Origin of the sequence: Acinetobacter sp. ABJ_C5_2, from assembly GCF_044538485.1 — a bacterium.
Classification (GTDB): domain Bacteria; phylum Pseudomonadota; class Gammaproteobacteria; order Pseudomonadales; family Moraxellaceae; genus Acinetobacter; species Acinetobacter nosocomialis_A.
This window is the reverse complement of record NZ_JBIUCS010000006.1, coordinates 1-57,671: the sequence shown is the minus strand read 5'-3', so window position 1 is coordinate 57,671 and position 57,671 is coordinate 1. Positions and strand designations below refer to the sequence as shown.

Annotated in this window: 57 protein-coding genes (1 of these 57 running past the window's edge); 36 read left to right on the top strand and 21 right to left on the bottom strand. The window is 39.2% G+C overall.

Annotated elements, in window-relative coordinates:
• The 7 genes from ACH8JV_RS09220 to ACH8JV_RS09190 form a co-directional block, all read left to right on the top strand.
• Positions 1-770: the 3' portion of a NosD domain-containing protein gene (locus tag ACH8JV_RS09220; protein WP_396520856.1), read on the top strand. It extends 682 nt beyond the left edge of the window; 770 of the gene's 1,452 nt are visible here — the last part of the coding sequence; its start codon lies off the left edge, out of view; the stop codon is at positions 768-770.
• Positions 771-825: 55 nt separating this feature from the next.
• Positions 826-2,145, top strand: a complete 1,320-nt coding sequence (locus ACH8JV_RS09215) for a carbohydrate porin (RefSeq protein WP_396520854.1) — start codon at positions 826-828, stop codon at positions 2,143-2,145.
• A gap of 82 nt (positions 2,146-2,227) precedes the next feature.
• Positions 2,228-4,657 carry a glucose/quinate/shikimate family membrane-bound PQQ-dependent dehydrogenase gene (locus ACH8JV_RS09210; protein ID WP_396520852.1) on the top strand — a complete coding sequence of 810 codons (2,430 nt, stop codon included), beginning with the start codon at positions 2,228-2,230 and terminating at the stop codon, positions 4,655-4,657.
• A gap of 630 nt (positions 4,658-5,287) precedes the next feature.
• Positions 5,288-5,755, top strand: coding sequence for a DUF6438 domain-containing protein (locus tag ACH8JV_RS09205; protein WP_396520850.1), 468 nt, complete (start codon positions 5,288-5,290; stop codon positions 5,753-5,755).
• A gap of 135 nt (positions 5,756-5,890) precedes the next feature.
• Positions 5,891-6,304 carry a YeeE/YedE family protein gene (locus ACH8JV_RS09200; RefSeq protein WP_396520848.1) on the top strand — a complete coding sequence of 138 codons (414 nt, stop codon included), beginning with the start codon at positions 5,891-5,893 and terminating at the stop codon, positions 6,302-6,304.
• Between the two features lie 4 nt (positions 6,305-6,308).
• The gene (locus tag ACH8JV_RS09195) at positions 6,309-6,722 is read left to right on the top strand and encodes a DUF6691 family protein (RefSeq protein ID WP_000789128.1); all 414 of its coding nucleotides are present in this window, start codon (positions 6,309-6,311) and stop codon (positions 6,720-6,722) included.
• A gap of 4 nt (positions 6,723-6,726) precedes the next feature.
• Positions 6,727-7,593: an MBL fold metallo-hydrolase gene (locus tag ACH8JV_RS09190; RefSeq protein ID WP_396520846.1), complete on the top strand. Its 867-nt coding sequence runs from the start codon at positions 6,727-6,729 to the stop codon at positions 7,591-7,593.
• Between the two features lie 93 nt (positions 7,594-7,686).
• Here the strand turns inward: ACH8JV_RS09190 and pcaU are convergent, their stop codons facing one another.
• A complete protein-coding gene (gene pcaU / locus ACH8JV_RS09185; RefSeq protein WP_396520844.1) occupies positions 7,687-8,499 on the bottom strand; it encodes an IclR family transcriptional regulator PcaU in 813 nt (270 codons plus the stop codon).
• Positions 8,500-8,541: 42 nt separating this feature from the next.
• Positions 8,542-9,462, bottom strand: coding sequence for a LysR family transcriptional regulator (locus ACH8JV_RS09180; RefSeq protein WP_114225495.1), 921 nt, complete (start codon positions 9,460-9,462; stop codon positions 8,542-8,544).
• Positions 9,463-9,550: 88 nt separating this feature from the next.
• Between ACH8JV_RS09180 and ACH8JV_RS09175 the strand changes: the two genes are divergently transcribed.
• Genes ACH8JV_RS09175 through ACH8JV_RS09160 form a run of 4 tightly spaced genes read left to right on the top strand, consistent with a single transcriptional unit; the run spans position 9,551 to position 13,389 of the window.
• On the top strand, positions 9,551-10,795 hold the full coding sequence (locus ACH8JV_RS09175) for an acyl-CoA dehydrogenase family protein (RefSeq protein ID WP_396520842.1): 1,245 nt from the start codon (positions 9,551-9,553) through the stop codon (positions 10,793-10,795).
• Positions 10,796-10,812: 17 nt separating this feature from the next.
• Positions 10,813-11,934 (top strand): phosphotransferase family protein, encoded by a 1,122-nt coding sequence (locus ACH8JV_RS09170; protein WP_396520840.1) that lies wholly within the window; start codon positions 10,813-10,815, stop codon positions 11,932-11,934.
• On the top strand, positions 11,931-12,629 hold the full coding sequence (locus tag ACH8JV_RS09165; protein WP_396520838.1) for a histidine phosphatase family protein: 699 nt from the start codon (positions 11,931-11,933) through the stop codon (positions 12,627-12,629). Before ACH8JV_RS09170 ends, ACH8JV_RS09165 begins: the two co-directional genes overlap by 4 nt.
• Positions 12,630-12,645: 16 nt before the next feature.
• Positions 12,646-13,389, top strand: a complete 744-nt coding sequence (locus ACH8JV_RS09160; protein ID WP_396520836.1) for an SDR family oxidoreductase — start codon at positions 12,646-12,648, stop codon at positions 13,387-13,389.
• A 36-nt stretch (positions 13,390-13,425) separates the two neighbouring features.
• Here ACH8JV_RS09160 and ACH8JV_RS09155 read toward each other — a convergent pair whose 3' ends face one another.
• The 3 genes from ACH8JV_RS09155 to ACH8JV_RS09145 all read right to left on the bottom strand — a co-directional run bounded on the left by ACH8JV_RS09155 (position 13,426) and on the right by ACH8JV_RS09145 (position 17,023).
• Entirely contained in the window at positions 13,426-14,682 is a 1,257-nt protein-coding gene (locus ACH8JV_RS09155) for an OprD family outer membrane porin (protein WP_396520834.1), read from the bottom strand.
• Positions 14,683-14,791: 109 nt separating this feature from the next.
• Complete coding sequence (locus ACH8JV_RS09150; protein WP_017399597.1) at positions 14,792-16,141, bottom strand: MFS transporter; 1,350 nt, start codon at positions 16,139-16,141, stop codon at positions 14,792-14,794.
• Positions 16,142-16,555: 414 nt separating this feature from the next.
• Positions 16,556-17,023, bottom strand: coding sequence for a MarR family winged helix-turn-helix transcriptional regulator (locus tag ACH8JV_RS09145; protein ID WP_004701395.1), 468 nt, complete (start codon positions 17,021-17,023; stop codon positions 16,556-16,558).
• 149 nt (positions 17,024-17,172) lie between these two features.
• Here ACH8JV_RS09145 and ACH8JV_RS09140 point away from each other — a divergent pair, with 149 nt between their 5' ends.
• From ACH8JV_RS09140 to ACH8JV_RS09075, 14 genes are all read left to right on the top strand, one after another.
• Positions 17,173-18,282, top strand: a complete 1,110-nt coding sequence (locus ACH8JV_RS09140; RefSeq protein WP_396520831.1) for an amidase — start codon at positions 17,173-17,175, stop codon at positions 18,280-18,282.
• 36 nt (positions 18,283-18,318) lie between these two features.
• Positions 18,319-19,467, top strand: coding sequence for an acyl-CoA dehydrogenase family protein (locus tag ACH8JV_RS09135; RefSeq protein WP_080593013.1), 1,149 nt, complete (start codon positions 18,319-18,321; stop codon positions 19,465-19,467).
• Between the two features lie 26 nt (positions 19,468-19,493).
• On the top strand, positions 19,494-19,853 hold the full coding sequence (locus ACH8JV_RS09130) for a hypothetical protein (protein ID WP_000387554.1): 360 nt from the start codon (positions 19,494-19,496) through the stop codon (positions 19,851-19,853).
• 10 nt (positions 19,854-19,863) lie between these two features.
• Positions 19,864-20,391 (top strand): nuclear transport factor 2 family protein, encoded by a 528-nt coding sequence (locus tag ACH8JV_RS09125; RefSeq protein WP_174745286.1) that lies wholly within the window; start codon positions 19,864-19,866, stop codon positions 20,389-20,391.
• A gap of 29 nt (positions 20,392-20,420) precedes the next feature.
• On the top strand, positions 20,421-21,698 hold the full coding sequence (locus ACH8JV_RS09120) for an aromatic ring-hydroxylating dioxygenase subunit alpha (protein ID WP_311078510.1): 1,278 nt from the start codon (positions 20,421-20,423) through the stop codon (positions 21,696-21,698).
• Between the two features lie 10 nt (positions 21,699-21,708).
• Positions 21,709-22,194, top strand: coding sequence for an aromatic-ring-hydroxylating dioxygenase subunit beta (locus ACH8JV_RS09115; protein ID WP_001056936.1), 486 nt, complete (start codon positions 21,709-21,711; stop codon positions 22,192-22,194).
• Positions 22,195-22,204: 10 nt separating this feature from the next.
• Complete coding sequence (locus ACH8JV_RS09110; RefSeq protein WP_000815903.1) at positions 22,205-22,942, top strand: SDR family NAD(P)-dependent oxidoreductase; 738 nt, start codon at positions 22,205-22,207, stop codon at positions 22,940-22,942.
• A gap of 34 nt (positions 22,943-22,976) precedes the next feature.
• Entirely contained in the window at positions 22,977-23,930 is a 954-nt protein-coding gene (locus tag ACH8JV_RS09105; RefSeq protein ID WP_396520828.1) for a PDR/VanB family oxidoreductase, read from the top strand.
• Positions 23,931-23,975: 45 nt separating this feature from the next.
• On the top strand, positions 23,976-24,932 hold the full coding sequence (locus ACH8JV_RS09100; RefSeq protein WP_107881480.1) for a p-hydroxyphenylacetate 3-hydroxylase reductase component: 957 nt from the start codon (positions 23,976-23,978) through the stop codon (positions 24,930-24,932).
• Positions 24,933-25,129: 197 nt separating this feature from the next.
• A complete protein-coding gene (gene feaR / locus ACH8JV_RS09095) occupies positions 25,130-26,044 on the top strand; it encodes a transcriptional regulator FeaR (protein ID WP_001077875.1) in 915 nt (304 codons plus the stop codon).
• A gap of 208 nt (positions 26,045-26,252) precedes the next feature.
• Positions 26,253-28,568, top strand: a complete 2,316-nt coding sequence (gene tynA, locus ACH8JV_RS09090; protein WP_396520825.1) for a primary-amine oxidase — start codon at positions 26,253-26,255, stop codon at positions 28,566-28,568.
• A gap of 144 nt (positions 28,569-28,712) precedes the next feature.
• Complete coding sequence (locus ACH8JV_RS09085; RefSeq protein WP_396520925.1) at positions 28,713-29,930, top strand: hypothetical protein; 1,218 nt, start codon at positions 28,713-28,715, stop codon at positions 29,928-29,930.
• 66 nt (positions 29,931-29,996) lie between these two features.
• Complete coding sequence (locus ACH8JV_RS09080; protein WP_284091760.1) at positions 29,997-31,604, top strand: GMC family oxidoreductase; 1,608 nt, start codon at positions 29,997-29,999, stop codon at positions 31,602-31,604.
• A 44-nt stretch (positions 31,605-31,648) separates the two neighbouring features.
• The gene (locus ACH8JV_RS09075; protein WP_396520823.1) at positions 31,649-33,136 is read left to right on the top strand and encodes an NAD-dependent phenylacetaldehyde dehydrogenase; all 1,488 of its coding nucleotides are present in this window, start codon (positions 31,649-31,651) and stop codon (positions 33,134-33,136) included.
• Between the two features lie 70 nt (positions 33,137-33,206).
• Here ACH8JV_RS09075 and ACH8JV_RS09070 read toward each other — a convergent pair whose 3' ends face one another.
• The 8 genes from ACH8JV_RS09070 to ACH8JV_RS09035 all read right to left on the bottom strand — a co-directional run bounded on the left by ACH8JV_RS09070 (position 33,207) and on the right by ACH8JV_RS09035 (position 42,329).
• Positions 33,207-35,669 carry a penicillin acylase family protein gene (locus ACH8JV_RS09070; RefSeq protein ID WP_396520821.1) on the bottom strand — a complete coding sequence of 821 codons (2,463 nt, stop codon included), beginning with the start codon at positions 35,667-35,669 and terminating at the stop codon, positions 33,207-33,209.
• A gap of 259 nt (positions 35,670-35,928) precedes the next feature.
• The gene (gene pcaD / locus ACH8JV_RS09065) at positions 35,929-36,708 is read right to left on the bottom strand and encodes a 3-oxoadipate enol-lactonase (protein ID WP_396520819.1); all 780 of its coding nucleotides are present in this window, start codon (positions 36,706-36,708) and stop codon (positions 35,929-35,931) included.
• 10 nt (positions 36,709-36,718) lie between these two features.
• Positions 36,719-37,933, bottom strand: coding sequence for a 3-oxoadipyl-CoA thiolase (gene pcaF, locus ACH8JV_RS09060; protein ID WP_396520817.1), 1,215 nt, complete (start codon positions 37,931-37,933; stop codon positions 36,719-36,721).
• Between the two features lie 416 nt (positions 37,934-38,349).
• Complete coding sequence (locus ACH8JV_RS09055; RefSeq protein ID WP_004739108.1) at positions 38,350-39,003, bottom strand: 3-oxoacid CoA-transferase subunit B; 654 nt, start codon at positions 39,001-39,003, stop codon at positions 38,350-38,352.
• Between the two features lie 18 nt (positions 39,004-39,021).
• Positions 39,022-39,693 (bottom strand): 3-oxoacid CoA-transferase subunit A, encoded by a 672-nt coding sequence (locus ACH8JV_RS09050; RefSeq protein ID WP_272299920.1) that lies wholly within the window; start codon positions 39,691-39,693, stop codon positions 39,022-39,024.
• Between the two features lie 134 nt (positions 39,694-39,827).
• On the bottom strand, positions 39,828-40,748 hold the full coding sequence (catA, locus tag ACH8JV_RS09045; protein ID WP_001081618.1) for a catechol 1,2-dioxygenase: 921 nt from the start codon (positions 40,746-40,748) through the stop codon (positions 39,828-39,830).
• A 160-nt stretch (positions 40,749-40,908) separates the two neighbouring features.
• On the bottom strand, positions 40,909-41,199 hold the full coding sequence (gene catC, locus ACH8JV_RS09040; protein ID WP_000897235.1) for a muconolactone Delta-isomerase: 291 nt from the start codon (positions 41,197-41,199) through the stop codon (positions 40,909-40,911).
• 23 nt (positions 41,200-41,222) lie between these two features.
• The gene (locus tag ACH8JV_RS09035) at positions 41,223-42,329 is read right to left on the bottom strand and encodes a muconate/chloromuconate family cycloisomerase (RefSeq protein WP_396520814.1); all 1,107 of its coding nucleotides are present in this window, start codon (positions 42,327-42,329) and stop codon (positions 41,223-41,225) included.
• 100 nt (positions 42,330-42,429) lie between these two features.
• On the opposite strand from ACH8JV_RS09035, the gene ACH8JV_RS09030 reads away from it, so the two are divergent.
• Together ACH8JV_RS09030 and ACH8JV_RS09025 are read left to right on the top strand one after the other, a co-directional pair.
• A complete protein-coding gene (locus tag ACH8JV_RS09030; RefSeq protein WP_019458833.1) occupies positions 42,430-43,344 on the top strand; it encodes a LysR family transcriptional regulator in 915 nt (304 codons plus the stop codon).
• Positions 43,345-43,425: 81 nt separating this feature from the next.
• Positions 43,426-44,220, top strand: coding sequence for a TorF family putative porin (locus tag ACH8JV_RS09025; protein WP_396520812.1), 795 nt, complete (start codon positions 43,426-43,428; stop codon positions 44,218-44,220).
• Between the two features lie 91 nt (positions 44,221-44,311).
• Here ACH8JV_RS09025 and ACH8JV_RS09020 read toward each other — a convergent pair whose 3' ends face one another.
• Complete coding sequence (locus ACH8JV_RS09020) at positions 44,312-45,220, bottom strand: acetoacetate decarboxylase (protein ID WP_396520810.1); 909 nt, start codon at positions 45,218-45,220, stop codon at positions 44,312-44,314.
• Positions 45,221-45,539: 319 nt separating this feature from the next.
• Here ACH8JV_RS09020 and ACH8JV_RS09015 point away from each other — a divergent pair, with 319 nt between their 5' ends.
• The 4 genes from ACH8JV_RS09015 to ACH8JV_RS09000 all read left to right on the top strand — a co-directional run bounded on the left by ACH8JV_RS09015 (position 45,540) and on the right by ACH8JV_RS09000 (position 49,627).
• Positions 45,540-46,370: an alpha/beta fold hydrolase gene (locus tag ACH8JV_RS09015; protein WP_069123450.1), complete on the top strand. Its 831-nt coding sequence runs from the start codon at positions 45,540-45,542 to the stop codon at positions 46,368-46,370.
• 158 nt (positions 46,371-46,528) lie between these two features.
• Positions 46,529-47,767: an NADH:flavin oxidoreductase/NADH oxidase family protein gene (locus tag ACH8JV_RS09010; protein ID WP_396520808.1), complete on the top strand. Its 1,239-nt coding sequence runs from the start codon at positions 46,529-46,531 to the stop codon at positions 47,765-47,767.
• A 15-nt stretch (positions 47,768-47,782) separates the two neighbouring features.
• A complete protein-coding gene (locus ACH8JV_RS09005) occupies positions 47,783-48,850 on the top strand; it encodes a saccharopine dehydrogenase family protein (RefSeq protein ID WP_396520806.1) in 1,068 nt (355 codons plus the stop codon).
• 201 nt (positions 48,851-49,051) lie between these two features.
• On the top strand, positions 49,052-49,627 hold the full coding sequence (locus tag ACH8JV_RS09000) for a dihydrofolate reductase family protein (protein ID WP_396520804.1): 576 nt from the start codon (positions 49,052-49,054) through the stop codon (positions 49,625-49,627).
• A 67-nt stretch (positions 49,628-49,694) separates the two neighbouring features.
• On the opposite strand, the gene ACH8JV_RS08995 is transcribed toward ACH8JV_RS09000, so the two are convergent.
• Together ACH8JV_RS08995 and ACH8JV_RS08990 are read right to left on the bottom strand one after the other, a co-directional pair.
• Positions 49,695-50,501 carry a type 1 glutamine amidotransferase domain-containing protein gene (locus ACH8JV_RS08995; protein ID WP_396520802.1) on the bottom strand — a complete coding sequence of 269 codons (807 nt, stop codon included), beginning with the start codon at positions 50,499-50,501 and terminating at the stop codon, positions 49,695-49,697.
• Between the two features lie 77 nt (positions 50,502-50,578).
• Positions 50,579-50,995, bottom strand: coding sequence for a MerR family transcriptional regulator (locus ACH8JV_RS08990; protein ID WP_209048150.1), 417 nt, complete (start codon positions 50,993-50,995; stop codon positions 50,579-50,581).
• Positions 50,996-51,150: 155 nt separating this feature from the next.
• Here ACH8JV_RS08990 and ACH8JV_RS08985 point away from each other — a divergent pair, with 155 nt between their 5' ends.
• Positions 51,151-51,840 carry a type 1 glutamine amidotransferase domain-containing protein gene (locus tag ACH8JV_RS08985; RefSeq protein ID WP_396520800.1) on the top strand — a complete coding sequence of 230 codons (690 nt, stop codon included), beginning with the start codon at positions 51,151-51,153 and terminating at the stop codon, positions 51,838-51,840.
• A gap of 201 nt (positions 51,841-52,041) precedes the next feature.
• A complete protein-coding gene (locus tag ACH8JV_RS08980) occupies positions 52,042-52,410 on the top strand; it encodes a hypothetical protein (protein ID WP_396520798.1) in 369 nt (122 codons plus the stop codon).
• Between the two features lie 57 nt (positions 52,411-52,467).
• Here the strand turns inward: ACH8JV_RS08980 and ACH8JV_RS08975 are convergent, their stop codons facing one another.
• The 4 genes from ACH8JV_RS08975 to ACH8JV_RS08960 form a co-directional block, all read right to left on the bottom strand.
• Complete coding sequence (locus tag ACH8JV_RS08975; RefSeq protein ID WP_396520796.1) at positions 52,468-53,487, bottom strand: MBL fold metallo-hydrolase; 1,020 nt, start codon at positions 53,485-53,487, stop codon at positions 52,468-52,470.
• Positions 53,488-53,629: 142 nt separating this feature from the next.
• Positions 53,630-54,199 (bottom strand): TetR/AcrR family transcriptional regulator, encoded by a 570-nt coding sequence (locus tag ACH8JV_RS08970; RefSeq protein WP_000113715.1) that lies wholly within the window; start codon positions 54,197-54,199, stop codon positions 53,630-53,632.
• 119 nt (positions 54,200-54,318) lie between these two features.
• Positions 54,319-54,747 carry a hypothetical protein gene (locus tag ACH8JV_RS08965; RefSeq protein ID WP_396520794.1) on the bottom strand — a complete coding sequence of 143 codons (429 nt, stop codon included), beginning with the start codon at positions 54,745-54,747 and terminating at the stop codon, positions 54,319-54,321.
• A 22-nt stretch (positions 54,748-54,769) separates the two neighbouring features.
• The gene (locus tag ACH8JV_RS08960; protein WP_396520792.1) at positions 54,770-55,201 is read right to left on the bottom strand and encodes a hypothetical protein; all 432 of its coding nucleotides are present in this window, start codon (positions 55,199-55,201) and stop codon (positions 54,770-54,772) included.
• A gap of 215 nt (positions 55,202-55,416) precedes the next feature.
• Between ACH8JV_RS08960 and ACH8JV_RS08955 the strand changes: the two genes are divergently transcribed.
• Positions 55,417-55,665 carry a hypothetical protein gene (locus ACH8JV_RS08955; RefSeq protein WP_396520790.1) on the top strand — a complete coding sequence of 83 codons (249 nt, stop codon included), beginning with the start codon at positions 55,417-55,419 and terminating at the stop codon, positions 55,663-55,665.
• Between the two features lie 771 nt (positions 55,666-56,436).
• On the opposite strand, the gene ACH8JV_RS08950 is transcribed toward ACH8JV_RS08955, so the two are convergent.
• Positions 56,437-56,583 (bottom strand): hypothetical protein, encoded by a 147-nt coding sequence (locus tag ACH8JV_RS08950; RefSeq protein ID WP_396520788.1) that lies wholly within the window; start codon positions 56,581-56,583, stop codon positions 56,437-56,439.
• A gap of 50 nt (positions 56,584-56,633) precedes the next feature.
• Here ACH8JV_RS08950 and ACH8JV_RS08945 point away from each other — a divergent pair, with 50 nt between their 5' ends.
• Together ACH8JV_RS08945 and ACH8JV_RS08940 are read left to right on the top strand one after the other, a co-directional pair.
• Positions 56,634-57,179 (top strand): TetR/AcrR family transcriptional regulator, encoded by a 546-nt coding sequence (locus ACH8JV_RS08945; protein WP_396520786.1) that lies wholly within the window; start codon positions 56,634-56,636, stop codon positions 57,177-57,179.
• A 105-nt stretch (positions 57,180-57,284) separates the two neighbouring features.
• Positions 57,285-57,578 (top strand): hypothetical protein, encoded by a 294-nt coding sequence (locus tag ACH8JV_RS08940; RefSeq protein WP_191109376.1) that lies wholly within the window; start codon positions 57,285-57,287, stop codon positions 57,576-57,578.
• Positions 57,579-57,671 lie beyond the last annotated feature (93 nt).

Genomic DNA, 57,671 nt, shown 5'->3' with positions numbered 1-57,671 from the left:
CGAAAGCGAACCCAGAGCCATCACAAGGTATTGAAATTTTGTGGGGTAATGATAATGCCGTAGTCGGTAATAAATTCGAAAACTACTCGGATGGTTTACAGATTAACTGGGGTAAGCGTAACTATATTGCCTACAACGAAATGACCAATAACTCGATTGGTTTCAACATGACAGGCGATGGCAACATTCTTGATAGCAATAAAGTACATGGTAACCGTATTGGTGTAGCCATTCGCTCTGAAAAAGATGCAAATGCAAGAATTACACTGACTAAAAACTTAATTTGGGACAATGGTAAAGATATTAAACGCTGCGAAGCTGGTGGTTCATGTGTACCAGATCAGCGTTTAGGGGCAATTGTATTTGGAGTGCCTGCACTTGAGCATGAAGGGTTTGTTGGCTCTCGTGGTGGTGGTGTGGTGATTGAACCATCTAAACTACAAAAAACATGTACTCAGCCAAATGAACAAGGTTGTAATTCTCAACCTAATCAGGGTATTAAAGCGCCTAAGTTAACAGCAAATAAAGGTTCAGTTAATATAGAGGTGAATGGTTTACCAAACCAACGTTACCAAGTTGAGTTTTTTGGCAATCAAAAAGCGACTTCAAAAGAAGCTGAGCAATATTTAGGAACTATAACAGTTGCTACAGATGCACAAGGCAACGCAAAAGCCAATTGGAAGCCAACAGTCAAAGTTGCCTCAATTACAGCAAATGTAACGGATCACTTTGGAGCAACTTCTGAACTCGGCTTTACGCAAGTTAAATAACAACAAATAAAGCGCCTCAAACAGAGGCGCGTTTAAAAGATAAAAAGGACTTGAAATGCCAAATTTAGTGAAACTGAGTGCGTTAACAATTGCTGTATTAGGTAGCCAATTTACTCTTGCTAATGAGCCTTGGTCACAAGACCGTCAATGGTTGCTTGGTGACTGGAATGGCGAGCGCCCACAGCTAGAGCAACACGGCTATAAATTTACAGCTTCTATTATGAGCCAAGCTGCTACAAATTTAGATGGTGGTTACAACGACAGCAATACTTTTGAAAATGCTGCACAGCTTTCTTTAGGTGCAACTTTCGATTTAGACAAAATCGCTGGTTGGAAAGATACAACAGCGAGCCTAGTCGTGACTAAACGTGATGGTAATGCGCTTACTCTAGAGCGTATTAAAGACCCACGTTCTAGCCAATTAGGCAATGCCCAAGAAATTTATGGCCGTGGCAAAATCTGGCGTTTATCACAAGCATGGGTAAAAAAAGGTTTTGATGATAATACCGTACAGGTCAAAGTTGGCCGTATGGGCATGTCAGAAGATTTCAATAGTTCTCAATGTGAGTTTCAGAACTTATTGCTTTGCGGTGGGCAGTTAGGAAAATCAATTGGTTCAATTTGGTATAACTCACCAGTTGGTGTTTGGGCGGCAAACGTTAAATATCAATTTGCGCCTGAGTGGAATTTTGGAATTGGTGTCTATGAGGTCAATCCAGACAACATTAAAACTGAATCAAATAGTGATGGTTTTAATCTGGATATGAACAACGTGAAGGGTGCAACCATACCAGTTGAGCTCGCATGGAAACCAAAACTTGCAGTCTTTAATGGTTTACCAGGTGAATATAAAGTAGGTGCGCTGTACTCAACCGCAGAAGTCAATGACATTAAAACTGTGGGTAAAGTTCATGACGGAAAACAAAGTTTCTGGATCAATGCTCAACAACAACTTAGCCATGCCGGCCAAGATCCGAAACGCGGTTTATATGTAAGTTTTAATGGCGTTGTAAATGATAAAGCAACGACTTTTGTTCAAAGTACCCAACAACTTGCGCTCTGGTATAAAGGGCCGTTTGACAGTCGTCCAAATGATTCGATTGGCTTTGGTATTGCCAATTATGTGGTTAATGACCGTGCTAAAGATAAGCAGATCGCGACAAACGAAAGCCGCGGATACTATAGCTATGATCCGATTGCATCTAACTATATTCCAATTCAAGACGACGAGCTAAATGTCGAGTTGAACTATACCTATCAATGGTCTCCAGCTGTCATGCTGCGACCAAATATCCAATATATTCATCAACCTGCTGGTGTAAAAGAAGTCGATGATGCTTTGGTGGCGGGCCTGAGTGTAAAAGTCAATTTTTAACAATATTGATGGCTGGTTAGACATAGTTTAACTGGCCCAAATGCTTGAACTATTTGTGTTCAGTATATGTGGAGTAGGATCTATGTCTGAGTCAGATTCTAAGTTTCATATCTTATTCAAAATATGGTGTTTTATATTAGGTCTAGTTTTATTGGCTACTGGTGTTTTTTACATCGTAGGTGGTGGAAAGCTAGTATCTCTCGGTGGTTCTTGGTATTTCCTTATCTCAGGACTATTTATAACAGTTTCAGCAATTAGTATTTTCCGTAAAAAAGCACTGGGTGTATGGATTTTTGCGGCTGTTTTTGTTGGTACTGTAATTTGGTCATTTGTTGATGCAGGATGGGAATTTTGGCCGTTATTTTCGCGCTTAATGTTTCCTGCTGGTCTTTTTGCTGCATTGTTATTTACCTTACCTTCAATTCGACGTTACCAATTTCAAAACGGTTCGGCAGCTCCAGCGTATGCTGCTGGTGGTCTAGTTGTTGTCGGTATGTTGATTGCGCTTTACCAAATGTTCCAGCCGCATCCAACGGTGGCAAGTTCGGGTGAAAAGCTACCTTTAGTACCAGTTGACCCAGCTAAAAAACAGGTAAATTGGGAAAATTATGGAAACGATACGGGCGGTAGTCGTTTTGTTGCTCTCGATCAAATTAACCGAGATAACGTTCATAAGCTAAAAGAAGCATGGCGCTTTAGAACAGGTGATTTTACAACGGGTAGCGGTAATGGTGCTGAAGACCAAATGACCCCGCTACAAGTTGGAAATAAAGTCTTTTTATGTACACCACATAACAACATTTTTGCGATAGATGCTGACTCTGGTAAACAGCTCTGGAAAGCTGAAGTGAACTCTAAAGCTGATGCTTGGGAGCGTTGCCGTGGTGTTGCATACTTTGATTCAACAAAAGCACTTGTACAACCAACATTGGCTGGAGCAACTCCGGTAACTACTGTTGCGAGCAACACAACATGCCCACGCCGTGTATATACCAATACTCCAGATGCTCGTTTAATTGCAGTCAATGCAGATACTGGTGAACGTTGTGCCGACTTTGGTGTGAATGGAACGGTTAACTTACTCGAAGGCTTAGGCGATGGAACAAAAGCTCCACGTTTTGAAGTGACTTCTGCACCAACAATTGCGGGTACAACCATTGTGGTGGGTAGTCGTATTGCCGATAACGTAGCAGCGGATATGCCGGGTGGTGTAATCCGTGGTTATGATGTGATTACAGGTAAACTCCGCTGGGCATTTGACCCACGTAATCCTGATCCTAACTATGTTCTAAAACCGGGTGAAACTTATAAACGTAGTTCGGCAAACTCTTGGGCCGCAATGTCGTATGACCCGCAAATGAATACGGTTTTCTTACCTATGGGTAGTTCATCTGTCGACATTTGGGGTGGTAACCGTAATCCGTTAGATCATAAGTACAACACTTCTGTTTTAGCACTTGATGCAACAACAGGTAAAGAGAAGTGGGTATATCAAACTGTTCATAACGATTTATGGGACTTTGACTTACCAATGCAACCAAGTCTAGTCGACTTCCCATTAAAAGATGGTACGACTAAACCGGCTGTTGTGATTGGAACCAAATCAGGCCAATTCTTTGTTCTTGATCGTGTAACGGGCAAACCGTTAACTAAAGTGATTGAACAACCAGTGAAAGCGGCAAATATTCCGGGTGAGCAATATAGTTTAACTCAACCACGTTCAGTTGAAATGCCTCAAATTGGTAATCAGACTTTAACCGAGTCAGATATGTGGGGTGCAACGCCGTTTGATCAACTTATGTGTCGTATTAACTTTAAGTCAATGCGTTACGAGGGTTTATTTACTGCACCGGGGACTGATGTTTCATTAAGTTTCCCAGGCTCTTTAGGTGGCATGAACTGGGGCAGCATTGCTTTTGATCCTACTCATCGTTATATGTTCGTGAACGATATGCGTCTTGGTTTATGGGTGCAACTCATAAAACAAACCCCTGAAGACATTAAGATTCAGGCGAGTGGTGGTGAAAAAGTAAATACAGGTATGGGTGCTGTACCAATGAAAGGTACACCATATAAAGTGAATAAAAACCGCTTTATGTCTGCCTTAAGTATTCCTTGTCAAAAACCACCATTTGGTACTATGACCGCAATTGACATGAAAACTCGTCAGGTTGCATGGCAAGTGCCACTAGGTACAGTTGAAGACACTGGACCACTTGGTATTAAGATGGGCTTAAAAGCACCGATTGGTATGCCGACTATTGGTGGCCCTATGGCAACTCAAGGTGGCTTAGTTTTCTTTGCTGCAACTCAAGATTATTACTTGCGTGCTTTTGATTCATCTACAGGTAAAGAGCTGTGGAAGTCACGTATGCCAGTAGGTAGCCAAGGAACTCCAATTAGCTATGTTTCTCCTACAACAGGTAAACAATATGTGGTTGTTACCGCAGGTGGAGCACGCCAGTCTCCAGACCATGGTGATTATGTAATCGCATATAGCTTAGAGAAGTAAGTAAAGAGGGCAAAAGGATAAATTTTCTTTTGCCCTTATTCTTTTTAATATCTTTTTTCTATTAAAGTGTTTATGTAAATTCTATAATTTTAAAGAGATAGCTTTACCAAGTAGTAAAAAAGTGCTTGAAGTTATTGCTAAACTTAAAATATTCTTATAAATGATTCATCCTAAACACTAGAGATAGCCGAACTATTAAGCATTTTTTTATAATGTTTTACCTATAAATAAAACTTTAAACTTTATTAAGTTTTGTTTAACTTAAGGTTGTGAATTTTAATTAAAAATAAACATTATTAGGTTTTTAACCTTGAAAAACAGGTTTTTTTTGTTGGAAAAACAAGCGTAAATATATACTTATATTATATTTAAATAATGTATCGCATTAAGATAGAATGGTTCCCGCAGGTTATTACTACCCAGTAATAATTTGTATTTCAGGAATTTAAGCTTTAATTGGCTTAAGGCTCATCGAAAGATGGGCCTTTTTTTATGTGCTTTCTATTGCTATTTTTTATAATATTAAAATAGCCTAAGTATTATTAAATAAAAATATGAAAAATGAGTCTTTAATGACAATTCAGATATGATTTGTTAGATTAAAGCCACTTGATAATAATAGGTGATGTAATGAGATTTTTAGTTCTTGCAACTTTATCCGGTTTGGCTTTAATGGGTTGCGCTTCTGTTCAGCAAGCTCCGAATACACAAGAAACAATTCGCTATGCTTCTAGTCCATGTTTTGGTGCATGCCCAATTTACTCAGTAGAAGTGGCGCCTACAGGGTTAATTCGTTTTGAAGGTAAACAATATACAAAAACACTTGGTGTTAAAGAAATCCAAGGTAGCGTAAAAGATTATCAAAAACTTGCAGATGAATTAAAAACTTACCGTCCTCAAACAGGAACTCAATCTAAAACTGCGGGTTGTCAGCAAACAGCAACCGACATGTCTAGCTATTACATTACTTGGATTCAACCAAATGGTACTGAAACAAAATTAAGCCATTACACAGGTTGTATCTCTCCAGCAAATACTAGATTGAATAAAGTCATGGAAAAACTGCCTGAACAATTAGGCATTAAAGATCTAATTTAATGACAAAAGCCCCAAAACCTTGGGGCTTTTTCTTGTTAAGAAGAATTATAAACTCAAAAGTTTTATATTAAGTATTTCTAAAAGAATCAGCGTATAATACAGATTATAAAAACATATATTGTTAAGAGTGGTTATATGTCAAATATTGTCTATGCCTTTTTGGGTGGTTTATTACTCGGCATCGCAACAGTTGGATATTTATATATAAATGGTCGTATAGCCGGAATTAGTGGATTGCTTGCTCAAATCATTAATCCTACTAAAGATACTTTTAAAAGTTCAGCATTCTGGTTTATTGCAGGACTTGTGATTACACCTTTCATATATGGTTATTTTTATCAGCCGGAAATTGAAATTAAAGCCAATACATTTGCACTTATTTTAGCAGGTTTACTCGTTGGTTTTGGAACACGGCTAGGCTCTGGATGTACAAGTGGGCATGGTATTTGCGGTATGAGCAGGTTATCAAAACGCTCAATAATAGCGACCGCAGTTTTTATGTTTGCTGGCATGCTGACTGTTTATGTTATTCGCCATGTGTTGGGGTAAGCTTATGAAAAATATCTTTGCTTTTATATTTGGTGGTTTGTTTTCATTGGGGTTAATGATTTCTGGTATGTCTAACCCTGCAAAGGTTTTAGGGTTTTTAGATATTTTTGGACAATGGGATATTAGCTTAATGTTTGTGATGCTAGGTGCTATTGCTGTGGCATTTATTCCGTTTCAAAGAGCTATTAAAAAACCAAAAACGATTTTTAATGAGCAAATTCAATTACCAACAAATACACAGATTGACCAAAGGTTAATTGTAGGCGCTTTTATTTTCGGTATAGGCTGGGGAATAGCAGGTATATGTCCAGCGCCCGCTTTAACTCTTATTGGATTAGGGCATTTTGAAGCACTTTATTTTATTGTCGCGATGTTAGTAGGAATGTTTATTTACCGAATTTTAAATAAAGGAAATTAAAGCTATGCAACAACCTCTAGTAAAAGATTTTTTTGATGAAAATACCAATACTTTTAGCTATGTTGTTGCGGATTTAGCGACTCGTCAATGCGCAATTATTGATAGTGTGCTTGACTATGATGCTGCTTCGGCCACTACAAAAACAACTAATGCTGATCTGATCGTCGATTATGTCTTGGCGCAAAACTTCAAAGTACAATGGATTTTAGAAACCCATGTACATGCGGACCATATGACTGCGGCTCAATATTTAAAATCTAAATTGGGCGGTACAATTGCGATTAGTCAAAAAATCTCGGTAGTACAAGAAACATTTTCGGCTATTTATAATTTTGATTTTAAGAAATTCAATGAAAATCAGCCTTTTGATTATTTATTTGAAGATCATGAACATTTCAAAATAGGGGATATAGAAGCCTATAACATTCCTACACCAGGGCATACACCCGCTTGCTTGAGCTATGTGATTGCCGATGCTGTTTTTGTAGGTGATACTTTATTTATGCCCGATTATGGTTCGGCCAGATGCGACTTTCCAAAGGGAAGTGCTGCTGCACTTTATGATTCGGTACAAAAGCTTTATACACTTCCTGACAACATGCGCATGTTTTTATGCCATGACTATAAGCCCGAAGGTCGTGATGAATATGTCTGTCAAACAGATATAAAAACCCAAAAGCAAAGCAATATTCATTTAAATCGGCGCGTTTCCAAGGACTCATTCATAAAAATGCGTCAAGAAAGAGATGCTACTTTGGCAATGCCAAAATTAATTTTGCCTTCAATTCAAATTAATATGAATGGTGGGAATTTTCCAGAACCAGAATCGAATGGCATCCGTTATTTGAAAATTCCTTTCAACTACTTCTAGAAATAGCCTAAGCATTTACTGGGGATCTTTTTCATACTCTAAATAGCCTAAGCAAATAATAAAATTTACTCTATAAAATAGCCTAAGTAAGATTTAAAGAACTTGTCTTAAGTCCCGCGAAGTCTCTTGCAATAAAGGCAGAATATGTTGAACTAAATATTCTTCAGTTGTTTTCATAGTCGGAGAGACAATATTTAAAGCTGCAACAACTTTAAAGTCTTGTCCATAAATGGGTACGGCGAGCGCATGAACACCTAATTCGTGTTCTTCACGTGAGTAACACCAATCTTGTTCTCGAATCTCTTGTAGTAACTCTAAAAATTTATCATTTTCGACATGTGTATATTTGGTTAGACGCTGAAGAGGATATTTTTGAAGCCAATCTAATTGTTCTTCATGGCTTAAATGTGCCAGTAAAATTTTACCCGCCGAGGTTGCATGAGCAGGCAGACGATTACCTAAGTGTAAGCCATATGGATTTACACGGTCAGTTTGTTGGTGGGCAGCACTACGGGCAATGGTAATGGCTTCATAACCATCAAGTACCATCACTGAATAAATGAGTGAGGTTTGGTTAGTTAGAAGATTTAATAAAGGCTGAGACACTTTCGGAAGTTGAGCTGCACCTAAATAAGCTCCTGAAAATTTGAGTACTTTTGGGGTTAAATAGTAATAGTGGCCATCTGACTCAAGATAACCTAAATATTCTAAAGTTAATAAATGACGTCTTGCTGCCGCTCGGGTGAGTCCGGTTTTTTCGGCAGCCATAGAAATGTTTAAACGATGTTGATTACTACTAAAGCTATCTAAAATCGCCATGCCTTTACCAATACCAGCAATGTAATCTTCATGACGAATCGTTTTTTTGTTGTCCTGATTCTGGATTATCCGTTCATCTTTACTCATTACTGGTCCTTGTACGATAGAAGCTTAGTAGATCAATTTGCTTTACTGAAAAAGTTTAATAATTTCATGTCGCAAAAATTGATGCCTTAAATTATCCCTTAAATCTTCGTGCCAAAACATACCCATTTTAATATTGGTCATCTCAAAAGGTAGAGAATGTAACCGAATCTCAGGGCTATAAGATAAATGCTGCAAAATCATACGGGGCATGGTAAGTATTGCATCGACTTGGGCTCCCAAAACTTGTAACGCCGTTGAGTAGTTTTGACAGCGCATAAATACATTTCTTGAAATTTTTTGGTGTTGGTTTAAATAAATATCTTCAAGTAAAGCACCCGTACGGCGTGATGAAACACCAATGTGTCGTCCATTAATATAACTAGCTAAATCGACTTCTTTAAGTTGGCTGCAAATAACGAACTCATCTGTGACCAAATGATCAAAGGTAATTTTTGGAGATAAGTATTGTTCTAGATCAATCACGAAATCGAGCTGCTGTGTCGCCAAGTCCGCCATAATATGTTTTCGATCGAGCTTCATACTGACAAACTGCAAATCTAAATTAAGATTTTGAAAATGTTGAGCCAATCTTGGAAGAATAATCGGTTCAATCTCATCATGAACGGCGATTTTTAAGCTTCTTAAACTTGTTGGGTCGAATACATGTTTCTGTTGGCTAATGTTTTGAATGGTTAAAAGTGCTTGCTTAACAGTTGGATAAATCTGTTCTGCAAAAGGCGTTGCAGACATTTTATTGCCTACACGTATAAATACATCATCTTCAAGTTGCTGCCGTAAACGCTGCAAAGCATGACTTGCTGCTGACTGCGTAATATTGAGACTACTTGCCGCATTTGAAATACTTTTTTGCTCATAAATTGCGATAAAAAGCGGATATAAATTGATATCAATTCGGTGAAAAAAACTTAAGTCTAGACCATGTAGGTTATGAATATTATTCATGATGCATTATTTAATAAAATCATTTCATTCATATTAAGTTTCAAGTTATGTTGATGTAAAGACCAGATAATGATGTAAAGGAAAAAGAATGTTTGAACTCTCAAAAAAAGCTCAGGATTTTGCTGAGCGAACTAAAACATTTATTCAAGAAGAAATAGAACCTGTCGAAGCAAAATTTTGGGAAGAAGTTCATGAGTTAAATCCAGATGGAAACTGGAAAAAATGGCAATGGCCTGAGCTTTTAGAAACTCTAAAATCTAAAGCTAAACAGGCAGGCCTTTGGAATATGTTTTTACCCGATGAAAAACTCGGTGCAGGGTTATCAGTTCAAGAATATGCGCATATTGCTGAATTAACTGGTCGCAGTTTATTAGCACCAACCGTTTTTAACTGTAATGCACCAGATACGGGAAATATGGAAGTGTTATGGCGCTATGGCAGTGAGCAGCAGAAACAGCAATGGTTAGAGCCTTTATTGGATGGAAAAATTCGCTCTGTTTTTTGCATGACTGAACCTGATGTTGCGTCAAGCGATGCAACCAACATGCAAGCAACTGCACTCATTGACGGTAATGAAATTGTTTTAAATGGCAAAAAATGGTGGTCGTCTGGTTTAGGTGATCCAAATGCTAAAGTCATTATTTTTATGGCCCATACTCCAGATGAAACTAAAGACCGCCACCATCAACACTCTATGGTTTTAGTACCGATTGATACGGCGGGTGTCGAAATTCAACGTATGTTACCTGTGTTTGGTGACTACGATGCGCCACATGGACACGGTGAGGTTCACTTTAATAATGTTCGAGTGCCTCTTGAAAACTTTATTGGTGGAGCGGGACAAGGTTTTGAAATTGCGCAAGGTCGTTTAGGTCCAGGACGTATTCACCATTGCATGCGCTGTATTGGAGCTGCTGAAAAAGCACTAGAACTTATGATTGATAGAGGCATGTCTAGAACGGCGTTTGGCAAAGAAATTTTAAAACTTGGTGGGAACCTCGAACGTGTAGCCGATGCGCGAGTAGCCATAGATCAAGCCAGACTTTTAACCTTGTATGCTGCTTATAAAATGGATACTTTAGGAAATATGGCTGCTTTAACAGAAATATCTGCAATTAAAGTAGTGGCTCCGAGTGTTTTAGAAAAAGTAGTCGACATGGCAATTCAGCTACATGGCGGTGCGGGCGTTTCAAGAGATACACCATTAACTGGTTTCTTTGCTCAAGCACGCAGTTTACGTTTAGCTGATGGTCCGGATGAAGTACATAAAGGCATGATTGCCAAATTAGAGTTGGCCAAACGTGGTTATTTCGGTCGTCATAAGAAAGTATAAGTTTAAAGGAAGTTAAGATGTCGGTAATTGATATAGGCGGTGAAGTACGTGAAGGTGAAGAGCTTGATATTGGGGCAGTGGAAAACTGGTTAAAAAGCCAAGGTGTTGAGTTGGTTGGCCCAGCAGTCGTTACTCAATATACGGGCGGGGCGTCGAATTGGACTTATCGTTTAAAGTATGAAAATACCGATTTAATTTTACGTCGTCCTCCAAAAGGAACAAAAGCGAAATCGGCCCACGATATGGCCCGTGAATATATGGTGCAAAAAAATCTTGCGCCTTATTATCCCGTGCTTCCTAAAATGGTGGCACTTTGTCAGGATGAATCGGTCATTGGTTGTGATTTTTATGTCATGGAACGCATTGAAGGTATTATTCCTCGTGCAAAATTACCGCCTGAGCTTGGCTTTAATGAAGAAAATGTTCATGAGCTTTGCGTAAATGTTATTGATAAGCTGATTGAGCTACATCAAGTTCCTTATGAGAACACACCTTTAGCTGAACTAGGCAAAGGTGCGGGATATTGCCGTAGACAAGTTGAAGGTTGGGACAAACGTTATGAAAAAGTCCGTACAATCAATGTTCCTTCTTTTAAGTATGTTCGAAAATGGCTAAACGATAATATCCCTCAAGACTCTACGACTTGTATTATTCACAATGATTGGCGATTTGATAATGTGATTTTAGATCCAGAGCATCCAACAGAAGTGATTGGTGTATTGGATTGGGAAATGGCGACCTTAGGTGATCCATTAATGGATTTGGGCAGTGCTTTGGCCTATTGGGTTGAACCTACGGATAACATGATTTTTAGATCAACACGCCGTCAGCCTACTCATTTAAAGGGAATGTTTTCTCGTAAAGAAGTCGTTGACTATTATTTGCAAAAAACAGGATTGGAACCTCAAAACTGGGCTTTTTATGAGGTCTTCGGTGTATTCCGTTTAGCAGTGATTGCCCAGCAAATCTATTACCGTTATTACCATAAACAAACCCGAAATCCTGCATTTAAAGATTTCTGGATCGTGATTCATGCGCTACATATCCGAGCTTTAAAACTTATCGCACAGCAAAAATTGCAAGAATCGGAATTTGCTCAGCAATCTCTACAGAAAATACAGGGTATTTTAAGAAGATGACCACAATTTATCTGGTAAGACATGGACAGGCATCATTTGGTAAAAGTAACTATGATGAGCTTTCTGAAAATGGTGAGGCTCAGGCGACTTTATTAGGCCATTATTTTAAGCAAATATTGAAAGAACAACCTTATGTGGTTGCTGGAACTATGCAGCGTCATGAGCAGACTGCAAAGCTCGCACTAAAAGAATGTTTTCCAGATGCGGTAATTCATCATAATAATTTATGGAATGAGTTTAACCATCAACAGGTTTTTGCCCGTTATGAGCCACGTTTTGAACAGCCTGAACTGTTAAAAGCCGATGTCGCAAAAGAGCATAACCCTCGCGCGTATCTTGCCAAAATATTTGAAGGTGCGATTGAACGATGGACCGACGGCGATTTTCATCATGAATATGATGAGTCTTGGCCGCATTTTAAAAGCAGAGTTGAAACGGCGCTACAGCAACTTTGTGATGAGTTAGCAAAAACCAAACCTCGTTATGCAATCGTTTTTACCTCGGGTGGGGTGATTTCCGTAGCAATTGGCAAGCTGCTTGAACTGAGCCCTAGTCGAACTTTTGCTTTGAATTGGGCAATTACCAATACAAGCCTCACGACTTTACGTTTAGTTGGCAACGAAGCTCAGGTTTTAAGTTTAAATGAACATCATTTTATAAAAGCTGAGCGTCCAGATTTACTGACATGGATTTAAAAATAAGGATAAAAGCATGGCGAAGACAATTTTAATTACAGGTGCAAGTTCTGGTTTAGGCGCAGGTATGGCGCATGAATTTGCAGCCAAAGGTTATAACTTGGCGATTTGTGCACGCCGTTTAGACCGACTAGAGTCCTTAAAAACCGAACTAGAAAATGAGTACGGTATTAAGGTAATTGCGAAAAGTCTGGACGTTACCAATTATGATCAAGTTTTTGAAGTATTTCGCGCCTTTAAACAAGAATTTGGCTATTTAGATCGAATTATTGTAAATGCCGGAGTCGGAAATGGCCGCCGTATTGGTAAAGGTAATTTTGAAATTAATAGAGCCACTGCTGAAACAAACTTCATTTCTGCTTTAGCACAGTGTGAGGCAGCAATTGAAATTTTTAGAGCGCAAAACTCAGGTCATTTGGTGGTGATATCATCCATGAGTGCGATGCGAGGGTTACCAAAACATTTATCGACTTATGCGGCAAGCAAAGCGGCGGTTGCTCACTTGGCCGAAGGTATTCGCGCTGAGTTACTGGATACCTCAATTAAAGTCTCAACCATTTTTCCGGGTTACATTCGTACTGAATTGAACGAAGGTGCAAAACATTTACCTTTTGAAGTCGATGCCAAAACAGGGTGTAAAGCTTTAGTCAAAGCGATTGAAAAACAGCCTGTAAAAGCGTATGTACCACAATGGCCATGGCTACCAATGAGTATTGCCATGAAAGTTTTGCCGTTAAAGTTGGTTAATAAATTAGGATAAAAAATTACCCCCTAAAGTTTAGGGGGTAATTTTTATTTAGAATTTTTTGGTGTAATTGACGAATAAGCGGTCTTCGCCAAAGTCATTACCATGTTTAACGTTGTAGTCAATCCGAATGTATTGCAGAGCCACGCCTTTCAAGAAGGGTTGCTGAAACGCATAGTTTAAAATCACATTCGACTCAGTTTCGTGGTTTTTCTCACCATTGGCTGCTTTAAAGTCATGTCCGTAAACATATTTCACCATCGCATTTAAACCGGGCACATAATCTTTAAAGTCGTAGCCATACATGACATGGTAAGACTTTTCATCTTCTTTAAAGAAACCTGTGGCATTCCAGTTAATGAAATAAGTCTCTGGTAAGAAGCCATCTGGTAGCGGGTAAGCTGATTCACCAATAATCTGTTGGTAACCCAAACCAAAGGTATGGTTTTTTACTTTAACGGTTTCAAGTAATCCGATGTTCTCTGCATCAATATCAAAGGTATTGCCATCATCTTTCGCATTAAAGTACTTAAACTTAGAGGTGAGAGCAAAAGTTGGCTGTTTCCACGTATGTTCAAGTCCTACATAGTGTTTGTTATACAGATCTTCTAAATTACCAAAGTAGTATTCGCCCTTTAAAGACGGCGTAAATTGATAGCGCAGGTCAATGTAGTTCAAACCATCAGATTCTTTAGTAACCCCATTTGCCGTAAAGGAAAACTTTTTAAAGTCTTCTTCATTTCGTGGAGACACTTTTTCCACTCGGCCAATTTCAGCATAGAGTTGATCTGAAAGTTGTGACTTTAAGTTGGTTCCCCAATACGAAGTGAGTAACTGACGGCTGGCATCTACTGCCGTTACAGGTAAATCTAGCCAGAGTTCACCGACACTCAAAAGAGTTTTGTCATAACCCAGTTTTAAAGTTGCACCATATTTTAAATAATCTGAAGCTTGAGATTGCGTTTCTTTATTAAAAGGCAAAACTGTATCCGCAACATGTTTGTCTGAACTTAAGCGCACGGCGTATTGAACGGAAGCATCAGCCCCAATCGTAATTGGTTTGTTTGCTATGACTAATGGAGTGTCATGCATTTTCGATTTATAAAATAAAGATGCTGCCTGAGACCAACTGCCAGTATCTTTAAGTGCATCATTATCAAAATCACGATTGATATAGGCATTTTTTAAAGTGAATTTCCATTCATCTTCAGTTTGCTGATTTGGATTTGCAGCCCATGAGTTGCTGCACATCAGTAATAAAGTGGCAACAGCTAAAGTGTGTGGTTGAAAGCGGTGAAATAATTCCATAATCCATTTCCCAAGTGTAAGCCAGTCCTCGGCACTACGTAATTTTGAATATTTCGGTACTCTCTAAGCGTTTAGTTAGAGAGTACATTTTTGCAATCGGTGAGACCTATTAATTTAATTTTTCAAGCTTCATGCTTTCACTAAAGAATTTGCAGCCTTTAAAAAGTAGAATTAAAGCCAGTACACAAGACAAACCACCCACAATAGATAAAGAAGAACCCACCATTAATGGGCTACCAAAAACTTTATCTGTAATAATGGCTACCAGTGTTGTGCCAATACCGAGTCCAATTAAGTTACTCACCAAAAGGAAGAGGGCAGAAAGGCGTGCTCTAAACTGGTTTGGGGCTAACATTTGCAAAGCAGTTGCTGAAATCACTAGAGGGAAAGATGCAAAGAACATTGCAGGAATCAGTAAGCTAACTGAAAGCCAAAGCTGATCTGTTTGGGTAAAAAATGCAATTGGAATAATCAGGCCAACAATACCAATCACACCCGTGAACATCGGCGCATCTTGGCGACCTTTTTTAATAAACCAGTCATTTAGCCAGCCTGCACAAAATACGCCTAATGTATTTGCGACTAACAGAATCGTACCGAGCATATAGCCTGTTTCAGTCGGCGCGAGTTGAAACTTACGAATATAAAATGCAGGTGTCCAGCTAGTTAGGCTATAGAGTGCCATTGCATAAAAGGTAAAACCTAAATAATGACAAGCAAATGTTTTCGAATGTTTTTTAATAAACTGAAGACATTGTGTGAATTTAACTTGGTCAACTTGTCCATTTTGGTTGAGCTGTTGGCCTTTACGTGCAGGGTCTTTAACGGTCAAAATAAACAGCAAACCAATAATGATGCCGGGTAAACCCACTACTAAAAAGGCAATTTGCCATGCTTTAAGGGCCCCTAATAATGGAACCTCAATGAGTGTCACACCTTTAAGCAGGTTAATCACATAACCGCCAACTAAGAAGGCAATACCTCCACCTAAAAAAGCACCAATTGAATAGATCCCGACAGCACGCCCCAGTTTGTCCTTACTAAACATGTCGCTAAACATTGAATAAGCAGCTGGAGATAAAGCCGCCTCACCGACACCTACCGCCATACGGCTTAAGAACAGTTGAATAAAGTTTTTACTTAAACCGCAAGTTGCTGTTGCCAGACTCCAAACAATAATCCCGATTGAAATTAATTTTGGTCGTGAAAAACGATCGGCAATATAGGCTAAGGGTAAACCCATAACCGCATAAAACAGTGAGAAGGCGAGGCCATGTAATAAGCTAAATTGTGTATCTGAAAGTTGGAGATCTGCTTTAATGGGTTCAATCATCAGCGCCAGAATTTGGCGGTCAATAAATGAAAATATATATGCCAACATACAAAGTATGACCACATACCATGCATATGCATTGCTTTTCTTCTGTGTCCTTTCAACAGCGATATTACTTTGGTTCATACACTTAATCCTTATGTATAAAACGCTTAAAGAAATTGATATCTAACTTTATTATTCCTCTGAAGTTTTCGATATTTCCCCCTTTAGATAAGAATAATAAATCGGCTAGAAATGAGTAGTTTGGTCTCGTACAGACCGGAAGAGTGTGTCTAAACCCAATTAGGAGTTAATGGGTTTTTAAAGATTATGGAATTATTATTTTCTTTTTATATGTAAAATTCCATTACTTATTGAGTATGTTAGAATACCTAAAAAGTATGTTAAGTAAACAGATAGTAATAATTTATTGAATTAAGAAACTGATTTTTATTTATTTTTTAATATTAAAACTTATTTTGATAAAGAGCAGCGAGAAAAGAAGAACTATTTTCAGGCTGCTCTTGAGCGTATCTAACCCGATATCAAGTCAAATAATCAACTTGATGGCATGAGATCAAATAATTTTTTTAACTGGTGATTTAAATTGTGAAGCTCATCTTCTGAAAAAGCATTTAGGATGCCTGCCAAGGTAACCACACTAATTTGATTAATCTGTTCAACCAGCTCGACACCTTTGGGAGTTAATTTCACCATCGAAATTCGTTCATCGGTGGTAGACGAGTAGACCTCGACAATTCCATCTTCTACTAAGCGATATACAGCTTTTGTTGCCGTAGTTAACTTTAAGGTAGAAAGATTAGCGATATCGGTAATACTGGCTTCACCCAAAGCATTAGTACTTAAAATGATTTTACGGCGTGTATTATCAATACCTAGTTTTTTTATTGATTTTTCAATGAGTTGTGAATATTTTCCGTTAACTTGGGAAACCCAAAAAAAAGGGAAGTTTTGAATACTCGACGGTTCTTTATTAGGAAGAAATTGTTCTAAATGATCAAGCATAGCTAAGCAATAACTTAGTGAAAAAAGGGTAATCCTATTATAAACAAAATTTTGGATATTTCCTTGGGAACAAATTATAAAAAATACTTGACAATTCCATTAAATTTTCCGATATTTTAATTAATGAATAAAAATACATGGAAAAGTGAATGAATATTATTAGCCAAAGCGTGCACAAAGGAAGTGGTAAGCTCAAGGTGATGGTCAAGGACACAATTGATATTCAAGGTCTAAAAACCATTGCTGGTAGTCGAGCTTTACTAAATGTTGAACCTGCTCAAGATGATGCTGAGGTGGTTAAAAACATTTTAAAAGCTGACTGTGAAATTATTGCAAAAACAAATTTGCACGAATTGGCTTTTGGCATTACAGGCATTAACCATGCTTTTGGTACACCCATCAACCCTAAATATCCTGAACTTATTCCAGGCGGATCTTCGAGTGGTTCGGCTGCGGCAGTTGCAGCAAAACAAGCAGATTTTACTTTAGGTACCGACACGGGCGGCTCTATCCGTATGCCCGCTGCGTGCTGCGGAGTTTTTGGTTTAAAACCAACTTTTGGCCGTGTGAGCAGAAAAGGCGTATATCCGCCGTCGAGTTCTTTAGATTGCGTTGGTCCTTTTGCAAATTCAGTCGAGATGATTGAAAAGGCCATGCAAATTATTGATCCAACTTTCAAACCTACGGAATTTACTCGTACACCAAAAATTGCTGTTCTCGATGTAAGCGCAGATCAGGTTGTTTGGAACTGTATTCATCAAGCACTTCAAAAAGCAAATTTAGAGACCGTTTTAGAAAAAGTTGAACATTTTGAAGCAGCTTATGATGCAGGCATGCAGATTATTAATTATGAAAATTGGCAAGCTTTTGGTGAATTAACCCAAACTGGCTTAATTGGTTCTGATGTAAATGGCCGTTTATTAAAAGCAGCACACACCACTTTAGAGCAAGTAAAACAAGCGGAAGCTGTGAAAGCGCAGCTCACCCAAGAACTCGATGCACTATTAGACAAATATGATGTATTGGTTTTACCGATACTTCCGCAAATTCCACCAAAAGTTTCTGAAGCTGAAAACACGGTCGCTTTTTTGAATCTTACAGCTTTAGTTCGACCATTTAATTTATCAGGACATCCTGTCATTTCAGTGCCACTTGAAACCAGTGAAGGTTTACCTGTGGGCTTACAGATCGTATCGAAGCATCAAAAAGATGAGCAATTATGCGCTATAGCTAAATTTTGTATTGATGCAATGCAATAAATTACAAGGAGTTAGATGATGAATAAGTTGTCTAAAATGGAGTTTGCTTCTCAAGACAAAGCAGTTGACTTAGACGCTTTGTGTCAAGAAATTCGTGAGCGTGCCTGTACAGGTGAATTTGATAATCAAGCGTATGTGAGTCAAGACATTATCGAAAAACTTAAACAAATTGGTGTTTACCGTGCCTTGGTGCCTAAACGTTTTGGTGGTGAAGAGTGGTCTCCACGGCAGTTTTGCGAGTTAATCGAAACTTTATCTAAAGCTGATGGTTCAGTCGGTTGGGTCGCAAGTTTCGGTATGAGCCCTGCGTATTTGGGAAGTTTGCCTGAAGAAACGCTTAAAGAGTTATACCAAAACGGGCCAGATGTGGTGTTTGCTGGAGGTATTTTCCCACCACAACCTGCCGAAATTACCGATGAAGGTGTCGTAGTTCGTGGACGTTGGAAATTCTCAAGTGGCTGTATGGGAGCTGACATTGTTGGCGTGGGGATTTCACCGCTTAAAAACAATGAAATGCAAGGCTTACCACGCATGGCAGTGATGCCTGCCAAAAAAGCCAAAATCGAAATGACTTGGGACACCGTTGGCCTAAAAGGTACGGGAAGCCATGATTTGGTGGTCGAAGATGTATTGGTCGAAAAGAAATGGACCTTTGTACGTGGTGAACCTTCAAAACTAAGTGAGCCATTTTTTAAATATCCTTCCCTGTCTTTAGCGACTCAAGTATTAACCGTAGTGGGTATTGGAGTTGCCGCTGCCGCATTAGAAGAATTTGAAAAATTGGCACCGGGTAAAGCATCCATTACTGGAGGGTCAGAAATTGCAAACCGTCCAGTGACTCAATATGAGTTTGCTCAGGCAGATGCAGAATTTCAGGCTGCAAAATCTTGGTTTTATCAAACCATGGATATTGTCTGGAATGAAATTATTGCTGGACGAGAAGCAACTGCTGAACAAATTAGCGATATGCGTCTGGCATGTACCCATGCAGCTCGAGTTTGCGCCAAAGTCACCCGAAAAATGCAAATGCTTGCGGGCATGACAGCGATCTATACCAACAATCCATTTAGTCGTTTTGTGAATGACACCAACGTGGTGACTCAGCATGCCTTTATGGGTGATGCAACTTTACAAAATGCAGGCTCAATCAGTTTCGGGTTAAAACCAACCCCAGGTTATTTATAAGTTTTAATTTTTAAAAGGATATTGAGATGGAAGCTAAAAAATCATTACGCGTTTTGTTCTGCATGGGTATTAACCAAAACTTTTTTGACGCGGAACCTGCTGAAGCAAAAGCAGTTTGGGCAGCATTTGGTGAAATGTGGAATGGCATTCATGATTTACCGGGCGTACATGTTTTTGGAAATCTTGATGATGACCAAAGTATGGTTGGCCCAAGTGCTGGCTGGCCTTGGACAACGTACTTGCTTGCAGATGTTCCGGATATTGAAACCGTACACGCCGCTTGTAATTTGTTTAGAACGACGGTAGTGGGCGAAGGGCCATACAAACTTTGGAAATATTGCAAAGTTGAAGCTCGTGTTGGACGCGAATTAATTATCCAACGTTAAGGCGACCGCAATGACTGACAAAGTGAATATTGCAGAAATCATAGAACGACTAGAACACTTAGAAGCGCACAACGCCATTCGTAATTGTCTGAATCGTTATATGGAGATTTGCGACGAGCTCAATGCAAATACAGACCTTGATGAGCTAATGAATCTTTTTGATCAAGACTGTATTTGGGAGGGTATTGGCGAGAAATATGCCAAATCCTTTGGCCGTTATGATTCTTGGCAGTCGATTTACGACATGTTTAAAAGCTATACCCAAAAAGAATCTCACTTTGTTATGAATGCACACTTTGTAAATTCAGAACAAATTTATGTAAATCAAAATGATGCAAATGCTTCATGGCTGATGTTGCAAACTTCAACGTTTAAAGATGGCCGTAGTCATCTGAATACCGCAAAGCTCACCGTGAAGTTTCAAAAGCAAGCAGATGGAACATGGAAAATTAAACATTTCCAAACACAGAATATTTTCAGTCGTCCCGTATCGCATTGGCACAGTGAAGCCGAATTGCCAGTGCCTTCCCAGGAATGACCCAGGACATATTTAAAAGGACTATTGATATGAACAGTATTATCCCAACGCATAACATTGGCACTGATTACGATACTTTGGTTCAAAGTGACCGTGCCCATACTTCTCTTTATAAAGATGAACGCATTTTTGATGAAGAAATGGAAAAAATCTTTTATAGCACTTGGGTGTGGGTTGCACATGCGAGTGAAATTCCAGAAGGTGGGAGTTATAAAACCATTAACATTGGTAAACAGCCTGTGGTTGTGGTACGTGACCGTAAAAAGAAAGTCCATGTACTTTTAAACCGTTGTCGTCACCGTGCAGCAACCGTATGTGAACATAAAAAAGGAAAAACCAATAGTTTTGTATGCCCGTACCACGGTTGGAGTTATGCACTTGACGGTAGTTTACGTGGTGTTCCATCTCCGGAAAGCTACGGCGATTGTTTAGATAAATCAGAATTACCACTGGTGAGTCTACGGGTAGAAGAATATAACGGCATGATCTTCGCTTCATTTAAAGAAGACATTCAACCGCTTGAAGAGTTCCTTGGGCCAGCAAAAAAATGGATTGATCTGTTTATGAAACAAGGTGCGGGTTATCCAATTAAAGTGTTGGGTGAACACCGTTTCCGTTTCCCAGGTAACTGGAAAATCCAGCTTGAAAATACCACCGATGCATATCACTTCCCGTTGGTACACAAGTCATTCTTAAGTTCTGTCGACGAAAAAACCGAAGAACTCTTTAACTTCGAAAACCAGCCGGGCTTTGTTGAAGACTTAGGAAACGGTCACAGTGTCATGGTGATGATTCCTGAACTGGTCGATTTAGAAGAAGACTTAATGGAGCGACCAATTCAAGAGCGTTTCGAAGACTTGGCTCAAGCTTTGCGTGACGAAGGGCATGAAGAGTTAGAAGTACGCCGTATTGTTCGAGCAGTTGGTGGTTCTGGCTTTAACTTAAATTTATTTCCGAATATTGCATGCTCAATGGCGTTCTTCCGTGTGTTACAGCCAATTTCAGTTGCTGAAACAGAAATTCATCACTCGGTGATTACGATGGACGGCGGTCCACAAATTGCCAATCAATATCGCTTACGTTTGCATGAACATTTCCAAGGCCCATTTGGTTTTGGTACGCCAGATGACTCCGAGGCTTGGGAACGCGTACAACATGGTGCCAATGCCGGTAATGACTTATGGATCATGCTCAACCGCGGTTTACCGGGTGAAGTTAAAACTGAAGATGGCTTAAAAAGTGATGTCAGTGCTGAAACAGGTATGCGTGCAGCATATCAGCAGTGGAAAAAGATGATGACAGCTTAAGGAGAGAGCAATGAATATGAATCTGCAATTATTAAATGAAGTCACTGCTTTCATCTGGGCTGAAGCAGATATGTTAGACCACAGTGAATACCGTGAATGGCTCAATTTATGGAATGAAAAGGGCATTTATATCATTCCGATTGACCCGAATCTCACAGACTACGAAAACAACTTAAATTATGCCTATGACGATAATCATATGCGTAAGTTACGGGTAGAGCGTCTTGAAAATGGTGAGGCAATTTCTACAGCACCAAAGGCGAATACGGTACGCAGTATTTCGCGAGTACGAGTGATTCAAGACCAAGATGATGAAATCGTTTTACGTTGTGCTCAAAACCTACGTGAATTCCGTAAAGAAAACCTCAAGCATTACACGGCCGATATTACATACCATCTAACTCGTGATGCTGATACTGGTTTTAAGATTAACCGTAAAATTATTAACTTGGTTAACTCAACCGATACCTTAGCTGGTATTAGCTACATTCTTTAGGAGCGGTAACATGAAACAGGTTGTTTTAGTGACAGGTGCTGCTTCTGGACTCGGTAATGTGATTGCTGAATATTTTGCGAGCCAAGGCCATCAAGTGATTTTGTCAGCGAGTACGCTTGAAAAAGCCGAAAATGCCAAGGCACAAAGTCAATATGCACAAAATATGTTTCCTTTAAAACTGGATATTTCAGTTGAGGCAGATTTTCATGCAGCGGTGCAATGGATTGAAGAGAAATTTTCTAAACTTGATGTGTTGATTAACAATGCCACTGTCACCAAAGCAACGCCGGTATTAGAAATTACCGCAGCCGACTTTGATTGGGTGACCCAAGTCAACCAGCGCGGCACCTTTCAAGCTTGCCAAATTATTGGCCAATTTATGGCTAAAAAAGGCTATGGACGCATCATTAATATGGCTTCGTTAGCAGGACAAAACGGTGGTACTGCAACTGGTGCACACTACGCGGCAACCAAAGGTGCGATTGTGACGTTAACCAAAATTTTTGCCAAAGAGTTTGCGGCAAAAGGGGTAACGGTCAATGCAGTTGCACCGGGACCAATGGAATCTCCAATCGTTCATAGCGTGGTGCCAGACGAAAAAATGGAACAGTTCATCCAAAATATTCCAGTTAAAGCCTTAGGAAGTATGCACTTTATTGCTGAAACTTGTGGGTTGCTTGCGAGTCCAAATGCGGGGTTTGTGACTGGTGCAACATGGGATATTAACGGTGGTTTATTCATGCGTTAAGCCAATAGGCTACGCATGAAAAGGGAGTTGAATCATGACTACACTTTATGATGTTGTCGTTAAAAATCGCCATGTGGAAGGTGGAAATATTGCAGTCATGGAATTTGAATCTGCAACTTCTACAACCTTGCCAAAAGTTGAGGCGGGTGCGCATATTGACGTGCACTTACCAAATGGCATGGTGCGCCAATATTCACTTTGCCAAAATCCAAATGACGAAGGTAAGTTTCGTCTTGGAATTTTACGTGACCCTGAATCACGTGGTGGCTCAGTCTCGGCTTTTGATGAAATTAAAGATGGCATGCAAATTCAGGTCAGTGAGCCAAAAAATTTATTTCCACTTTTAAAAGCCAAACACAGTGTATTGATTGGCGGTGGAATCGGGATTACGCCGTTAATCACGATGGCCTATCAACTTGCACACGAAGGTGCATCGTTCGAGCTTCACTACTGCGGCGCTAGCCCAGAAAACTGTGCTTTTGTTGATGAAATTAAAAATGGTGAGTTAGCACAATACACAACTTTCCATTTTAAATCCGAAGGCGCAAGCCATAGAGCATTTTTTGAATCTGCCATCAAAGATATTGACCTTGAGAGCCATATTTACACCTGTGGTCCAGTCGGTTTCATGGATTGGGTGATTAACCTCGCCACGACTCACGATTTTCCTGAACAGCAAATCCACAAAGAATATTTCCAAGTTGAAACTGATACTTCTGGAGATTCATTTGAGGTGGTGGCTGAGCGTAGTGGAAAAATCATTATGGTTGAAGCTGGCGAAACCATTTTGCAGGCTTTGGCGAAAGAAGGCATCGAGATTGAGATGTCTTGCGAACAAGGCGTATGCGGAACCTGTATGTGCGATGTAATTGAAGGTGAACCTGATCATCGAGATGTTTACTTTACTGACGAAGAAAAGGCCAGCAATGAGCAAATATTGGTGTGCTGTTCACGCTCTAAAACATCGAGATTAGTTTTAGATATCTAATGCTCTCGCGATTTATATGGATGTAAGAGAAGGTTTAGGAGAAAGATAATGAATGTATTACAACAAATAGATGAGTTTACGGTCGATCCACTACAGTTCCGACGAGCATTAGGAAATTTTGCAACAGGCGTTACCATTGTTACTGCACAAAATGCACAAGGTGAAAAAGTAGGAGTCACTGCAAATAGTTTTAACTCGGTGTCACTCGATCCACCGCTTATTTTGTGGAGTATTGATAAAAAGTCTTCAAGTTTTTCGGTGTTTGAACAAGCCACACATTTTGCTGTCAATATTTTATCAGGCACTCAAATTGAGCTGTCTAATAAGTTTTCGAGACGAAATATTGATAAATTTGCAGACACAAATTTTCAACTCGGTGCAGGACGTGCACCCATTTTAGAAAATTGTTCTGCGGTGTTTGAGTGCGAACGTTATCAAGTGATTGAAGGTGGTGACCACTGGATTATTGTTGGCAAAGTGGTTCGTTTCCATGACCAAGGGCGAAGCCCGTTGGTTTACCATCAAGGTGCATATTCTTGTGTCATGCCGCATCCAAGCCTTCAAGTTAAACAAACTGAAGAGAACGGCGTAGACCAAACACATTATGGGCACTTATATAATAATGTCTGCTACTTAATGAGTCGTGCTTTTAAAGCTTATCAAACCGACTATATCCCTAAGCAAATGGCTTCTGGGTTTCGTACCAGTGAATCACGTCTTTTGCTCGTTTTAGCCAGCGGTACTGCTTCAAGTAAAGAAGATTTACCACGAGATATTGCCATGCCAATGCAGGAAGTTGAAAGATCAGCTGAAATTCTAAAATTTGAAGGATTATTGGTTGATCACGATAATTTATACGCACTGACGGAAAAGGGTAAACAAACGGCGCAGTATTTGTTTGATATTGCCGATAGCCATCAAAATGAGGTATTTAAAAAGTATTCTGAGGAACAAAAGGATATTTTTATTACCATGCTGCGAGATTTTGCAGGAGTAGCATAAGTCCCATTAAGCTGATAAATTGAATTGATTTATCAGCTTATTCATATCTAGCTGATTATCATCAAAACAATTCCAAGGATAAGGAATTTTTGGCACACAATTTGTTTATCAATAAAACAAGATTGCAAAAAGCCAAGACAGTGCACCACCACAAACGCAAAATTTTGAGTGGTGATACATGTATAGAGAGGTAAGGGATGAACCAATATGTAAGCGATGCATTACTCACATGGACGCACCATATTAAAAGTGTGTGCGGCAATTTTGAAACCGATTTTGACGGAACCCGTAATTTATTCATTGGTGAAGTTCAGTGCTTTTTATTGGGTGATACCGAAATTGCTTTTATTAAAAACAATGCCAATAAAATTGTCCGAAAAGCCGATGAAATCGATCGAGTGAATAATCGTTTTTGTTTTTTGATTTTGCAGTATTCGGGAAAAATGCTGCTCGAATATAAAAATGAAACTCTCAGCTTGAATGAAGGCGATATTGTCTTGGTCGACCCGGTCGAAACAATTTCGATGTACCCGCAAGGTTTGGTAAGCCAGATTTCAGTGCACCTGTCGCGTGAAAAATTACTTAAAGAAAATATTAGTACCGAATATTTTGGAAAACTGATTACTCAAAATATGAGTGGTTTTTTACTCAAGAATATTTTGAAAAATATGTCTGCTGAAAACATTAAGCTTTGGTATGCAACCGAAGATGGCAATGCTTTTGAAGATGCGTTAATTGCTTTAATCAAACCCACAATTAATTATAAAAATATAAATAGCTCAAATAACCTGATGGAAAAAGCTGAGCGCTATATTATAGAAAACTTAGCAAAACCCGATTTAACCCCTAAATTAATTGCAGAGCATATTGGGGTGTCGCTACGTCATCTCTACCGTTTATTTCTTCAAGAAAATTTATCTATTAACAAATATATACAGCTCAAACGCCTAGAAAAAGTCAAAGCAGATTTGCTTGATAAAAAGAATAAACAAAGCTCGATTACCCAGATTGCCTTGAAATGGGGTTTTTGGGACGGCGCTCATTTTTCAAAGATCTTTAAAAAAACATATGGTATCTCTCCTAAAGAATTTAGAGAGGGTATGCCGGTTTAAATCTTTCATCTCTCAATGTCATTTTTAGACAAATTCGACGTCATTCTTGAACAAGCTAGCCCTATGTAACTGTGTTGAAATTAAATTCATTAGAGCAGGTTAGATAAGCTTAATAACCATAAAACTATTAAGTTAGTCTAATGAATTTCACTCACAGGAAGTGCATTTTAACTGTCTGATTCAGATAGTTCAGGGATAGATGAAAAGGATGAAACCAATGCGTAAACAACGATTATTGAATGACATACAAAAAATACTGGCACTTAACTTATCAATCGCTGCAAGCTTTTGGGGAATCAACACTCAAGCATTTGCGCATGGTGGCAAGGCCGAAATGGTCTCACTTTATCAAAACATGAGTGAGCAAGGTGCTAAAGTTGTCAAAGACGATTTTACCAATACTTATATGATCACCAAAGGCTCTATGGTGGTTCGAGCTAAACCTAATTCAGATCAGGTTTTGATAAATGGCAAACCTTTCAAGCTCAGTGTGCCTTTATTAATCAAAGATGGTAAACCTGTTATTGGAAAAGATTTTTTTAATGAAGTATTCCAGTCTGGGTTAGATCAAACCTTTAAAGTTGAAAATACTTTTCATCCGCTCAATAGCTTAAATTCCGACGAAATTAAAAAAACATTTGATGTGATTAACCGCTCGAAATATGCCTATAAAAATATGCGTTTTGCCGAGTTAAAGCTTAAAGAGCCTGAAAAAGCAAAAGTTTGGGATTACTTTATTAATCACAAAGAATTTAAAGAAGATCGTATTGCCTCATTTATTTTGTTAAAGGGGAGTCAAGCGATTGAAGGTGAAGTTAATCTTAACACTCAACAAGTCACAAAATGGAATGTACTGAAAGACACTCATGGAATGGTGTTACTCGATAATTTTGAAGCTGTACAACGCGTAATTGAGACAAGTAAAGAATATCAGGAAGCTTTACGGAAACGCGGCATTACCGATGTGAAGAAAGTGATTGCTACACCGCTAACTGTTGGATATTTTGGCGGTAAAGATGGTTTGGATAAACAACTCAATATATTAAAAGTCGTCGCTTACCTCGATGTAGGCGATGGTAATTATTGGGCGCATCCAATTGAAAATTTAGTTGCTGTAGTCGATTTAGATAAAGAAAAAATTATTAAGATTGAAGAAGGTGCGATCATTCCTGTGCCGATGGCAAATCGACCTTATATGTCGAATAAGCCCGTAGCAAGTAAGCTAAAACCACTCAATATTTCTGAACCTGACGGTAAGAACTTTAGCATTACAGGTCAAACCATACATTGGGGCAACTGGTGTTTGCATGTGGCGTTAGATTCTCGTGTTGGCTTACAGCTTTCAACCGTGACCTATAAAGATAAAGGCGTTAAGCGTAAAGTCATGTATGAAGGGAACTTGGGTGGAATGGTAGTTCCATATGGTGACCCTGATATTGGTTGGTACTTCAAATCTTATTTGGACTCTGGCGAATATGGTATGGGAACACTTACCTCATCTATTCTTCCGGGAACTGATGCACCCGACAACGCTGTTTTACTTGATGCTGTGATTGCAGATTATAAAGGCCAGCCACAAGTGATTCCAAATGCCATTGCTGTGTTTGAACGTTATGCAGGACCTGAATATAAACATCACGAAATTTTTGGTAACCAAGATGCGAGTGAAGCACGCCGTGAACTTGTCGTGCGCTGGATTAGTACGGTTGGAAACTACGATTACATGTTTGACTGGGTATTTGCCCAAAATGGTGTAATTGGAATTAATGCGGGTGCGACGGGTATTGAAGCTGTTAAAGGCGTTAAATCACGCACCATGCATGACAGTACCGCAAAAGAAGACACCAAATATGGAACTTTAATTGACCATAATATTGTGGGTACAACGCATCAGCACATCTATAACTTCCGCTTAGACATGGATGTAGATGGGGAAAACAACAGCTTTATGCATATGGACCCAGTGGTGAAAGCCAATGACAAAGGCGGTGTTCGTACAAGTTCAATGCAAATTGATAGTAAAGTCATTACGAATGAGCAAAATGCAGCTGAAAAATTTGACCCATCCACTATTCGCTTACTCACGAATTTCAATAAGGAAAATAAATTAGGCAATCCTGTTTCTTATCAACTCATTCCTTTTGCAGGTGGAACACACCCTGTGGCAAAAGGAGCTAATTTCTCTAAAGATGAATGGTTATTTAAACGTTTGAACTTTATGGATAAGCAAATTTGGGTGACTCAGTACAATCCAGACGAACGCTATCCTGAAGGGAAATATTCAAATCGTTCGACTCATGACACAGGGTTAGGACAGTTCATTGGTAACAACGAAAATATTGAAAATAAAGACCTCGTGGTGTGGATGACAACAGGGACAACCCATGTGGCACGTGCTGAAGAGTGGCCAATCATGCCAACAGAATGGGTGAATACACTCATCAAACCTTGGAACTTCTTTGACAGCACCCCGACTTTAAATTTGGGTGAAGAAGAGCAAAATACTCAGCACGACCATCACTAAACGGGTGCATGATCTAGAGTGGGTAACGAATCGATTACCCACACTTGAGCACGGTTAGGCCGTTCGCAAAAAAGGAATTTCTCAATGAAAAATTTATTTTCTCAGGTTGTGAGAGGGACTCTCTTTGTCTCATTTTTTTCAACTGTGCATGCTGGTGAGCTTGAAATTAAGTCAACTTTTGAAGCAACTTTTGGGGCTTTTAGTAGCGGTAAAAGCTATAACGGCGAAAACCTAGATGATGAAAGAGTCAATTGGCAAGAAGGTCATCTTAAATATGGTGCGAAGGGAAACTACACCTTTAAAAACAATCAGCTCTATGCAAGCTTGAGCGGTATTAGCTCGGCAACATTTGGTGATGGAGACGCAGGCCAAAATAGTAATGGCAAAGAACGTAAAACAGATGTGAATGAATGGATCATTGGTTTTAAAGACGGCACCAATAAAGATGAGTTAACGACCTATGATTTAAGTATTGGTCGACAAAATATCATGATTGGTGATGGGTTCTTCATTGCGGGTGATGCGTTAAATCTTGGTAAAGCGCCCGCGGACGGCACACTAGATCGGGGCGGAGCATATTATCTGGCAGCTCGTCGAAGCTTTGATTTTACAAGTTTGCTTCAATACAAACCGCAAGAAAATACAACGCTAAAGCTGGCTTATTTAAAGTCCGACAATAAAGCACAATTTTCCCCAGAACTCTTTGTGACTGATCTGATGTATCAGCTTAAAGATAAGGGCGTTGGGTTCACTTACTTAAATGTATTAGACCTAGAAGATGCTGAACACGTTTCAGGGCGAGAAGATCTTAAAAATTATGCTTTACGTTTGAATTATCAACCTTTACCAGAGCTACAAGTTAAAACTGAGTTTGTAGTTCAAGATAAAAAAGATAGCCACGAAAATGCTGGCTACATAGCGTTGAACTATAACTTGTTATCTTCAAAATATACGCCCTCATTAGGCTACCGTTTTAGTCATTTTTCAGACCAATACGACACGATGTTTTATGGAAATACAGTCGGCTTTGGTACATGGTTTCAGGGCGAAGTTGCTGGAAATTATGCTGGTCCATTCAACAAAAATGCCGATATTCATCAAGTTTCTTACAGTATGAATCTAAAAGAAAATTTTATGTTGGGTGCTTTGGCCTATAAGTTCAAAACAGTAAATAAATCCTTAACTAATGTAGATGGACATGAACTAGATGTGTTTTCAGTTTGGTCGGTTAATAAAAAATTCAACGTTATTCCTTTAGTTGGCCTTTATAAACCAAAACACGATATCCATAGTGGTGGTACTCAAAACTACGATGACAAGACCAATGTCTATACGCAGTTAATTCTGCAATACATCTATTAAATTAGAGCGAAGGAGATCGCGTTTATTGGCGGTACATTCATAGAAATAAAATTAGGATAAAATCAGATGAATCAACAATATGACTATATCGTGATTGGTGCTGGCTCAGCAGGCTGTGTGGTCGCAGCACGACTATTAGAAGCCAAGGCAGGGCGTGTTCTTGTTCTAGAGGCAGGAAGCCGAGATAGCAGTATGTTTCATACGATACCTGCAACAGTAGTTAAAGTATTCCAGCAAAAATCATGGCAATACATGACGGTTCCACAGAAATATTGTAATCATCGTGAAATGATCCTTGCACAAGGAAAAGTGTTGGGAGGTGGAAGCTCGGTCAATGGCATGATCTATTGTCGAGGCCAACGACAGGATTATGATTTATGGGCATCGGAATGGGGATGCAATCAGTGGTCTTATCAACATGTGCTGCCTTTTTTTAAGAAAGCAGAAAAAAACGAAAGTCTTGCTGATGAATATCACGGACAAGATGGCATTTTACCTGTCAGTGAAAACCGCTATCGCCATCCTTTAACGCTTGCTTGTATTAAAGCAGGTCAACAAATGGGGATGAATTACGTCAATGATATTAATGGTTGGGATCAGGCGGGGGTAGGGTTTTATCAAACTACTACTCAAAACGGTTCTCGGGCGAGTACCTCAAAAACTTATTTAAAGTCAGTGGAAAATCACCCAGACCTCACGGTGATTACTGATGCCTTAGTCCATAAAATTGAAACTCAAGGTGATCAGGTTACTGGGGTGACTTATAGCGTTGTGGGAAAATCACCAATTACTGTACAGGCTCAAAAAGAAGTTATTCTGAGCGCTGGTGCAATTGGCAGTCCTAAGGTTTTATTACTTTCGGGAATTGGCCCAAAACAGCATTTAGATGAACTCGGAATAGAATGCATTCGTGACTTACCTGTAGGTGACAATTTTCACGACCATTTGCATATGTCGGTTAATGCGACAGTAACAACCAATAATAGTCTGCTCGGTGAAGATCAAGGTTTAACTGCGGTAAGACACTTTTTACAGTGGTGTTTTACACGTTCAGGGTTGTTAACCACTAATATTTTAGAGGGTGGTGGTTTTATTGACACTAATAACAATGGTCGACCTGATGTCCAGTTTCATTTTTTACCTGTGCTGGATAATTTTGATAATACCCCTGGTGAAAAAGCAGTTGCTCAGGCACATGGCCTTACCATTAAAGTCGGACATGTACAGCCAAAAGCACGTGGGACTTTGCGTTTAAGCAGTAAAGATCCCAAAGATTTACCTGTTATTGACCCTAATTATTTAGGCCATCAAGAAGATATTGATGCAAATATCCGTGCGGTACAAGCCGGACTTCGCCTATTACAACAACCGGCATTGAAAGCGATTGTCAAAGAAGTCGTTGAGCCTGCAAATGTCGATCCTGATGATATTGAAGCGATTGATAAATGGATGCGTCAGAACATTAAAACGGTTTATCACCCCGCAGGTAGCTGCAAAATGGGCAATGCTCCGCAAGATTCGGTCACAGATCAGACACTTAAAGTACATGGTTTTAAAAACTTACGTGTGGTGGATTGTTCTATTTGCCCACAAGTTCCAAGTGGTAATACCAATGCAATTGCCATCATGATTGGTGAACGCGGTGCAGACTTTATTTTGAATCAGGTCGCGTAGTTGCTGTCATAACAAAAGTTTAGAAATGAAAAGAGGAAAAGAAAATGAGTGAAGTTCAGATTTTAGAAAGCGTACAGCAATTTATGGCACGACAACATGGACATTTTATTGATGGAAAATTAGTTGCTGCCGAGCTTTTAGATAAAGTGGATATTGTAAATCCATCGACTGAACAAGTTGTGGCTCAAATTAGTATTGGTAGTCAAAACGATGTAGATAGTGCGGTAACAAATGCCGAACATGCTTTTCAAAATGCTTGGGCTGAAACTACGCCGTATGAACGTGGCGTTAAACTAAATAAGCTCGCCGATTTAATTGAGCAATATGGTGAAGAACTTGCACAGCTCGAATCGTTGTCTACTGGAAAACTTATCAATATTTCCCGTCATCTTGAGGTCGCACAATCTGTTATTTTCTTAAGATATTTTGCGGGTTGGGCAACTAAAATTAATGGTCAAACCATGCAACCGTCTATTCCTTCTATGCAAGGTGAGAAATATACGGCCTTTACTTTAAGGCAACCAGTGGGGGTAGTTGCAGGGATTGTGCCTTGGAATTTTTCACTGATGATTGGTGTTTGGAAAATCGGTTCAGCTTTAACAACTGGCTGTACCATTGTGCTTAAACCAAGTGAGTTTGCCAGCTTATCTTTATTGCGTTTAGCCGAACTTGCCATTGAGGCAGGTATACCGGCTGGTGTGATTAATGTGGTTACGGGTAAAGGTGATACAGGACAATATTTAATTGAGTCGCCGCTCGTTAAGAAAGTCTCGTTTACAGGTTCAGTACCAACAGGCATTGCGATTGGTAAGCTCGCGATGAGCAGTGATTTAACCCGTGTAAGTCTGGAGCTGGGTGGTAAAAATGCCATAGCCATCTTGGCTGATGCAAATATTGATGAGATTTTACCAACTTTGCTGCAAGCAACTTTTGTACATCAAGGCCAAGTTTGTGCATCGCCAGAGCGTTTTTTTGTCCACCGTACAAAACATGATGAACTTGTCGAGAAACTCTCTAAAGCACTCTCTAGTTTCAAAATTGGATCGGCTATGGATGAAGGAAGTATGTTTGGTCCACTCTCTAATCAGCCACATTTTAATAAAGTGAAACATTATTTAGATATGGCTAAAGCCAACAACCAGATTATTGCTGGTGGTGAGGCTCTAGATCAGACAGGATATTTTGTACAGCCGACTTTGATTTCCTTCAAAAATACGGATGATCCTTTATTTTCAGAAGAAACTTTTGGTCCAGTAGTCGGGGTAATGCCATTCGAAAATGATGAAGAACTTGTTCAACTGATGAATCAGTCGCGCTTTGGTTTAACCGCAAGTATTTGGACAAATGACTTATCTAAAGCTTTACGTTTAATTCCTAAAATTGAAGCAGGGACCTTGTGGGTCAATATGCATACGTTCTTAGATCCATCAGTTCCATTTGGTGGGGTAAAAGCTTCGGGAATTGGCAGAGAGTTTTCAGATGCATTTATTGAAGATTACACCGAATTAAAATCAGTCATGATTCGGTATTAAGCCAATAAAGAGGTTTGTCACTTTATAAATAACAAACCTCAGCCTTTAAAATAAAAATTGGACTAAAACATTAGTAGTTTAAAGTGATGCTTTGTTGAGTTGATTGGTCGATTTCCTTTTGACTCACCGCATCATCTTTACACTTGTAACTTTCAAATAAAGGGAGCTGATCTGCAAAGTGGGCATCAGGTTTTCCATTTTGATTGATAAAACCACTTTGTCCTGGGGCCAAAATCGAACACATGGTGACTTGATTTGGATTTAAGACCACTCTAAAAGTAGCACTTCCCGTATTTCCATAGGTGCTAAGCTGTTGTTCATACGATGGATCAGCCCAAGGAATGCCTACCGAATTTTTGCTAGAAAAGCCCATGGTTGCGACCGGAATTTTCCAGTCATTCGGGTCGGTAGAGTGATATTGATTTGAAAGTTCAGTCAGTGCATTTTCTAAAGCTTTTAATACGACCTCATCTGCTGTTTGTCCTTTTAAGAAATCAACATTCTGAGGAACGCTTGCCTGTTTTCCTTGCAGTGCATTCCAGATTAATTTTGATGCACTCGCTGGCTGTGCACTTCGTGGATCATTATTTACCGGATAAAGCGTATCGGTATAACGCTTATAAATATTTTCTGAAAGGTTTGGTTTGAGTACCAGTTCAATCATTTGATTAAGCCATGCACGTGTAATTGCTGGTGCTGCACCTTGATAATATTTCGCCTCGCTATCAGGGCGTAATTTAAGATCCCAATTGGCAAGTAATGGCGCGACTTTTTTGGCTAACGGTGATGCCTTAGGGCTTTGTGCAGCTTGAATCATAGAAGGAACAAAATAACGTGCATTTAAATCAGACCATGCAGCTGTTTTATTAATTTCCCAAATTTCTTGCTGACTCAGTTTTGCTTTGCTTTCTAAAGGTTCAATTAGTTCATTGACCCGATCAACATAAGAAAAGTTTGACGAATCTGAGCGTAAACCTGCATAGGCTTTGTTATTCCAGCTTGTGACATAGCCTTTTTGTGGATTGTACTCTTTAGGGTTATGTGAGAAGTCATAAAAACCTTGCCACTCCATTGAACCATCACCTTTAGCTGGAAGCTGAATATGTTGGTTTTCAGGACGAATAGGTAAACGACCTAAAGCAGCAACACCAATATTATCTTTAGTATCGGCATAGAACCAAGTGATAGAGGCTGCGACACGCTTGGCTTGAGCAAGAAACTCATCCCAATTTGAGGCTTTGGCTGCATTTGCCCATCCTAATAAGGTTTCAATTTCTACACCTTCCCAGCTACGTTTTTGCGCATACGCCGTATGATTATTTTCATCCCATGTACTTACAAAGCCTTGTTTACTCTTATAAACATCTAAAACATGGTCGGCCTGATTCTTAACTTTTATTTTTACTTGCTTGTGTTCAAATGGAATATATATCCCTTTATATAAATATTCTTTTGAATTACTTGGATTTAGGGTGAGTTGATAAACATCGTTAGTATCGAGTGAACCTACCGTCGAACCCCATGCGATTTTGCCATTAGTTCCAAATAAAATCGCAGGTAAGCCAACAGGAGTTATACCTGTCAAATTATAGCCAGCTCCATGTAAACCAATACTGTAAGTAATTGCTGGTGTATACCATCCTTGCTGTGGGCCATTATATAAAACTGCTTGGCCTTCAATGGTCTTATCACCTTTTAAGACCCATGCATTACTGGCGGTAGGTACACCATCTACCACACTTTTGCCTAAAGCAATGCGAGCTTGAGCTAGATAGGTTTTGGCTGCTTTGTTTGAAATAGGGCTAATGTCTTTAAGTATTTGCTGTTGACGCGCTATAAGCTGTGTTTTTTGTGCAGATTGAATAATAGTTGGAGCACTTGGGTCGTTTAGCCAACGTAATTGTTGATAGACTTTAAGACCTTCTTCTTGGCCTTTTTCTTTTTGCAGTTGCGTAAGCAAATCTAAATTTGATACTTCGGAACTTGCTGAAAAGAAGCGATTCAAAATTAAGCCTACCCAAACCATAGCAATATCTTCAGGTTGCCATGTTGATGGTTTAAAACCATGATCTGTGAACTCTTTAGGCATAAGAGCTGGATCTGCTAAAACCTCTTTAACACGCTTATTAAAACCTGCGGCATAACCTTCAAAAATTGCTCGGTCTTCTGGTGAGAGTGCGGCGAGTTGCTGTTTAATATTTTCCGGGTCAAAACGGCTATGTGTTGCAATATCATATTGGAGATAGTCGGGACCGAGCACCTCGGCAACTGTACCTTGTCCTGTACGTTTCGACATTTCCATCTGGAATAATCGATCAGTCGCTACCGAATAGCCATAACCGTAGAAAAGCCCATAGGTATCATTTGCATATACATGAGGAGTACCGAATTTATCACGCTTAATCGTGATCTGCTTTTGTGTTGGTGTTGAGTCTAAACTTGATGAAGAATTACAACCCGCTAAAAGCGCACCTAAAAGTAATGTTCCATATTTAATTAAAGGGCGTGTAGGGTGAGGCCGAGAGTTCAGCATAGATATGTTCAATTTAGATATCCTTACTTTCATTATGAATAGAAGTGAGCGATTTAAGAATCTTCTTAGATTCACGTCACGGATGAACAAGCCCTGTTCATGAAATTAAAATACTGTTATTTATCCATGTAATTTTCCATTACATTTGAGGTATATATTTATACCTTCTCGAACAAGTTATTTAGTTTTTTATTTTGAGAGAATAAAAAAGGCCATGATTGGCCTTTTTAGAAATGAATAAAGTTTATTAACAGCGGAATTAGCTTACTAAAAAATCTTTTAAGATTTTATTAAAAGCTTCTGGCTGTTCTACATTGGAAATATGAGAGGCATCTATTTCTGCAAGATGTGATTGTGGAATGCGCTGCTGCATAAATTGACCATCTGCAACGGTTGTTACAGGGTCTTGAGTTCCAGCAACCACCAATACAGGAATTTTGATATCTTTTAATTGCTCACGGACATCCGCTTTAGCCAAAGCCTCACAACAATTGGCATAACCCATTGCGCTGCCAGCACTTAAGTCGTTACACAGGTTGTTGACAATTGAAGCATGACTTTGGATAAAGGGATCTGTAAACCATCGCGAAGCTGCTGTAGCTGCGATCGGTTGTAAACCTTGCTCACGTACTAATTTTGCACGGTCAAGCCATGCCTGTTCTTGTCCAATTTTAGCGGCAGTATTTGCAACAACTACATGACTAAAACGGTTAGGGTAGTGAATCGCAAGCCATTGACCTGTTAAACCACCCATGGAAATACCACAAAAAGCAGCTTTGCTAATATTCAGATGATCCAGTAAACGAACAACATCTTCACCTAATTGCTCTACAGTATATGGACCTTCAGGTGTAGATGATGAACCGTGGCCACGAGTGTCATAGCAGATCACAAAAAATTGATCTTTTAATTCATTAAACTGTTTTTGCCACATGCCATAATTGGTGCCCAAAGAGTTTGAAAACACCAGAGCAGGGGAAGACTGTTCGCCAAAGGTTTGATAGTTAATTTGTGCATCGGCAGATTGAAAAGATGGCATTTGTTTCTCCTTAAAGTGCTTCAACACGTTCAATAATCAAAGCAATGCCTTGGCCCACACCAATACACATTGAACACAAGGCATAACGACCACCTGTCTGTTCAAGCTGATTTAAGGCAGTGGTCACTAGGCGTGCACCTGATGCACCGAGTGGATGGCCCAAAGCAATTGCACCACCATTTGGATTTACTTTGTTGCTATCGTCTGGCAAACCTAAATCACGGGTCACTGCCAAAGCCTGTGCAGCAAAAGCTTCGTTCAGCTCAATTACATCCATCTGATCTAAAGTCAGGTTAGCTTGTTTTAGTAATTTTTTAATGACTGGTGCCGGAGCAAAGCCCATAATGCGTGGTTCTATACCTACGGCTGTTGAGGCAATAATCTTGGCACGTGGTTTTAAGTTGTAAGCCTGAACTGCATCATCAGAAGCAATCAGTAGAGCTGCTGCACCATCGTTAATGCCTGAAGCATTCCCCGCAGTAACTGTGCCATCTGCTTTAACCACAGGTTTAAGTTTGCTTAAACCTTCAAGGGTGGTTGATGCACGTGGATGTTCATCAGTATCAATCACAACAACATCACCCTTACGCTGAGGGATTTCAACTGCCACGATTTCTTTAGAAAAAAAGCCTTTGGCTTGCGCGCTTGCGGTGCGTTGTTGGCTCACCAAGGCAAACTGGTCCTGATCTGCACGATTGACCTTGAACTGTTCAGCGACGTTTTCGGCAGTCTGGGGCATGGTGTCTACACCATACAACTCTTTAAGTTTAGGGTTAATGAAACGCCAGCCCATGGTGGTGTCTTCAATCTTCTGGCTACGGCCAAAAGCACTGTCTGACTTACCCATTACATAAGGTGCACGGGTCATGCTTTCTACACCACCAGCAATTACCAAGTTCGCTTCACCTGCTTTAATAGCACGGGCAGCAATGGCAATGGCATCGAGTGAAGAACCACACAAACGGTTAATGGTGGTTGCTGGAACCTGATACGGTAACCCAGCAAGCAGTGCTGACATACGGCCGACATTACGGTTATCTTCACCGGCTTGGTTGGCACAGCCATAGATCACATCATCGACCTGTTCCCAATCTACATTTGGGTTACGCTGCATGAGAGCCTTAATCGGCACAGCGCCAAGGTCATCGGCACGGACAGGTGCAAGGCCACCGGCATAACGGCCGAATGGAGTACGGATGGCATCGATGATATAAGCGTTTTTCATTCTAACTTTTGTCCTTTACTTCAGGCCTTTTTAGCCATTCTCCGTAGGTATTTCACGGTGGCGACATGGATGTCGCCGTGTTGCTCAGCACAACAAGGAAGTTGTGTCTGAGTAACAAAGATTTTTGGTTACTTTTTTAAAAAAGTGACACGAATTAGCTGGTGGTATTTGGCTTAAATAGATAAGACTCCGTTGAGATGCTTTATAAATTTTCATATCAACGAATACCATCACGGCTGTAATCTGTGATATCCGTAAGCTTGTTGTATAAGCGATACCTTACTTTTGAAAGGTCAAAAGTAACAAAAACCTTTGTTGAACAGAGGAGGCTTCCTTGCCTCCCTGTCCAACGGGCGACATCCATGTCGCCTCTCACGATAGTGAATGCTGTGTAATAGGTGTTTGTTGTGTAAACCTTACCCTTGAGTCGCATCAATCAAAGTTGCACCCGTTAAAGCCTGTAACTCATCAAAACTAAGGCCTTCCACCTTTTCAATCACCTTTAAACCAGCTTTGGTCACATCAATCACACACAGGTCAGTGTAAATACGGTCAACACAGTGCTTACCCGTTACCGGATAAGTCAGCTCAGCCACAATCTTCGGCTCACCTTGTTTGGTCACATGGTCTGTAGTGATAAATACTTTCTTGGCACCAACCGCCAAATCCATCGCACCACCAACAGCAGGAATCGCATCCGGTGCACCCGTGTGCCAGTTCGCCAAGTCACCATTCGCTGCCACCTGAAATGCCCCAAGCACCGCAATATCAAGGTGACCACCACGCATCATGGCAAATGAATCGCCATGGTGGAAAAAGCTGCCACCTTCAAGCATGGTCACGAACTCTTTACCCGCATTAATCAGTTCAGGGTCTTCTTCACCTGCCGCTGGTGGTGGGCCAAAAGCCAACAGACCATTTTCAGAATGTAGAAAGACATCTTTATCAGCAGGTAAGTAGCTGGCAATCTTGGTCGGTAAACCAATACCCAAGTTCACATAGGCACCATCGGGAATATCTTGTGCCACACGTTGTGCAATCTGGTCACGGCTGAGTTTCTGGTAGCTCATGTTATTTCTCCTTATTGCTTACTGCGCGGGCTGTACTTGTACAACATGCTGTACAAAGATACCTGGGGTAATGATGTGTTCCGGGTCTAATCCACCTAACTCAACTACTTCAGAAACCTGGGCAATGGTGACATCAGCAGCCATGGCCATGATCGGGCCAAAGTTACGTGCAGATTTACGGTAAACTAGATTGCCCCAGCGGTCGCCCTTGTAGGCTTTAATCAGGGCAAAGTCAGCCTTGATCGGATACTCAAGCACGTAGTCTTTACCATCAATATGACGGGTTTCTTTGCCTTCGGCCAAAAGTGTTCCAAAGCCAGTTGGAGTAAACACCGCCCCAAGCCCCATACCTGCTGCCTGAATACGGCACGCCAGATTGCCTTGCGGTACCAGTTCAAGTTCAACCTTTCCGGCACGGTACAGCTCATCAAACACATAAGAGTCAGACTGACGTGGGAAAGAGCAAATCACTTTTTTAATTGAACCGGCTTTGAGCAGCTTAGCGAGACCATAATCCCCATTACCGGCATTGTTGCTCACAATGGTCAGGTCCTTAACGCCAAGTTTAATCAGACCGTCAATGAGTTCAGCGGGTTGTCCTGCGGTACCAAAACCACCAATCAGAATGGTTGCACCATCTTTAATCTGCGATAAAACCTCGCTTAGTGAGGACTTACTTTTGTCAATCATGTGAGAAACCTTAGAGCATGAGGTAACGTGATGTATTACTACCGCTAAAAATTTATTGAAATTCTTAATGGTAGTAATAAATGGAGTAAATTTTGTGAGTCAAAAGCGAACTTTTAACTCACATACACTTTCAATTAAGCACTAGCGCGACGGCGTTCAACTTCAGTTGAAGGAGCAGCAGCGGCCTCTTTAACCAGTTCAATGTTAAATGTGATGTGTTTGAAAGCGTGATCTAAACCACGGCGTTGAATTTCAGCAGGATCTGTGACATCTACTGCTGTTGCCACTAAACCGTCACGAGTAGCGAAGGCAAAGTCATCCCATAAGTACTCATCACCCTCAATGTTGAATTGAGTAGTCAGCTTGCGGTAACCCGGTGCAGAAACGAAGTAGTGAACGTGAGATGGACGGTTACCATGACGGCCTAACTTGTTAAGAAGAGCCTGTGTTGTACCTTCAGGAGGGCATCCATAACCAACTGGCATAGTGGTTAACGCTACATATTTACCATCTGCATCAGTGAAAATGGTACGGCGTAAGTTAAAGTCAGATTGTGACTTATCAAAGAATGAATAGTTACCTAAACTGTTGGCATGCCATACTTCAACTTTGGCATTTTCAATAATATTGCCATCAGTATCGGTTACCGTACCTTCAATAATTAAGGTATCGATTTTGCCAGTCTCAGTTCCGTCATCCATACGTGCAAAGCCAACTGATTCAGGTGCGCCAGCAACATAAAGTGGACCTTCGATGGTACGAGGTGTACCGCCTGTAATACCAGCTTTGGCATCTGCTTCATCTGCACGTAAGTCAAGGTAATGTTCAAGACCTAAGCCTGCTGCCAAAAGACCAAGTTCATTTGCTTGACCTGCATCGGTAAAATATTCCAAACCTTTCCAAACTTCAGAAGGTTGGATGTCTAAATCTTCGATGGCTTGAAATAAATCCCCAAGAAGGCGCACTACAATTTGTTGAACACGTGCATCAACTTCGCCTTTTGCAGTGTCGACATTCATTTGTTTTACAAGCGCATCAATTTGTTGACGGTTCATACTAAAACTCCTTAAGTATGCAATACGGTTTTGGGTGGCAGCGCTGCGGGCATTTTGTTTTGCTAGCGAATAATTGCCGCCACGTTCCTTGTTACCTTCTGAATAATCTACTTGGTTTTTAAATGGACTTCAGAGATCGCATTTAAAAAATTCTTTCTATTTACGAATCATCATCACGGACAGAAGATGGATGACGGTTAAGTGCCATCACTTCAATGTCCATGTATGGATAGAGAGGTAAACCTTGTAAAATGTTGTGCAATTCTTCATTGCTCTCTACATCAAAAATGCTGATGTTCGAGTACTGGCCTGTAATTCGCCAGATATGACGCCATTTACCTTGGCGTTGTAAGTCTTGCGAATAAGCTTTTTCAACGGCCTTAATTTCATTTGCTTTGTCGGCTGGCATATCAAGTGGAATATGCACATCCATACGTACATGAAATAACATGGGAAACTCCTTATCCTTTTGCCTTAACGACGTAATTTCTCAATCTTATCTTCATCAATTTCAATGCCTAAGCCTGGAGCCGTTGGCAAGTGCAATTCAAAGTTTTCGTAACGTAGCGGTTCTTTCAAAATTTCTTCGGTAAGCAATAACGGACCAAATAATTCAGTGCCGAACGCTAACGTTTCAAAAGTTGCAAATGCATGAGCAGAAGCCATACTACCTACAGGGCCTTCAAGCATAGTGCCGCCATAAAGATCAATTCCAGCCAAACCTGCAACCTTGGCAACTTCACACGCTTCGATCAGACCACCAGATTGTTCAATTTTTACTGCAAATACATCAGCACCATGGCTTTTTGCAATACGGTATGCGCTGTCGGGACCAGTTAAAGCTTCATCTGCCATAATTGCGACATCAAAACGATGGGTGAGGCGAGCAAGTGCTTCTGTGTTTTGAATAGCACAAGGCTGTTCAATTAAATCAATCCCGCCATCTTGAAGCTGTTGAATACCTTGAATACATTCCAGCTCTGACCATGCACGATTTACGTCAACGCGTACACTAATATCTGCACCGAGTGCTTTTTTAATTGCAATCACATGGTCAACATCTTGCTGTAAAGGACGCGCACCAATTTTAAGTTTGAACGCGTTGTGGCGCTTTAGCTCAATCATTTTGCGAGCTTCAGCAATATCTTTTTCCGTGTCACCAGACGCAAGCGTCCAAAGCACAGGTAAACTATTACGCAGACGTCCACCTAAAACTTCGCTTAATGGCACGCCTAAACGTTTGGCCTGAATATCAAGTAGGGCAGTCTGAATGGCACACTTAGCAAAGCGGTTACCATTAATATTTTTACGAATCAGTTTTAGTGTTTGTGCAACATTTAAATCTTTAACTGATGTCAGTAATGGTGCAAAGTAGGTATCAATATTGGCTTTGACACTCTCAGGACTTTCTTCACCATAGTTCAGCCCACCAATGGTGGTGGCCTCACCCCAACCGACAATACCATCCGTGGTCGTAATTTTAACGAGTACCAAAGTCTGGGTACGCATAGTAGTCACAGACAACTGGTGAGGACGGATAGTTGGAATATCCACAAGTATGGTTTCTATGGTTCTATACATGAAGTTTCAACTATTACGAACTTGTTTGTATACCATAGAAGAATGTAATAGCCTAAAATAGATATAGAACGGTATTTTAAGATACTAAAAAGGTATATTAATGGAATTAAGACATCTACGTTATTTTGTTACCGTGGTTGAAGAACAGAGCCTGACGAAAGCTGCGGAAAAGCTTTTTATTGCTCAGCCGCCTTTAACACGCCAAATCAAAAAACTAGAAGAAGAATTAGGGATCGATTTATTCGAAAAAGGCTCTCGTCCATTAAAAGTAACGGAAGCAGGGCTGTTTTTTTACCAGCATGCAGTGCAAATTTTGACGCATACGGCTCAAGCTGCTTCGATGGCTAAAAAAATGAAGCTAGTCGAGAACGTTGTTAAAGTGGGGTATGTGAGCTCGCTTCTTTATGGGCGATTACCGCAGGTCATTTATCTATTTAGACAAAAAAATCCTGACATTCATGTTGAGCTTATTGAGTGTGGTACACGTGATCAGGTCGAGGCTTTAAAGTTAGGAAAAATCGATTTAGGCTTTGGTCGCTTGCCAATTAGTGACCCAGCGATTAAAAGGCTTTTACTTCGCAAAGAAAAATTAAAACTCGCGATTCATAAAAAACATCCTTTAAGTGAGTTCCAAGAGTCAGGAATTTATTTATCTCAAATTATTAATGAGACAATTTTTTCTTATCCAACCACACCTAAACCAAATTTTTCGACCACTATTCAAGCTTTATTTACCAAATTAGGTCTTGTTCCAGCCAAGCTGACTGAAGTACGAGAAATTCATATGGCACTTGGCTTAGTAGCATCCGGGGAAGGGATATGTATTATTCCGGAAAGTGCCTGTGATATTGGTATGAAGAATCTAACTTACTTAAATATCTTGGACTTAGAAGCCTATAGTCCTATTTCTCTATCCATGCGAAACATGGATCAAAGTTCTTATATTCCCAAAATTTTAGATTGTATTGAAGAGATTTATAGCGAAGAAGATGTGTCTAGAAACTTGAATTTATAAACTTTTAAGGTTCTTAAACTGGATATTTCATGTTATTTTAAAACTTTAAACCTATAGGTAATATGTAAAAGGAATTATTGAATGAGAAAAATTTTAGGTTTAGCTTCACTTATTATGTCTACTAGCGTTGTACATGCAGAACAATTAAAAGAACAAGAAAAAACTTCTCCATATAGCGCAAATGTTACTTTTGCTAGCCAATATATTTCACGTGGTTTCCAACAAACATGGGGTAAACCAGCCTTACAAGGTGGACTGGATTATATTAATCCTAATGGTTTTTTTGTAGGGACTTGGGCATCAAGTGTAAGTTCCAACTATCTTCGCGATGCTTCAGTTGAATGGGATTTTTATACAGGTTATTTAAAAACAATCGATAAATTTTCAATTGGGATGTCGGTTTTTTACTACTACTACCCAGGCGCGAAAAGTACACCAGAAACGGGGAGTAGCAGTTATAACTATGGTGAGATCGTACCTCAAATTGGCTATGGTCCTTTAAGCCTTAAATACTTTGTGACTTATACACCAGATTATGCTGGGTATAACTCTAAAACTATGGGTGGACCTGCTGGTAAAAGGTCGAGAGGTTCAAGTTATTTAGATCTGAACTTTACCCAGCCTATCAGTGATACTTGGACTTTTGGCGCTCACTATGGCTATGAAAGAATCAAAAACTTTTCAGAGTCGAACTTTCAGGATGTTAAAGCCGAACTTATTAAAGATTTAGGCGATGGTTGGACTACAGGATTAGCCTATACCAAGGCATGGGATAAAAATGCTTATTATAAAAAGTATAGCAATGGTGAGGCAGGCGCACCTGTTTCAAATCCAATTGATTCGACTTTTACAGTATCTGTAAAAAAGGTGTTCTAAGTTAAATTTATGAGTAATGCCTAATTAACTACGCTTGAAAAGATACCTCTAAATTCGAACTTTCAAACGTAGTTAAAAACGGCCTTTTTATTTATGCTTTTAAATTAATTACGGTAGGCAAATTAAGTACCACTTGAGCATCCTCAATAGCATCTAAGCGTAAAATTTTTGAAGCACCTAATTCATTTAGTAAATTAGTTAAAGGGCCTTCGTTTTTCACAAGTCGTACTTTCTTTGGAAAAAGCTTTTGTGCAAAAGAAAGAATATTAGATTGAACGTCTGTTCGGTGCCATTTTCCATCGACTACATGTAGCATGGTTGCTTTATTAATATGTGTTTCAGAATCGAGACGTTTTAAAGTAGGAACAGCAGTTTTTAAACTTAAATCTAGTTTCCCATTTAGATCAAAAATATTGGCTTGAGCTTCTTTTGAGTTAATCTCGACGTCAATTTTAGTTAACCATTTTGGTAGTTGGTAACCATATACACCACGCACTCTGGCGATTTCAGTATCAACTGGCAAAGCTAAAACATGTGCATAAAAATGACGTTGACGCATCGATTTCATTAACTCTGCAATATGTGAACCACGAGCATTAGGCTTACGGACAACAATCGCAATCGACACTTCGTTATAAGGGTCATTGTCACAAACAGAATAGGTAAAAAACGTAACAGCGACCAATCCGTAACCCGGAAATGGTTGTAATGGCGTTAACTCAACGGGAAGTTTTGCTTTAATCTGTTTAATAGGTGCAAGCATGAGCAGTTGTACATTTGCGCTACGATAATAAAAGTTAGGTGCCCAGACAGGACCTACACGTGATTCCACAATTTTTTTAGGAAAATGACGGAAAAAATCGATGTTACCAACAGCAGGATCTTGAGCGACTTCATCTAAATCGGGGTTCATTCTGAAACGGTCATAATAACCACCTTTGGGTACTTTGACTTTTTGTTGCCCAAATTCAACTTCAGTAAACTGTTGTTTTGTATTCATGAAAGTTCACCTTTACATTAATTGACCGAGTAGCTAATGCTGTATATTTCAAGACGTGTTAATTTAGAACCAGTTCAGAAACTATAAGTTTAAAGTTCACTTTAAAGTCAAGATTTTAATTTTGATGATGAAAGTCTTTGACATTTAAATGAAATAAAAAAGGGGAAAGATGAGAAGAATTTAAGGCGGTACTTTCATATAAATTTTATTTTTAAAAATACAATTAAGGTAATTGACCTTAAAGTTAACTTTAAGCTTAGTATAACTATCTAACCCGTTATAACGAATCAACAAGCAGTTTTTCATCAGGAGAACAAAGATGGGATATGTAACCACAAAAGACGGCGTAGAAATTTTCTATAAAGATTGGGGTCCACGCGATGCTCAAGTATTATTTTTTCATCACGGTTGGCCTTTAAGTTCAGATGATTGGGACACACAATTGCTTTTTTTCCTTAAAGAAGGTTTTCGTGTAGTTGCTCATGACCGCCGTGGGCATGGGCGTTCGAGTCAGGTGTGGGATGGTCACGATATGGACCATTATGCAGATGACGTTGCAGAAGTGGTTAAACATCTGAATATTAAAAATGCAATTCACATTGGCCACTCCACAGGTGGCGGTGAAGTAGCTCACTATATTGCGCGTCATGGTCAGGAAAATGTTAAGAAAGCTGTTCTTGTGAGTGCAGTTCCGCCATTGATGGTTAAAACTGAAAATAATCCTGAAGGTTTACCAAAAGAAGTTTTTGACGATCTGCAAAATCAGGTTCTCACAAACCGTGCACAATTTTTCCGAGACTTACCATCTGGTCCGTTCTATGGTTTTAACCGACCAGATGCGAAACCATCTGAAGGTATCATTGCTAACTGGTGGCGTCAGGGTATGACGGGTAGTGCAAAAGCGCATTACGACGGTATTGTGGCGTTCTCACAAACTGACTTCACCGAAGATTTAAAGAAAATCACCATTCCTGTTTTGGTATTACATGGTGACGACGATCAGATCGTGCCTTATAAAACGTCTGGTGTGAAATCAGCAGAGTTACTTCCAAATAGCCAACTCAAGATCTATCCGGGTTTTTCTCACGGTATGTTAACCGTAAACCATGAAGTGATTAATGCTGACTTGTTGGCATTTATTCGCGAATAATTTAAAGCTTTAAACTTTAAAAAGAGGCCTATTAAGTGCCTCTTTTTTATTTATAAGTAAATGAAATTAAAACTAATAAATATAGAAATGCTAAAAGGTATTGACATTAAAGTTAACTTTAATCTTAAAGTAAAGCCATACTGAATGAGGTCATTCCAATGAAAGTGTTCGAAAAATTAGTATTCCCAAATGGCTCATATGTTCCGAACCGTATTGCTAAAGCAGCAATGGAAGAAAACATGGCTGATTTAAACCACGCACCATCAGAAGAATTAATGCGTTTATATCAAGCTTGGGCAAATGGTGGTGTCGGTCTAATCATTACCGGAAATGTGATGGTAGATCGCCGAGCGATGACCGGACCGGGCGGCGTAGTGCTTGAAGATGAAAAGCATCTGGATACTTTTAAAAAATGGGCACAAATTGGTCGCTCAAAAGGCGCTCAGATTTGGCTTCAAATTAACCATCCGGGGCGTCAAATGCAGTCAAATTTAGGGCAACAAACATGGGCGCCTTCTGCTGTTGCTTTAGATTTAGGAAAAATGTCAAATCGTTTTAATACGCCAATCGAAATGACTGAATCTATGATTGCAGAAGTGATTCAGCGTTTTGCAAATACAGCGCGTTTAGGTGAAAAAGCAGGATTTACTGGTGTAGAAATTCATGCAGCGCATGGTTATTTGTTAAGTCAGTTTCTTTCTCCACTGAGCAATAAACGCCAAGATCAATGGGGTGGTTCTTTAGAAAACCGTGCTCGCATTTTAATTGAGATTGTGGAAGCCGTTCGTAAAGTAGTTTCACCTCAGTTTACTGTGGCAGTAAAACTAAATTCAGCCGATTTCCAACGTGGTGGGTTTAGCGCTGAAGATGCTCAACAAGTGGTTAAAATACTAAATGAGCATGCAGTCGATTTGGTTGAACTTTCAGGCGGTAGCTATGAAGCGCCAGCCATGCAAGGTCAAGCACGTGATGGTCGCACACTTGCTCGCGAAGCTTACTTTTTAGAGTTTGCACAAGAGATTCGAAAAGTTGCCAAAATGCCTGTTATGGTGACAGGTGGTATACGCCGTAAACAAGTGGCAGAGAAAGTAATTGAAAGTGGAGTAGATATGGTTGGTATTGCCACAGCTTTAGCGATTGAACCTAATTTGCCAAATGCTTGGAAACAAGGGCACAATGTTACACCAGAGTTAAAACCAATTACTTGGGAAAACAAGACACTTGCTTCACTTGCAAATATGGCTGTAGTTAAATTCCAGTTACGTAATTTAAGCGCTGGTAAAAAAACAAAACCAAATGTTTCACCAGCTTGGGCTTTAATTTTGCAACAATCAGCGATGTCATGCCGTACCCGCCAATACAAAAAAGGTATGCGTGACTATTCATTTGCTTCTTAATAAGTGAGTTGTGTTATGACAAATCCGAATGATTCAAACTGGATAATTTATGGAGCAAATGGTTACACGGGCGAGTTAATCGCTCGTGAAGCTGTACGCCAAGGTCTAAAACCGACTTTGGCTGGTCGTAACAAAGCTAAGGTTGAAGCACTTGCTCAAGAGTTGGGACTCGACCATAAAGCTTTTGGGCTTGATAACGTAGATACGGTCAGTGAGCAACTCCAAGGTTTTAAACTGGTCATGCACTGTGCAGGGCCATTTTCAGCAACATCAAAACCCATGATGGAAGCGTGTATAAATGCTGGCGCTCACTATTTAGATATTACGGGTGAAATCGCTGTATTTGAATTGGCACAGTCACTGAACAGCCAAGCTGAAAAAGCCGATATTGTGCTTTGTCCGGGTGTTGGTTTCGATGTAATTCCGACAGATTGTGTCGCTGCCGCGCTCAAAGAAGCATTGCCAGATGCGACCCATTTAGCGCTTGGTTTTGACTCTAGAACAGAGTTTTCACCGGGTACAGCTAAAACAAGTACAGAAGGCATGGCTGAAGGCGGAAAAATTCGTAAAAATGGAAAAATTACCACCGTTCCATTAGCACATTATGTTCGAACCATTGATTTTGGTGACGGTAAAAAAAGTGCCATGAGTGTTCCTTGGGGAGACGTATCTACAGCGTTCTATACAACAGGTATTCCAAACATTGAAGTATTTGTACCCGCATTTCCCAAAATGATTTTTGGTGCGAAAATGATGAACTATTTACGCCCAGTATTAAAAATTAATGCTGTGCAGAAGTTTATTAAGTCGCGTATTGAAAAAACGGTTGTGGGACCAAATGAGGAACTTCGCGCGAAAGTACCTACCTATGTTTGGGGTGAGGCAAGAAATACGCGTGGGGAAATCAAAACTGCCCGTATCCAAACAGAAAATGCGTATAGCCTTACCGTAAATGGCTCCCTGACTGTGGTGAATTATTTACTCAAAAATACTGTTAAAGGCGGTACATATACGCCTGCAAAACTGATGGGCTATAAATTAGTGACCGAGCTGCCGGGTTCTGGTCCGCTGGTCATTAATTAAAAGCTTTTATTAAAACAGCATGTTTATAGATAGTCCCGAACAAGGAGTCATTCTTGTTCGGGTTATTTTTAAATATTTCAAGTAAATACGGCCTTATATAGATAAAAAGAAAAACAGAAAACAAAACACTCCATAAGAAATAATTTAAATTGAATATACTAAAAAGCGATAAATTTTTTTCATAACAAAGGAATGAGAATAATGAGAAAACTCATACTATTTCTACATGCATCGCTAGACAGTTTCGTCGAAGGTCCAAATGGGGCAATGGACATAGGTTGGATTGCTTACGATGCCGATTTAGCAAATCATGCCAAAGAAATTTTGAGCACTGCCGATACGGTGATTTGGGGACGAGCGACCTACCAGATGATGTATAATTACTGGCCAACCCAGCTTTCAAATCCAGAAGCTTCAGAGCATGAACGCAATCATGCTGAGTGGATTGAAAAGACCGAAAAAATCGTTTTTTCAACCACCTTAGATACAGTTGAATGGAATAATTCCAGACTGGTAAAAGACTATGTCGAAGAAGAAATTAATAAGCTGAAAAAGCAAGCGGGTAAAGATATGGTGATTCTGGGAAGTCCACGGTTCGCACACTATCTCATGCAACTTGATTTAATTGATGAATATAAAATTACAGTTTCGCCTGTGCTGATTGGTAGTGGCTTACCACTGTTTCAAGGCATTCAGCAAAAGACCAATCTTAAACTTATTGAAAATAAAACGTTTGCTTCTGGAGCCATCGGTCTTCACTATCAAAAGATTGGTTAGTTTTTTCTATAATATTTATATGAAAAAGACGAATTACAGAGCAGGTCTGTAATTCGTCTTTTTAGATTTATTGAATGCTACTTAAACGCTTAACAACTGCTTCGGCAATTTCTTTACTCGACTGAGGGTTTTGCCCAGTAATAATTCTGTCGTCTGAAACTACATACGAGGTAAAAGGAATAAATGCTTGTTTGTATTTTGCTCCGCGTGCAATGAGTCCATTTTGTAGAGAAAATGGAACTTGAGATTTAATACCTGAAAGTGTTTCTTCTATATTTGCAAAACCCGTAACAGTTCTACCTGTAATTAAAGGTTTGCCATTTTCATCCTGTAAAGGTAATAAACCGCCCACGCCGTGACATACTGCTGAAACGATCCCACCTTGGCGATAGATCTGTTCGCTAATGTTTTGCAAAGCTTTATTGTTTGGAAAATCCCACATGGTACCGTGCCCACCCGTATAGTAAATGGCTTTGTACTGGGTAGGATTAATCGCGTTCGGAGCTAATGTTGTCTTTAACCGATACATAAATGCTGGGTCGGCTAAGTGATCTCGTGCTGATTTGTCTAAATAAATGGACTTTAAACTACGTTCATCCAGTGGTACTTGACCACCTAAAGGACTTACAAAATCCATTTCATAGCCAGCAGCTAAGGCCACATCGTAAAAATGAGTGAGTTCAGTCAGCCAAAGTCCTGTTGTATCCGTACGGGAAGGGTAAGCCGAGTGATTGGTCATTACGACTAAAATTTTTCCCTTTGCTTTGGTAAGGCTTTGAGCTTTATCTGACTCTGTGGCATGTACCACATGTGTAGTCAAAAAAATAGCAAAAATAAAGGTTAACCAACGCTGAAAATTCCAAACTTTAAACATGACAGGTTCCTCATTTATCACCTGTTATCCATCGTATGTTTAAAGCGTACTTTAAAGTCAATAGAGTTGTTAAAAAATTACGGTGTTTTTGCTTTGTCGAAATAGAGATTCATGAGTCGTTCTGCATTTTGCTCGCAGGTAATTTCATCGGGTTTGTTGTTGATCGCATCAATCATGGTACGTAAGTTTTGCTTACTCACCTTTAGCTTTTGTTCTAAAAGTTCTATTTCCTGAATTTTGGTTTCAATCGTTTGAATGAGTGCATCATGGTTCCAAACGGCAACTTTCGACGGCAAAAATGCTTTAATTTCTGCTAAAGAAAATCCGACTTGCTGGGCTTGCTGAATGAGAGAAAGTTGCTTCAAGTCATTATCGGTATATTCACGATAACCATTCGATTTTCTTTTTGCTTTAGGCAAGAGTTTGATTTGCTCGTAATAACGAATTGTAGGGGTGCTTAAACCGCTTAGTTTCGATAACTCGCTAATATTCATGGCGCAGACTCTATTGACATTCAAGTTAACTTTAGACTTATAGTCGCTTAAAAGCAAGGTTCATAACTTTACCAAGCACACACTTTCAGTAACAGCTTTCTATGCTTTGATAGACGAAAGAATAGAATTATAAATATGAAGAATGAGGTGAGAAAATGTCTAAACGCATATTACATGTCGTGACAAATATTTCACGCTATAAGGATGTAGATGAACCGACAGGACTGTGGTTGGGTGAGCTCACCCATGCCTATGATGAGTTTGAAAAGCAAGGCTATGTGCAAGATATCGTCAGTCCAAATGGTGGAAAAACTCCAATTGAACCAAAGTCACTTTTGCCGTTAGTTGCTGATAAATCTGTTAAAGACAGAGAAAAAGATCAAGCTTTTATTACGCTACTGGCAAATACATTTAAGCCTTCCGATATTCATTGGGAAGACTATGACGTGATCTACTATACGGGTGGTCATGGTGTGATGTGGGATTTTTTAGATAATCCTGAACTGCAAGAAATCACCAAAAATATTTATGAAAAAGGCGGCATCGTTTCTAGTGTTTGTCACGGATATTGTGGCTTGCTCAATGTCAGACTTTCAAATGGTAAACGACTCATAGAAGGTAAAAAGTTAACTGGCTTTGCTTGGAGTGAAGAGGTTCTGGCAGGGGTAGCGAAAAAAGTGCCGTACAATGCCGAAGAGCTCGCTAAAGAAAATGGTGCCCGTTATGAAAAAGCTTTTATTCCATTTGCACCGTATGTGGTTCAAGACGGCAACTTAATTACGGGACAAAACCCTTTTTCAGCTAGAAAGACAGCTTTAGCGATTATAGAAGCTTTAAAAGCTTAACTTCTTATGTTTGAAAATGTGGTGGTTAACTCCACTACATTTTCTTTACTCTGCTTAAAATAAATTAGAAAGTGGGCACAAAGATACAACTTAAAAGTTTATAATTAATTTTAATATATTGTTTTATTTTGATGTATTTAAAACATCCTATTTAAATAAAAATATTTTTACATAACACGATGAATGAATAAGAGAGTTGTTTTGAAAACTGAATTTATTATTAGATGTATTTATGCACTTTGTCTTATGGGTGCAGGGTTCAACCATTTACAAACAGTTTTGATGCATGGTTTGTTTTGGGACTATAACAATCTGCCACTATTTACCTGTATTTATTGGACATCTTTAACGTTTATTGATCCACTTGCAGCAATTCTTCTATTTTATAGACCACGTATTGGCTTAATTCTAACTTTTCTCATTATATTTAGTGATGTCATTCACAACACTTGGATTACATTAAAAGTGGGCCGCGACTTGCTCAACTATATGTATATTTCCCAATTTTTATTTCTGGTTTTTGTTTTGTGTACAATTAAGTTTCCTTGGAAGGTACATAAGACAAGTTAAAATTTAAAAATCGGAGAGCAAAAGCATTCTTTTACTCTCCAAATAATTTCTTCGAACTTACGAACGCCACCAATAATTTTCGACATTTGGTTCGTTTAAGTTTAAGAGTTCTCCCATTTGCGGTGTGCTAATCGCTAACGCTTTTTCTTTAGCTAAACCGACAATACGTTCAAATGGGTCATCCCAAGCATGAAGTGCCAAATCAAAAGTACCATTATGTACAGGCAACAAATGACGGCCCTTTAAATCGATATGCGCTTGTAAAGTTTGCTCTGGTTGCATATGAACATCGGGCCATTCAGGGTCATAAGCACCAGTTTCTAACATGGTCAAATCAAACGGACCATAACGATGTCCAATCTCTTTAAATCCATCGAAATATCCCGTGTCACCACTAAAAAATACACGTAAGTCATTATCAATAATCACCCACGAAGCCCAAAGCGTCGCATTGCTATCGCCCATACCACGGCCTGAAAAGTGATGAGCAGGCGTAGCCACCAATTTTAGTCCATCTACATGGGTAGTATCCCACCAGTCGAGTTGTTGAACTTTTTCTGCTGGAATTCCCCATTTAATGAGTGTGTCACCCACACCAAGTGGTGTTAAGAAGTGCTCAACCTTATCGTTAAGCTGCATAACTGCATGATAATCGAGATGGTCGTAGTGGTTATGCGACAAAATCACGCCTTTAATTGGCGGTAAGTCGGCAATGCTAATTGGTGGTTGATGAAAACGTTTTGGACCAATCCACTGAAAAGGTGAGGCACGCTCAGAAAAAACAGGGTCGGTTAACCAAAACTCATTACGCAGTTTTAATAAAATAGTCGAATGCCCTAAACGAAATAGAGAGCGGTCAGGCGCACTTAAAAGCTGTTCTTTGGTTAAGCTTAAAACAGGAATTTCTTTGTTGGGTACTGTGTCTTTTGGCTTGTTAAATAGAAACTTCCACATAAGCTGAAGTGTTTTGCCAAAAGAAGGCTTGTGTTGGTTCGGACGCGTATTTCTAAATTTGCCATTGTGCTGCTGAGATGGCATTAAAGGAGAAGGCAAGTCTGTTGTGTTTGAAATAGTCATCTTGTTTTTCCTTATTGGAACAAACCTATATGTACAAATAAGAACTTGGGCTAAGTACTTATTTTGATTTAATTAAATGAGTATTTACTCACTCATTAATTGGTTTAAAAAATAAGGACGCCGTGCATCCTTACTCTTTTATTTAAATTGAAACCGCATGCCAAAACGCTTCAAAGCCAGATTTGCGATAACGCTCGGCTTGAGAAGGGTCTTGGGCAATAAAATTAAGAGTAACTTCGGCAAGTGCACCTAAAATTGAAGCAATAAATAACGGTGGATAATCTCTTAATTTTCCGTCATTAATACATTCTTGAATATTTTGGGTGAGGTCACAAAAGGTTTGCATACCAATTTGTTTGCTTTGCTCGGTAATTTGTTCAGAGGTCGAAAGCTGTGCCATCACTTTACGTTTAAGTGGAGCTTCTAAACTCCAGTCCAAATAGCTTTGCCAGATATGTGACATTTGTGTTTGCAGATCAGCGTTAGTCGGGTAACTAAGCATCATGACCTGACGTAGCTCAGCCTTTAGCGAAAGATATAACTGGTTTAGCAATTCTTCTTTATTACTAAAATAGGTAAATAAAGTACCTTCCGCCACACCAGCAACTTTAGCAATTTTTGAGGTAGACGCACGCTCGCCAAGCTCTGCTAATGTTTCGATAGCAGCGCTTAAAATTGCATTACGTTTATCTTCACTACGAGGACGAGCCATATACAAATAGTTTAATTGAGTGATTACTCAATCATACATGAAAGTATGGAAAGAACAAGTGAAAAAAAGCCCTCAAAGAAGGGCTTTTAGGATTGAGCTATACAACCGAGTAAGAGCGTTTACTCACGGTCTAAGTAAACTTTACCAAGATCAATTTTTTTATAATGCTCAAAATTAGCTTTTTCTTCTGGAACTTGTTCATTAAACTTTTCTGAGTAATCTAAAGTTTTATTTTGATAATTTTTAAAGCTAATATAAATTAATGGTGGGAGGTTTTTATAATCCTCCAAACTAGGTTCAATGAAAAAGTATTCTTTTGTTAGTGGTTTAATAGTAAAACTACCATCATTACTTACTTTTATTGTTGTTGATTTCTCATCAGGCAAATAGAAACCAATATATCCATTTACATTATGTAGAGGCTCTTTAGTTTTACTGTCATAAAGATATCCAGTTGCTTCAGGGGTAAAATATAAGGTTTTTTTAGTACAAGCTGAAACAAGCGAGAACGAAATTATTAGAACAAAAAATGTTAGATATTTTTTCATTTTTTAAATCCCTAAAATATGCTTATTCACGATCTAAATAAGTTTTACCCAAATTAATCTTTTTATAGTGACTAAAACTAGACACATCTTCTGGAACTTGTTGATTATATGCTTCTGAATAGTCAATAATTTTAGGTTGATAATTCTTAAAACTTACAAAAATTTCTGAAGGAAAGTTTGTGTAATGCTTTACATCAGGTTTTATAAAGTAATACGTTGCTGTAACAGCAGGAATGGTAAAGCTACCATCTGACTTCAAATTAACTTTAGCATTATCACTATCAGTTCGACCATTAAACCCTATATCTCCACTTTCATTATTTAATGGCTTATGAGTTTTGCTGTCATAAAGATATCCAGTTATTTCGGGAGTTAAATATAAGGTTTTTTTAGTACAGGCTGGTAGGGTTAGTACAGATAAAATGAGATAGATAAACAAGATATATTTTTTCATTAGAATGAACAGTAGTAGATTAAATGCTTTTGATTAATGATAAGTAAAGCTCATGAACTAGTATGGCTTAAACTTAAGATTTTACTTAAATATTTAAGTAAATGAAAACTATCCTTATTTAAATACCCTCTAATGAACCTTCACAAAAATACCAACTTAAAACGATAGCTAACCGTTATGATCTTTAATGCTTGGCTGTTGGAAAATGAAATCAAATGAAAATTTTTACTGTTGACCAAAATGGCGATTTAACGTGCTCTGCAGGACAAAGTCTGGTTATTAAATTTGATGACGGAAAAATACTAGAGATAAATGACAGCCAAGAACCTTTCGCCGCGTTCCCTGAAGGTGTTCTTATATGGAGTGGCCGTGCTCCGAATCAAGAGGCTATAACTGATTTGCAGTTTTCCCAACTGAGCATCACGCCAGTTGCTAGTAATGGAATTATTATCGTTCCATACTAAGAAGAAATAGCGACATCAATGAGCCTGACCATGTTCGTTACCGATGAAAATGCGCAATTACACCTAGTTAAAGAAAAAAATATTGTGATTGAGCTTAAAAATTGAAAAACCATAGAAGTACTCGAAGACTATGCTAAAAAAGGCCTATTGGTGTGGGGCGGGCGTGAACCCATTTCAGGACTTTCTATAGAACAATTAACAGAAAGAACCGAGAACCTCGGGATTTACCCTATGGCTAGCAATGTCATTTATTTATTTCCATTTAAGTTGCCATAAAAGGTTCAAAAGGGCGAAAAGAATTGATAAATTGGGCAGATACTTGAGTAGGGACACGAGTAGAGTGTTTTGTTTTATGCATTTTTATAAACAAAAATTTAACAATAAATTTTAACTATTTATCCTTACTTTTTAATGATCTATTTTAAAGCAAATGTCATTTTGTATGCTTGACTGTAAGTGGCTTGGATACTATCCTTTGCGGGCTGGCCTACATTGCCAGTCGGTTTTGACGGACCGAGTAGTAAGACCACATCAGAGTTATTCCTTCTGAGGAATACTTATATGTGTGCGCACCCCGTTCCCTCCCGTAGCGGTAGGACGGGAGTGGGACACCTTCGGGTGTGCTGGAGTCTTACCCAGTCCGTCAACCTGCTTCCGTTCTGCCACCATAATTTATAATGCTTTGGCAGAACTCCCAAAAGAAGGAGTTGGCTATGCACATTCATAAATTATTGGCAGTCACTGTCAAAATCTATATCGACACCACTTAAATCATTTTAAAGCAGCTCGATCGCCGTAAGGCTTTTCAGGCTTTAAATCATTACGTCTAAAAAAACTTGCTTCAACAATAAAACTTGAGATGTGCCAAGCACAGTCTTTGCGGCTTTGCTGTGCCTTTTTTTCTCCCAGAAAAGGCACAGGCTTTTTAATCTCTTTTAGAAACAACAAGAATTTAAAACGGTAAAACTATGCCAAATATAGAAATATCTTCAAAAAAACTACATGTTATTCAAACTGCTATACGTCTATTTATAACTTATGGGTTTCACACAGCAGGGGTCGACCTGATTGCTCAAGAAGCCCAGATCACCAAATCCACCTTTTATAAATATTTTGGCTCAAAAGAAGGTTTAATTGAAATGTGCATCACCTTTCAAAAAAGCCTGCTCAGAGAAGAAGTGCTCTCTATCATTTACTCAAACCGTTACTACACTTCAAAAGATAAACTCAAAGAAATTATTGTTTTACATACCAATTTAAACACCCTGTACAACCTTTTACTTAAAGCTATTTTTGAAATAAAACTACTTTACCCACAGTCCTACAGTATGGCGGTTGAATATAGAAAATGGCTACGCCATGAAATTTTTGACCTGATTTTTAGTGGAGAAATTCACGAGCCAAAATTCGATGCCAATATGGTGGTCAACCTTATAGATGGTTTGCTGCTACAAGCTCTAAGCTCAAATAGTTTGGATGAAAGGGATGTGGTGGTGGAGCGGTTTTTTGGGTAATATTTGACAATGCTTAATTCTAAATTTTACTAACTAAAGGTTAGAGATTAATTTAAAGTTATAACTGTAGATCATTAAAACTAAACAAATAATGAGGGGATTTTAATGCAAGATGTGAGGACAGGCTTATTAATACTTGAAAATAAAGAAGTTGAGAATATTGCTGAAGTCTATTCTTTTGAACAAATTAGAGAAATACTGATTTTTGCTCTAACTGATACTACTTCTGAATATTGGACTATATTAGCTCTAAACCTATTGAGTAAAAAATCCGAGTATATTTCTGATGAAATAATCTTAATGCTTAAAGAAATAGCAGGCATGCCAAAAAAATATACACAAAAAACCAGACATGAGGCATTAAAAATATTTAAAAAACAAAATGGAAATACTAATTAGGAGATTTATATGAATTGAATTTTTTAAAGAATATAGTAGTTTATTTAACATAGGCGTGGCTATGTATAGATTGGATATACCACAGTGAAAATT

Coding starts and splice junctions, on each gene's coding strand:
- ACH8JV_RS09010 (WP_396520808.1), top strand. CDS start 46,529: ATGAAAGTGTTCGAAAAATTAGTATTCCCAAATGGCTCATATGTTCCG.
- ACH8JV_RS09115 (WP_001056936.1), top strand. CDS start 21,709: ATGAATATGAATCTGCAATTATTAAATGAAGTCACTGCTTTCATCTGG.
- ACH8JV_RS09155 (WP_396520834.1), bottom strand. CDS start 14,682: ATGGAATTATTTCACCGCTTTCAACCACACACTTTAGCTGTTGCCACT.
- ACH8JV_RS09145 (WP_004701395.1), bottom strand. CDS start 17,023: ATGCTTGATCATTTAGAACAATTTCTTCCTAATAAAGAACCGTCGAGT.
- catA (WP_001081618.1), bottom strand. CDS start 40,748: ATGAACCGTCAACAAATTGATGCGCTTGTAAAACAAATGAATGTCGAC.
- ACH8JV_RS09160 (WP_396520836.1), top strand. CDS start 12,646: ATGGCGAAGACAATTTTAATTACAGGTGCAAGTTCTGGTTTAGGCGCA.
- ACH8JV_RS09105 (WP_396520828.1), top strand. CDS start 22,977: ATGACTACACTTTATGATGTTGTCGTTAAAAATCGCCATGTGGAAGGT.
- catC (WP_000897235.1), bottom strand. CDS start 41,199: ATGTTATTTCATGTACGTATGGATGTGCATATTCCACTTGATATGCCA.
- ACH8JV_RS09080 (WP_284091760.1), top strand. CDS start 29,997: ATGAATCAACAATATGACTATATCGTGATTGGTGCTGGCTCAGCAGGC.
- ACH8JV_RS08985 (WP_396520800.1), top strand. CDS start 51,151: ATGTCTAAACGCATATTACATGTCGTGACAAATATTTCACGCTATAAG.
- ACH8JV_RS08940 (WP_191109376.1), top strand. CDS start 57,285: ATGCAAGATGTGAGGACAGGCTTATTAATACTTGAAAATAAAGAAGTT.
- ACH8JV_RS09035 (WP_396520814.1), bottom strand. CDS start 42,329: ATGTATAGAACCATAGAAACCATACTTGTGGATATTCCAACTATCCGT.
- ACH8JV_RS09055 (WP_004739108.1), bottom strand. CDS start 39,003: ATGAGCTACCAGAAACTCAGCCGTGACCAGATTGCACAACGTGTGGCA.
- ACH8JV_RS09110 (WP_000815903.1), top strand. CDS start 22,205: ATGAAACAGGTTGTTTTAGTGACAGGTGCTGCTTCTGGACTCGGTAAT.
- ACH8JV_RS09020 (WP_396520810.1), bottom strand. CDS start 45,220: ATGAATACAAAACAACAGTTTACTGAAGTTGAATTTGGGCAACAAAAA.
- feaR (WP_001077875.1), top strand. CDS start 25,130: ATGAACCAATATGTAAGCGATGCATTACTCACATGGACGCACCATATT.
- ACH8JV_RS09000 (WP_396520804.1), top strand. CDS start 49,052: ATGAGAAAACTCATACTATTTCTACATGCATCGCTAGACAGTTTCGTC.
- ACH8JV_RS09120 (WP_311078510.1), top strand. CDS start 20,421: ATGAACAGTATTATCCCAACGCATAACATTGGCACTGATTACGATACT.
- ACH8JV_RS09165 (WP_396520838.1), top strand. CDS start 11,931: ATGACCACAATTTATCTGGTAAGACATGGACAGGCATCATTTGGTAAA.
- ACH8JV_RS09025 (WP_396520812.1), top strand. CDS start 43,426: ATGAGAAAAATTTTAGGTTTAGCTTCACTTATTATGTCTACTAGCGTT.
- ACH8JV_RS08960 (WP_396520792.1), bottom strand. CDS start 55,201: ATGAAAAAATATATCTTGTTTATCTATCTCATTTTATCTGTACTAACC.
- ACH8JV_RS09190 (WP_396520846.1), top strand. CDS start 6,727: ATGCAACAACCTCTAGTAAAAGATTTTTTTGATGAAAATACCAATACT.
- ACH8JV_RS09180 (WP_114225495.1), bottom strand. CDS start 9,462: ATGAATAATATTCATAACCTACATGGTCTAGACTTAAGTTTTTTTCAC.
- ACH8JV_RS09135 (WP_080593013.1), top strand. CDS start 18,319: ATGGAGTTTGCTTCTCAAGACAAAGCAGTTGACTTAGACGCTTTGTGT.
- ACH8JV_RS09210 (WP_396520852.1), top strand. CDS start 2,228: ATGTCTGAGTCAGATTCTAAGTTTCATATCTTATTCAAAATATGGTGT.
- ACH8JV_RS08970 (WP_000113715.1), bottom strand. CDS start 54,199: ATGGCTCGTCCTCGTAGTGAAGATAAACGTAATGCAATTTTAAGCGCT.
- ACH8JV_RS09070 (WP_396520821.1), bottom strand. CDS start 35,669: ATGCTGAACTCTCGGCCTCACCCTACACGCCCTTTAATTAAATATGGA.
- ACH8JV_RS09125 (WP_174745286.1), top strand. CDS start 19,864: ATGACTGACAAAGTGAATATTGCAGAAATCATAGAACGACTAGAACAC.
- pcaF (WP_396520817.1), bottom strand. CDS start 37,933: ATGAAAAACGCTTATATCATCGATGCCATCCGTACTCCATTCGGCCGT.
- ACH8JV_RS08945 (WP_396520786.1), top strand. CDS start 56,634: ATGCCAAATATAGAAATATCTTCAAAAAAACTACATGTTATTCAAACT.
- ACH8JV_RS09130 (WP_000387554.1), top strand. CDS start 19,494: ATGGAAGCTAAAAAATCATTACGCGTTTTGTTCTGCATGGGTATTAAC.
- ACH8JV_RS09215 (WP_396520854.1), top strand. CDS start 826: ATGCCAAATTTAGTGAAACTGAGTGCGTTAACAATTGCTGTATTAGGT.
- ACH8JV_RS08955 (WP_396520790.1), top strand. CDS start 55,417: ATGAAAATTTTTACTGTTGACCAAAATGGCGATTTAACGTGCTCTGCA.
- ACH8JV_RS09075 (WP_396520823.1), top strand. CDS start 31,649: ATGAGTGAAGTTCAGATTTTAGAAAGCGTACAGCAATTTATGGCACGA.
- ACH8JV_RS09175 (WP_396520842.1), top strand. CDS start 9,551: ATGTTTGAACTCTCAAAAAAAGCTCAGGATTTTGCTGAGCGAACTAAA.
- ACH8JV_RS09170 (WP_396520840.1), top strand. CDS start 10,813: ATGTCGGTAATTGATATAGGCGGTGAAGTACGTGAAGGTGAAGAGCTT.
- pcaD (WP_396520819.1), bottom strand. CDS start 36,708: ATGCCATCTTTTCAATCTGCCGATGCACAAATTAACTATCAAACCTTT.
- ACH8JV_RS09150 (WP_017399597.1), bottom strand. CDS start 16,141: ATGAACCAAAGTAATATCGCTGTTGAAAGGACACAGAAGAAAAGCAAT.
- ACH8JV_RS09205 (WP_396520850.1), top strand. CDS start 5,288: ATGAGATTTTTAGTTCTTGCAACTTTATCCGGTTTGGCTTTAATGGGT.
- ACH8JV_RS09140 (WP_396520831.1), top strand. CDS start 17,173: ATGAATATTATTAGCCAAAGCGTGCACAAAGGAAGTGGTAAGCTCAAG.
- ACH8JV_RS09200 (WP_396520848.1), top strand. CDS start 5,891: ATGTCAAATATTGTCTATGCCTTTTTGGGTGGTTTATTACTCGGCATC.
- ACH8JV_RS09030 (WP_019458833.1), top strand. CDS start 42,430: ATGGAATTAAGACATCTACGTTATTTTGTTACCGTGGTTGAAGAACAG.
- ACH8JV_RS09005 (WP_396520806.1), top strand. CDS start 47,783: ATGACAAATCCGAATGATTCAAACTGGATAATTTATGGAGCAAATGGT.
- ACH8JV_RS08990 (WP_209048150.1), bottom strand. CDS start 50,995: ATGAATATTAGCGAGTTATCGAAACTAAGCGGTTTAAGCACCCCTACA.
- tynA (WP_396520825.1), top strand. CDS start 26,253: ATGAAACCAATGCGTAAACAACGATTATTGAATGACATACAAAAAATA.
- ACH8JV_RS09050 (WP_272299920.1), bottom strand. CDS start 39,693: ATGATTGACAAAAGTAAGTCCTCACTAAGCGAGGTTTTATCGCAGATT.
- ACH8JV_RS09015 (WP_069123450.1), top strand. CDS start 45,540: ATGGGATATGTAACCACAAAAGACGGCGTAGAAATTTTCTATAAAGAT.
- ACH8JV_RS08995 (WP_396520802.1), bottom strand. CDS start 50,501: ATGTTTAAAGTTTGGAATTTTCAGCGTTGGTTAACCTTTATTTTTGCT.
- ACH8JV_RS08965 (WP_396520794.1), bottom strand. CDS start 54,747: ATGAAAAAATATCTAACATTTTTTGTTCTAATAATTTCGTTCTCGCTT.
- ACH8JV_RS09195 (WP_000789128.1), top strand. CDS start 6,309: ATGAAAAATATCTTTGCTTTTATATTTGGTGGTTTGTTTTCATTGGGG.
- ACH8JV_RS08975 (WP_396520796.1), bottom strand. CDS start 53,487: ATGACTATTTCAAACACAACAGACTTGCCTTCTCCTTTAATGCCATCT.
- pcaU (WP_396520844.1), bottom strand. CDS start 8,499: ATGAGTAAAGATGAACGGATAATCCAGAATCAGGACAACAAAAAAACG.